The organism is Conservatibacter flavescens, assembly GCF_002795425.1.
Lineage (GTDB): Bacteria > Pseudomonadota > Gammaproteobacteria > Enterobacterales > Pasteurellaceae > Conservatibacter > Conservatibacter flavescens.
This window is the reverse complement of record NZ_PHHA01000004.1, coordinates 1-41,161: the sequence shown is the minus strand read 5'-3', so window position 1 is coordinate 41,161 and position 41,161 is coordinate 1. Positions and strand designations below refer to the sequence as shown.

The following is a 41,161-nucleotide window of genomic DNA, read 5'->3' as shown; positions in this document are numbered from 1 at the left end:
TAAGATAAAATTGAGTATTGCAGCTCAACAATTAAGCGGACAAGAATTTAATATGACAGAATTTGCAGGAGCGGTCACGTCAGGAGCAGTAAGCCCAATATTTAAAACATCGGCAGAAGTTGTGCGTTTTAATATGGGAGTTGGAATGGCTACAGGCTTAGCAAATGGTAGTGATGGTTTATCTGAAGCTGCGTTGTCTGGAGTTGCTGCTTATGGTTCGAGTAAAGCTCCAAATAAGGTTCTATCTACAATAACAGGTGAGGCCATTCAAAAATTACCAAATATACGAGATTCAATTATTCGTAGCAATAATAGCGATGATAGTAATTACATGAAAAGAATATTTCTTATATTTTTTACTACGTTTATATCATTTAATATTGGGGCATTAATACTTAATCTTAAAGATTTTGGTATTCATTGGAATATAGATTTGATATTAAAGATTCATTATGCTGCCTCAATTTACGCATTAAAATGCGGTGCTATAGGAGTCGTTGTAGATTGGTTTTCAAAAGATTGGTTTGATAAAAAAGATAAATGATAGAAGCGGCGGCAACGCTCTGGTCGGTGCCGTAGCCGGCGGCAGCGCAGAAGCCCTCGCGCCAATCTTAGCAGAAAAACTCTACGGCAAATCCGCCACCCAGCTGACTGAGGAGGAAAAACAACATATCGTCGGATTAAGCAGTATCGCAGGGGGAATACTCTCTGCGGCCACCGCCCATACCGGCGACACCAGCAGCACCGTCACTACCCTAGCTAATGCAGCATTGGGAGCGGATACAGCGAAAAGTGCGGTGGAGAATAATTTATTTTCTCCAACGCATACACATCAATTTTGGCAGGACTTAAACCACGCCACAGAAGAAAATCATTCAGTCGAAGAGGTTTTCGATAAATAGCAAGCCATCAGTGAGGAAGAACGCACTAAGTTAATCAATGATTGTGATGTAAATTGTCGCCTAACTGTAGAGCGAGTATTAAACCGTTCTGATGAATTAGCAGATGACTATACCAATTTTGTCTCAGCATTAGTTTCAAAGCTATCGCCTGCACAACAACAGCGATTCTATGAGCTTGTTACGGAAGAAAATAACTTAACAAGGGAAGAATTAGCAAAACAAAAAACAGGAAAAGAAAAAGCGTTAGACTTAGCATTTGAAGCTGCTTTGATGTTGAAAAAAGAAAATGGGCTTTCAGATGCTAAGGTTGGGTTTGCGAAGAAAACAAAAAGTTATACTTTAAATGAAAAAGGAGAATTATTGGGTAAAAATGGAATTCAAGTTCATAGTAAAACAGTATGGAAAGGAAATGGCAAAGAGCGTATTGATATTGAAAACCCAAATCCAGGTAAAAGAGCAGGTCAAATACACTACCAAGATAATAACGGAAATAAATTTTATTATGATCCTATTTCTAAAACATTTCCTGATGCTCCTAAGTCAGTTAATAAAAAATTAGAAAATAAAGAATTTTTTGAAGCGATAGAAAAAGGCATGAATAAATACTTGGGAGAAAAAAATGTTAATGAATGAAGCTATGTGTACTTTTTTATCTAAGATATCATTAAAAGATATAAGTAGTAAAAAACTAAATCATGAACTGAAAAGTATTATCGATAATGGTTTTTTTATTAAAGATGATTGTGCTTTGTTAAAAAAATTTGAGAGATTAAATAGAGGGGAATTATGTAGCTTTGATGATGAAGTAGAATTTGAGTGCTCTTTTAACTCCATTCATATAGATGACTTTGCTAAGGGTGATTTTTTTATTTATGCTATTATTTATGCTTATGAACTAACATTAAAATGGAAAATTAATTTTCCTGATAGAAAGATTAAATTAATATTATCTCTAGATGATGAGAACTATTCTCCAACCGTAACATTTTATACGGATAGAGGTAAGGATTACTTAAATGAAAATAAATTAAATTCTTATATTAACCCTATATTAATAATCTCAGGCACTTTTAGCTATTTAGACTTGGTATGCCAAAACAAGAACAAGGAATAGCATAATTTTTCCCACTATAAATTACCCAAAGGTACTTTGAACAAAGAAAAGGGAAATAATTGGAGATTATGGATAAAATAACAGAACTTAGTTTTTATATGGACGAAAAACAACATATCGTCGGCTTAAGCAGTATCGCAGGGGGGAATACTCTCTGCAGCAACCGCTAATACCGGCGACACCAGCAGCACAGTCACTACCCTAGCTAATGCAGCATTGGGAGCAGATACAGCGAAAAGTGCGGTGGAGAATAATTTATTTTCTCCAACACATACACATCAATTTTGGCAGGACTTAAACCACGCCACAGAAGAAAATCATTCAGTTGAAGAGGTTTTCGATAAATGGCAAGCCATCAGTGAGGAAGAGCGTGCTAAGTTAATCAATGATTGTGATGTAAATTGTCGCCTAACCGTAGAGCGAGTATTAAACCGTTCTGATGAATTAGCAGATGACTATACCAATTTTGTTTCAGCATTGGTTTCAAAGCTATCGCCGGCACAACAACAGCGATTCTATGAGCTTGTTACGGAAGAAAATAATTTAACAAGGGAAGAATTAGCAAAACAAAAAACAGGAAAAGAAAAAGCGTTAGACTTAGCATTTGAAGCTGCTTTGATGTTGAAAAAAGAAAATGGGCTTTCAGATGCTAAGGTTGGGTTTGCGAAGAAAAAGTCGGATAGTAGTTCATCAACAAATAGAAATATAGCGAAACCCGTATTTCAGACTGATAGCCAAGCAGCAAAAGTTGCAAAGGAATTGGGATATACAAGAACTAATTACCGGACTAAATCTGATGCCGTTATATTTAAAAAAGGAAACAGTTATATAACGAGAGATGTTGACGGGCATAATGGGGGGGCATGGAAAGAAGCATCTAGCCCAGAGAAACTAAATAAAAAAGAGACAAGAAATGGAACTTTTGATATTAATTTAAATAGAATTGGAGATTAAAATTTGTGTGATTTAAATGATTTTTATAGAAATATTACTTTTTTTGAAGAGTATGATGAGAACTCTTTTATTGGACGATGGTTAGATTATTCAGAGTGGAATGATCATGAATATTTTAAATTAGAAAAATCCTTGCTCAAAATAGCAAGGATATATCAGGAAAATGATGAGTTGAAACAAGATATTTTAATGGGAATTATGAGAATTGTGGAATTAATGATGATTTCTAATTGGGGGTATTTTGAAGTAAAAAGCTTAGATATTTATGATAGGTATGATAGATTTAAATATTTACTATCAAAATTATTTTCTAAAGAAGAAATATTCTTAGATAATTTCGCTTATTCTCCGATATAAGCCTATTATAAGAGATAAAATTTTGTATAAACAAATAAAGAACAGAGGCGATATATACGTCCCCTTCTGATGAGTGTTTATAAGTGTCTAATTTGAGTTCTGATACAGCGAAAAGTGCGGTGGAGAATAATTATCTTTTTGCGAATGAGGCGAAAGAAAAATTTGACTTATTACATAAGGAAAATCGAACTGAAGCTGAAGAGAACAGACTACAAGAATTAAATGAATTAGATAAACAACGAGATCAAGCATTACTTAGCGCTTGCTCAGGTAATCTACTAAGTAGTGGATGTTTATCTTCTATTTCAGATGCCAACCGAGCGATGGCAAGCTATAACCAAAATATCGGAAATAGTTATATTCATACTTTCAAAGGATTATTAGGAAATGACTATAAAAATGTTGAGGCTGTACTTACTGGCAAAACTCAAGACCATATAGAATTTGAGAAAACTGCCAGAATTATTGCTCAAAACTGGGATATTGATGTAGAAACAGCGAGAGATATTGCAACTTATATTAATCGTGGGCATTCTGTCGCTGCCGCTGTTGGAGGTATTTATAGCGGAAAAACACTGGGGAATTTTGCAACAAAAGTTCCTGATGAGATTGATGCTAATAAAAAATTACCGGTTGTTGGGGAAACTAACGGATATGAAAATCAAGTATCAACTCTTTCATTGGATGCTAGAAATATTGCTCTCTATTCAAAGTTAAAAGAACAACTAACCCACGAAAACTTAAGCAACATAGTAAAAAATAATTCTATTTTAGAACATGCGGCTTTTGGAAAGGGGAATTTAACCCAAAGTGGTGCTCTTTCTACAGATAAAATTGAACGATTAGCTAAAGAATGGGTTGGCGATAATGCCATTAAAAATAGTGATGGTGGTTTTATTAGTGCTGATGGAACTAGGAGGTATAGACCGCCTCATATAAAACACAATTCTCCTTATGCTACAACAGGAATTCAAGCTAATTTTGAACGCGGTTATAAAAATAGTAATGGCATTTTTATACCAGAAAGCAATTTACATATTAATGTTAAGGATGATAAATGATAACTGCTGAATTAAAAAATATATATTTTAATGGAGATATAAAAGATAAAAATCACGCTCAATTGATTATGTCGGCAAGTCATAGCTTTTGCTTGAATTTATGTCTAGATATAGGTGAAAAAGGACTGGATGGAGGAAACTATTTTTATACTACTGTTGTAAACTTAAATTGGTTAATAAATGAAATAAAAAAAGAAAGGGGTGTATTAGAAGAAAGCTTAATTGTTGTTGATAATTTTGAGGATTTTAATGATCTAGAGATTTTCATCAGAAATAAAATTAATGAAATATCTGGTTATACTTGGAATGATGTATTAAAAAAATTAAGACACGTATTTTTTTGGGAATATGAAGAACATAAAATTGTATAGGGTAAAGAAATTATGAAAGTTGATTTAAAATTCATTAGTTTTTTTGGAAGTATTTCTGATGAGGAGATGGCAGCTAACTTGATGAAGCAAGAGCATTACTACATACCTCTCTGTCTTGCCATTGGCACCAAAGGTGATAAAGGTTCTGATTATTTTTATGTGGATTTATTTCATGAAACAAAAATGAAAAATCATAAATGCGCATAAATAATACATGAATATATGAAAACAATAACTTTTTGTACTATATTCAGCCAATCCCAGCAACAATTTATTGTTGCCTCGGAATTGGCTAAGTCCAAAAGCGCTTTGGAAAGAAGTGCGGTGGTTTTTTGTTTAGATTCGGAATAAACAAGGATAAGGGGCGTATGCGATACGCCCCTACAGCAAATATTCATAACCCATTGAAATTTAAAAGATATTGATTTTTTCAGGTAGGGGCGTATTGCATACGCCCCAAAGCAATAATATCTTGTCTCGGAATTGGCTAAATCCAAAAGCACTTTGGAAAGAAGTGCGGTGGGTTTTTGTTTAGATTCGGAATAAACAAGGATAAGGGGCGTATGCAATACGCCCCTACGGCAAATATTTATAACCCATTGAAATTTAATAGATATTTATTTTTCAGGTAGGGGCGTATTGCATACGCCCCAAAAAATAATATCTTGTCTCGGAATTGGCTAAATCCAAAAGTACTTTGGAAAGAAAAAGCGCGGTGGGTTTTGGTTGAGATTTTGTCAATGCGCTTTGTTATTTATTCAAACTTAGCTGCCAACCTTGTTCTTTATTAATTTCTAAACGTAACGCGTGGTATGCATGTAATGTTGAGCGATGCCCTACGCTAATAATTGTCGTCATTGGCAAACTTTGTTTGAGTAAGCGATACATCGCATCTTCTAACCCTTCATCCATACTTGCACTTGCTTCATCAAGAAAAGCAACTGTTGGTTTATGCAATAATAAGCGAGCAAAGGCTAAACGTTGTTGTTCTCCTAGCGATAGCACTCTAGTCCAATCATTTTCTTGCTCCAATCTATCTGATAAATGGCCTAATTGTACTTGTTGCAATAAATCCGAAGCTGCTGTGATGTCTACATGCTGTGGTACGAGTTCGGGGTAATAAAGCGCATCTAATAGGCGGCCTTGCGGTATATAAGGTTTTTGAGATAAAAACAGCGCATTATTCGGTCGCAGTATGCGTCCTTCTGAATAAGACCATAGCCCTGCGACTGTACGCAATAACGTTGTTTTCCCCACTCCTGATGGCCCTTGAATTAGCATGGTTGAGCCCTGTGGTAATTGTAAGTTGAGATCTTTAATTAAGACATCACCCATTGGGGATTTTACCGTTAGGTCTTCAAAAATGACTTCACTCTCATGAGGTTCAATACTGGTTTTTGAAACTTCATTTGCAATATTAATTGCTTTTTCAAACCCTGTGAGACGATCCAATGTGGCTTGATACTCGGCAAAATTATCATAAACATTACGGAAATAAGACAGATTTCCATGTAAACGGCCAAATACTTGCATAGTTTGCATAAGATCGCCTAATTTGATTTGCTTTTCAAAATAACGTCCGACTTGAATTAATAGTGGGAATACCACTGAAATTTGTGATACGACTAAGTTAAAGCCTGAGAATTTTAATGTTCTAAATACGATCCCCCACATGTTTTGGATCACGTGGCTAAATTGACGATACAGTAAGCTTTTTTCAGCTTTTTCTCCGGCATAAAAGGCTATGCTTTCTGCATATTCTTTTACTCGAATTAAGGAATAACGATAATTCGCATTTAAACGTTCATTAGCAAAACTCAAGTTAATCAAAGGTTTACCTAACCAGAATGCAAATACGGTGGTAATGAGTACATAACCAAATACTAAGAAAACCATCATATGCGGAATTTCAACCCCTAAGATTGTCATAGCACCTGATAATCCCCATAGTAAGATGGTGAAAGAAATGATGGAAGTGACTGCACTTATCACTCCTGTTGAAAGCGAAAGTGTGGTTTTTACATAAGCTTGCACATCTTGTTGAATACGTTGATCGGGGTTATCTAACTGGTTAAATACATGCTGTGATTTGTAATAGGCTTGATTCGCCATCCATTTTTCTAATAAGTGTTGGTTTAACCATTCTATCCAGTTGATACAAAAACGCTGTTCGCAGTAATAGCTAAACAGTGAGTTTGTCACTGCTGCTGCTGCGATAAAACAAAAGACGATCATTTGTTGCCAAAATACAGGCTGATCAAACTCTTGTAACGAGCTATACATAGTATTATACCAATTCGAATGGATTAAGCTTATACGCACTTCAAGCAAGGTTAATCCTACGATAAAAAAGAAAAATAATAAGGGTTTAATACTACGTTTTAGCGATAAATAACCGCCGGCCATTGACCAAAACTGTCTTCCCCAGCGAGTTGTCTTGACTAAAAGCCACACTGCTAAAGAAAAAACGACAGCGGTAATCATTAAATTACGTAGAATCCAAAAAAATGAGGTAAGTAGTTCTTCTGACCAATTCATAAACATTTATCCGTAAATAAAAAGATGGCATATTGTTCTGAAAATTACAGGATTATGCAAGCATAAATTTTCTTAAAATTTGAACTAGCTCAGATTTTTACTACCTAAAGCTTGGTATAATTTCATCAGTGATTAATTTTTATAATGTTATTAGGAGTCGCTATGAGTGATGTTGCTATCACTATTAGTCTTCTTGCCCTGGTCGCTGTTATTGGCTTGTGGATCGGACATTGGAAGATTCGTGGTGTAGGTTTAGGTATCGGAGGGGTATTATTTGGGGGGATTATTGTCGCCCATTTCACCAATCAGTATGGCTTAAAATTAGACGCCCATACTCTACATTTTATTCAGGAATTTGGGTTAATTTTATTTGTGTATACGATTGGTATTCAAGTTGGTCCCGGTTTTTTTTCTTCTTTACGCCAAGCTGGATTGAAGTTAAATGCATTAGCTGCGTTAATTGTGCTGATTGGTGCTCTAGTCGTGGTGTTGTTCTATCATTTGGCCGATGTGCCTTTAGATATTATTTTAGGTATCTACTCTGGCGCCGTTACCAACACCCCTTCTTTGGGAGCCGGTCAGCAAATTTTATCTGAATTAGGTATGCATGATATTACCGAAACAATGGGTATGGCCTATGCGATGGCTTATCCTTTTGGGATTTGTGGGATTTTACTGACCATGTGGTTGGTGCGTTTATTTTTCAAAATTAAAATTGAAGAAGAGGCCATGCGTTTTGAAAAAGAAAATAACCACGATCATGAACATCTTATTAGTATGAATTTTAAGGTAACAAATCCCAATCTTGACGGTCTTCGCCTCAAGGAAATTCCGGGCTTTGAGCAAAAAGATGTTGTTTGTTCACGATTAAAACGTAATGAAGTGGTGAGTGTGCCACAAGCCGATACGATTATTCATGTGGGTGATTTATTACGTATGGTGGGCGAAAATGCTGTTTTGAAAAAAATGCAATTAATTATCGGAGAAGTCGTTGATGCTTCTATTTCAATGACAACCGATTATTTACGCTCTGAACGTGTTGTTGTCACGAATGAAAATGTATTAGGCAAAAAAATTCGTGCCATTGGTATCCATCAGAAATACGGTGTGATGATTTCACGCTTAAATCGTGCTGGCGTGGAACTTGTACCAACCGCCAATACGCACTTACAATTTGGTGATGTGCTACATTTAGTGGGTAAAGTCGAATCTGTTGATGCCGCGATTAATGTGATTGGTAACGCACAACAAAAATTGCAACAAGTACAAATGCTACCTGTTTTTATTGGTATTGGCTTAGGGGTTTTATTAGGCTCTGTTCCATTCCATATTCCAGGCTTTCCTGTTGATCTTAAATTAGGTTTAGCCGGTGGCCCTTTGGTGGTTGCCCTTATTTTGGCTAGAATTGGTAGTGTAGGTAAACTCTATTGGTTTATGCCTCCTAGCGCTAACTTAGCCTTAAGAGAAATTGGTATTGTGTTATTCTTAGCGGTGGTCGGTTTAAAATCCGGTGGGAATTTTGTGGAAACGCTTATCAACGGTAGTGGATTAGAATGGATGGGATACGGATTTGCTATTACACTGATTCCCCTTATTGTCGTCAGTTTGGTGGCGCGTTTTTATGCCAAACTTAACTATCTGAGCTTATGTGGCTTATTAGCAGGTTCAATGACCGATCCGCCAGCTCTCGCTTTTGCAAATGCCATTAAAGAAGATAGTGGTGCCGCTGCATTAGCTTATGCAACCGTCTACCCTCTTGTGATGTTTTTAAGGATTATTTCACCACAACTACTGGCTATTTTGTTATGGTCAATCATGTAGGGATTAATGTTGTTGATTTTCTCCCCGTTTCCGATAACGGGGAGATTTTAATGAATCAATTATGTATTTATGCAGTTAAGCAGCAACATAAGTACGATTACCTAATGTTCCATCATCTTCCATGACTTTTGCTTCCCCAAGTATTTCTCGGATTTTCTCCCCTTCCTTGAAAAAAACAAAACCACCATGTTCCATTTTTATCCATTTTTCATTCTTAGTCAGTGGAAAAGTCGAAATGATCGTCACTTTGTCGCCATCTTTAGCATAATCACTAAAATCAATTACGCCATCATCGTCAATGCGTTGTGCTTTGCCAAATGGCGCTTGGCGCGTGAGATAATGCAAGTTCGTTGAGCAATGAGCAAGGAGCCATTCGCCATTAGATAACATAAAGTTGAAAGTACCATACTGAGATAGTTCTGCTGTAATCTCGCGAATCGTATCAAAAATTTGCTCTTCCGTTGGTTTTTTACGGTAGCGATTTTTTAACTGTTCCGCAATATAACAAAATGCCGCTTCTGAATCTGTTGTGCCAATAGGCTGGCATAAGCTATCACTCATATCTGGTAATGTTTTTAAATTGCCATTATGTGCAAATACCCAGTTTTCGCCCCAAATTTCACGGATAAAGGGGTGAGTATTTTCTAGATTCACTTCGCCCTGAGTGGCTTTGCGAATATGTGCAATGACATTCAAAGATTTAATATGATATTGTTTTACACAATCAGCAATAGGCGAATTATGTCCCGGTTTATCATCACGAAAAACTCGCACGCCTTTTCCCTCAAAAAAAGCTATCCCGAAGCCATCAGAATGGCTATCTGTTAAGCCTGCCCGCCGGCGAAAGCCTTCAAAAGAAAACACAATATCTGTAGGGGTATTACAATTCATTCCTAATAACTGACACATATAAAACCTAAGTCAAATAACCATAATATTAGTAATAGATTTAACACGATAATTTCAAGAATATCAATACACCTACACAATAATTTTTAGACGAAAATGGTACATAAAATAACGAAGTTCTATAATATCATGACAATTTATTGATGTGATGTGGCTTAGCCTTTTGCCATTGGGCTTGATACCGCGTAGTTATGCTTGCTTTCAGCCCAATGGGTTAACTATAAATGGCTAAGGAGCGCTGAATTAATGTTTGCCAAACTCCCTAATTTGACATCTGCAAGCTCCCAGTATCCTCGTTGAAAATCGTTTTGATGAGGGATCACAATACACGTCATATTTGCAGCTTTTACTGCGGTCATTCCGACTTTGGAATCTTCAATTCCCACACATTCCATAGGCGATAAATTCAACTGATGACATGCATGTAAATACACTTCTGGATGGGGTTTGTTAAATGAAAGTTCATGGGCTGAGGCAATATAGGAAAAATAATGTTCAATGCCACAACTTTTCACAATGCTTTCTAGCATAACTCTTGGTGAGGCTGAGGCAATCGCCATTTTAATATTTTGTTCTGCCAAAAATGCCAGTGTCTCTTTTACATGGGGCATTAACGGTTTTTCGGCTATTATTCGCGCCATTGCTTGCGCTAAATAATGTTCAGCTACCGATTTATCGTCAAGCTGTATGCCAAATTGCATACATGCTTTTTGTGTCATAATATGTACAGGAGACCCTGTCCACTGCGCCATATCGTTTAATGTTACCGGCAAACCATATTGATTAAATACCTCAACGCCCACTTGTTGCCATAATGGTTCTGAATCAATCAGTAATCCGTCCATATCAAATATAAAGGCTTTTTTCATCATATTCCTTCAAAAATATTTGCCAAAATTCACCGCACTTATTGTACCACAATAAGCCCCATACAACCTTTATCCGATAACATCAGATCAGAGGTGCCAAAAATAAATGGAAAGTTGTGTGAGGAAAGATTATCAAAACGCACTAAAATCTGCGTTTTCCCTTGAATAAATACGGTATCTTTCCAACTTAATTCATTATCTGGTATTGGTTGTTCAGCTCGGCTTTCCACCACAAACTTCGCGCCTTGAATGCGAAATCCAATAGGCGAACTGGATGTCAATATCCAGCGCTCTGTACTACCTTGCTTCGCCATAACATCAATACGACGGGGATCAAATCGTCGTTGATTTATCATCGCATTACGTGTATCAAGATGGAATTCACGAGTGGTCGTGACGGGTACTTGTTGCGTTGCATCGGTTGTAAATTGAGTATGGCTTAATTCAGAAAACACTGATACTAACCCCTCAGGGCGTAATTCTAATACCGTGTTATCAACTAACTCATCATCAGAGGCAAACCAAGATGTCAATTTATCTAAGATACCGCGTTTTTTACCTGCAATTAACGAAACATTCTCCCCTTCATTCAGATCAATCAATAATTCAACACGCTCTCCTGGCGCAACAAAAACAGAAGTCAATGCTTTCATTTGTGGCAGATAACCTAAATCTGTGGCGATCAGTTGCATTTCTCGTTCGTCATCACAGCGTAATTCGTAGCCTCGAGATAAAGAGGCATTTAAAATTCGTAAACGCACCCAACCACGTCCCACATTCAAATAAGGCGCTTCTTGTCCATTCACAAACAAACGGTCCCCAAAAAAATGAGACTGGTTAGGTTGAAATAGTTGAGTACCATGACTATTTAGGCGCATATCTTGCAAAATTAATGGGATATCATTCACACCATATTGTTGTGGTAGCTTTGTTTGAGAAAGGCTACTATCTTCTATTAGCCACATACCCACTAGCCCACGATAAGTTTCGTAAGCAGCATTCGTTAAGCTATTACCATGATACCAACAGGTCGAGGCTGGCTGAGTAATTTGTACGATTGGCGACCAATTTTGAGTCGGTTTTAATGAACGTCCAATTCCACCTAATAGCTCCGATGGAATTTGCAAACCTTGAATATTCAAGGATACGGCTTGAGCCAAGTTATTACGGTAGTTAAGTTTGACAAAATCGCCTTGTTTGACTTTAACTGTTGGCCCTAAATACAGCCCATTAAATCCCCACAGTTCAACTCGCTTATCTCCTAATAACGATTTGGTCACACTTTCCATACTCAAAAAAATCGGCTTCCCTCGGCGATTCTCAAGTAAGGGAGGAATAAATAAAGGTTGCCGTGTTGCGGCGATCGCTTCTTCAGGCAAAAGGGAAAGTGCGGTAGAAAACGCAGCGGTTTTCAGCAATTGGCGACGCGTAACTTGCTGCATATTATGCTTCCTGTTTCTGTGCAATTTCCGCATTTAATTCGGCAATGCGTTTAGACATAACCTGATGACAATAATCCGCTAATTCACGCACATTCTCGCGAGTATAGCCCGATACATCTATCGGTTGCATAATTTCGCAAATCACCTTTCCATTATCTTTACGATTCAAATCTACTTTATTGTGTGTATCAGAACAGATCACCGGCACAATAGGAACATTAGCTGCAATAGCCGCATGAAATGCCCCTGTTTTAAAAGGTAATAATCCTCGACCACGACTACGCGTTCCTTCCGGAAACATCCAAATAGACAATTTTTCATTATTAATACGACGGGCAAGCTCTGTCATGGTACTGTGAGCTTTGCTACGGTTATCACGATCAAGAAAAATGTTGCCCGTAGCCCAATATAAGATCCCAAAAAACGGGATCCAAATCAGGCTTTTTTTCCCCACACTCACAGTACGCGGGCGCACCATATAAGAAATCGTCACCATGTCATAATTATTTTGGTGATTACCAATATAGATACAAGGCCCTACCTCATCTACATTTGCTGGAAAACGGTGTTCGACTTCAAGTCCCACCAATCCATGTAAACGACCAAACCAACGCGCCATTACACTCACATTATTCGGATGACGAAAACGAATGAGAGAATAAAGGGTTCCTAAGATACAAATTAGTGTCGCGCAAATCACAACAGCGATGATTCTAAATAATTTCAACATACATTTTTTACCTACGATAAAATTTATGCAAGTATAGCGAAATTCCGTTTAAATGGGTATAAATTGTGATAAGGTACTCGGAAATTTATTCAATAAAATGAACGATAACAAGATGAAAAAAACTTATTTTATTGCAGATTTGCACCTTAGTGACAATCAACCTCACCTTACCCAACTCTTTATTGATTTTATGCAACAACAAGCACCTAATGGACAGGCCTTGTATATTCTAGGAGATTTATTTGATTTTTGGATTGGCGATGATGAATCATCACCACTCATTGAACAAGTAAAAACGCAAATTCGCCAACTGACCCAACAAGGGATTCCTTGTTATTTTATTCATGGCAACCGGGATTTTCTGCTTGGCAATGCCTTTGCCAAAGCCTGTGGTTTACAATTACTCCCCGACTATCATATTATTGATTTATATGGCACGCCTACTCTACTTTGTCATGGCGATACCCTCTGTACTGACGATATTGCTTATCAACGTTATCGCCAAAAAGTACACCAAAAATGGCGTCAATGGTTCTTTTTGCACTTACCTCTAAAAGTGCGGTTAAAAATTGCCGAAAAAATCCGACATAAAAGCAAAACCGATAAACAATATAAATCCCCCAAAATTATGGACGTGAACGCCCATGCGGTACAAGAAGCTTTTACACACTTTCACGTCCAACAAATGATTCATGGGCATACGCATCGACAAAATATTCACCAAATTCCACCGCACTTTCAGCGTATTGTATTAGGTGATTGGGGAGAGACTGCTTCAATATTAGCGGTCACTGAAGACAGTATTCAATTTTTATGAATACATAATGAGATACCCTTCTGTGCTGATCACAGAAGGGCTAGCTTATGGCAAAAAACTTATTGACGATAATTGCTAAAGAATCTGGACAATTTGTTCATGGCAAATTCTAATTGATTCACATAAGGTAAAAACACGATACGAAAATGATCCGGCTGGTGCCAGTTAAATCCACGCCCATGCACAAGCAGTACTTTTTCTTGTCTTAACAAATCCAGTACCATTTTTTCATCATCGTATAAATTGAATTTTTTGACATCCATTTTCGGGAACATATACAACGCCCCTTTCGGCTTCACACAAGTTAGTCCATCAATTTGTGTCAATAGTTCATAAGCACGATTGCGTTGTTCTAACAAACGGCCGTTCGGCATAATTAACTCATTGATACTCTGATATCCTCCCAAAGCCGTTTGAATAGCATGCTGCATTGGCACATTGGCACATAAACGCATAGACGCTATCATATCCAGCCCTTCAATATAGCCTTTTGCCTTATCTTTCGGCCCATTCAAAATCATCCAGCCTTGTCGAAAACCACAACTGCGATAAGATTTTGATAAACTATTAATTGTGATTGTTAATAAATCCGGTGCTAAAGCAGCGATATGATGATGTACTGCGCCATCATATAAAATCTTGTCATACACCTCATCGGCGAAAATCAACAAGTTATGCTGACGAGCAACCTCAGCAATATCTAATAACACGTCTTTACTATATACTGCGCCAGTTGGATTATTTGGGTTGATTAATACGATAGCTTTTGTCCGCGAGCTAATCTTGCTTTTAATATCATCAATATCCGGAAACCATTCTGCTTGTTCATCACACACATAATGTACTGCTTTGCCACCAGAAAGCGTTACGGCGGCCGTCCATAACGGGTAATCCGGCATAGGGACAAGCACTTCATCACCGTCATTTAACAATGCCTGCATAGACATGGTGATTAACTCTGATCCACCATTGCCGATATACACATCGTTAACCGTTGATTCATTAATGCCTTTAGACTGATAATATTGCACAACAGCTTTGCGCGCAGAGTATAAACCTTTAGATTCACAATAACCCTGTGCCGTAGGAAGATTACGAATAATATCGACTAATACTTCATCTGGGGCATCAAAACCAAAAGGCGCCGTATTACCGATATTCAGTTTTAAGATCTTATGCCCTTCTTCTTCAAGACGGACAGCTTCTTTGTGAACCTTGCCACGGATATCGTAACAAACATGTTCTAATTTATTTGATTTTGGAAAAATATCCATAGCGCACCTTATTTATTCTAGGGAAGTCTATTGTTTGATTTTTTCATACTTTACCCCGATTTCCATCGAATTTAAAGATTTAGTAAAAATTTATTTTAAAGTGCGGTAGAATAAAGAAAACTTTTCACTATTAATCAAAATACCTATGGGCAAAATAGCCCCGTTGACGACACATGGATAATTTGCAATCGTTAAAACGGCAAGTTGAGCAATGCTTGCTTACTCATCAACCTAATCCGCAGGAAACTATCAGCATGTATCAATTTCATGTGGATTTCTATGGACATTTGTTGAGTTGGCTCAAAGCGCAATCTACTTATCCACAATTTTATTTCAACCTTCGAGACAGTGCTGAAAAGCTTTGTGCTATTGGTAAAGTGCGGTCATTTTCTGAGGTATTTTCAGCGAATCAATTTGTTCAACAATCCGGGTTCACTTTAATCGGTGGCTTGACCTTTGATGGTGCTTCTTGCTTTTACTTACCCCGATTATTATTTCAGCAACAGCAAAACCGTCTCACGCTAAGCGTATTTATTGATAATCAAGTTGCGTTTTCTGAAGAAAAAGCCGCTATTGCACCATTACTGGACAATCTCGCACGCTATATGGCTTTTGACGATATCCATTCCAATCGTTTGCAATTAATTGATCAAGCACACAATCAAGCCGCATGGTGTAACATGGTGCAATCAGCCTTACAAGCTCTACAACATACGGAATTAAATAAAGTGGTCTTGGCTAATGCGAGCGATTTTCAATGTATACCCGCGCTTAATGCAAAAGATTTTTTGCGTGAAAGCGAACTAGTTAATACCCATTGCTATCATTTTTTATTTGCACAGGATGCCGAACGTTGTTTTGTGGGCTCAAGTCCAGAGTGTTTATATCAACGCCAAGACAATCACCTGATTACAGAAGCCTTAGCAGGCACTGCTTTTGTTCACCATGACACACAGCAAAATCAACAACAAGCAGATTGGCTACTTCATGATAGTAAAAACCAATATGAAAATTGGTTAGTCGTAGAGGGAATTTGTCAAAATTTAAAGCATTATGCACAAAATATTGATGTCAGCCCATTGAGCATAAAACAATTACGTCAAGTACAACATTTATATCGGCAAATTTTTGTGGAGCTAGCTCCGCATATCGGTGACGACCGCTGTCTGCAAGCTATTCACCCAACTGCTGCAATATCCGGTTTACCACAACAAATCGCGATAGATTTTATCCAAAAAACGGAAAAATTTGACCGCACTTGGTATGCCGGTACGCTCGGGTTTATCAGTCCACAACGCGCTGAATTTTGCGTGACTATCCGTTCTGCAATTATTGAACACAACAAAATCCGGGTTTTTGCAGGGGCAGGTATTGTTGAAGGCTCTGATCCCTTGTTAGAATGGCAAGAAATCGAACGCAAAGCGATGGGATTAATTTCCCTACTCCAATCGACAACAACACAATAATAAACAAAAACAATAGGAAGCGGAAAAGGTATGTCACAAGTTAGCATTTTTAATCGCTGTTGGGCGAGAGTTATTTTACAAACCCTTATTAGTCATGGTGTACAACATGTTTGCATCGCGCCGGGTTCTCGTTCAACGCCTTTAACCCTTGAAGCGGTACGCTTACAAAATAACAAACACCTCCGTTGTCATACTCATTTTGATGAACGTGGGTTAGGCTTTTTTGCACTCGGTTTAGCCAAATCGAGCAAAACCCCTGTGGCGATTATTGTCACATCTGGTACCGCTGCGGCTAACCTTTATCCTGCAGTTATTGAGGCTCGTCAAAGTGGCACGAATTTAATTCTGTTAACCGCAGATCGCCCGCCTGAACTACTCGAATGTGGCGCAAATCAAGCTATTTTGCAACAAAATATGTTTGCTGATTATCCTATCGCTCAAGTTAATCTTCCTCGACCAAGTGCGGATTATCCTGCTAGTTGGCTCATTTCAACACTTGATCAAGCCTGTCATCAACAACAAAGACAAGCTGGAGTGATTCATCTTAATGTGCCTTTTGCCGAACCTTTATATCAAGCTAATGAATTAGAAATTGAGCAACATGCTTGGCTACAACCTATTCAACGTTGGTTATCTCAACAAAAAAAATGGAGCGATTATCAACCTCATCAGCAAGAAGTACTTATCCATGAAAATTGGGATTTTTGGCGCACTAAACGAGGTGTGCTTGTCGTTGGAAAAATGCCACTTGAACAAAGTATGGGGATAAAAACTTGGGCGGATACAATGGGCTGGATAGTATTAACAGATATTCAATCCGGCGTTGAACCTAGTCTGCCTTATGCGGATATTTGGCTTGCAAATCAAACCGTACGCCAAAAGTTACTGCAAGCTGACTTAGTTATTCAAATGGGATCACATTTCGTTAGCAAACGTATTCAACAATATCTACAAGATTTTCAAGGTGAATATTGGTTGGTTGATGAAAAATCCATACGACTTGATCCTTATCATCATGCTCAAACCCGTTTTGTTGCCAAAATTCATCATTGGTTACGGGCCCACCCGCCATTACGCCAAAAACCTTGGTTATTGGAGCCTTTGGCTTTATCCAATTTCTGTGCATCATTTATCGAAAAACAAGTTGGCGGTACGTTAAATGAAGCTTCCCTCGCTCACCATTTAGAGCGAGTATTACCGAGTAACGGTGTACTCTTTTTAGGAAATAGCTTATTTGTTCGCTTAGTCGATGCGCTATGTAAATTACCTGACGGTTATCCAGTTTATACTAATCGTGGTGCGAGTGGTATTGATGGTTTATTTGCGACTACTGCAGGTATCGCCGTGAGCAGCAATCAACCTGTCGTCGCAATACTCGGCGATACTTCTGCTTTGCATGATCTTAATTCCTTAGCATTATTTAAATACGTGACACAACCCACCATTTTATTTGTGATCAATAATAATGGCGGGGCGATTTTTGATATGTTACCGGTAGACGAGCAAGTCAAAACAGCATTCTATCGTATGCCGCATAACTTGGAGTTTTCACAAGCGGCATCGATGTTCGAGATTAAATATGCACGTCCTTACACTTGGGCTGATTTGGGTTCGGTATTAAAACAAGCCTATAGCCGTAAAGAAACAACGCTAATTGAGATCAAAGTCAATTCAAGTGATGGATCGAACTTATACAAAAAACTTATCGAACAAATTAGCCATGCAGTGATAGGGGCATAATACATGCCCATGCCAACGTTAATCTTTCTACACGGTTTACTCGGAAGTCAATCCGATTGGCAAAATGTGATAGAAAAATTACCGCACTTTCGTTGTATTGCCCTTGATCTCCCTTTTCACGGTGAAGCGAAATGCGTTAAGCATGTTGTAGATTTTGAAACAAGCTGTCATTATTTGGCTGAAAAAATTCAAGCAGCCGCGCAACATCGCCCTTATTTTTTAGTGGGTTATTCTTTAGGAGGGCGCCTTGCCCTTTATTATGCGTTACAAGCCAATGTGAATAAAAGCGGCTTACAAGGCCTCATACTTGAAGGGGCAAATTTGGGGCTTCATCTTGAGACTGAAAAACAGGTTCGTTGGCAACAAGACCAATATTGGGCGCAACGCTTTACCCAAGAGCCCGCTTCCAAAGTGCTCGATGATTGGTATCAACAACCTGTTTTTGCTCACCTCAATACTACGCAGCGCCGAGCCTTAGTGCAAAAACGTGCTGACAATTGTGGTGAAAATATCGCAAATATGTTGCTTGCCACCTCGTTAGCCAAACAACCTGATTTTACGCACACCATTCATACAACCTCATTACCCATTTTTTATATTTGCGGCGAATACGATCACAAATTTCGTCAATTAGCCACGCAATATCAATATTCTCCGATAATCATTGAACAAGCTGGACACAACGCTCATCAAGAAAATCCCACGCAGTTTGCAGAAAAACTGATTGAGATTTTTGCCCCTCGTTAAAATGTAATTATTCAGTTATAATGCGGTAATCTTCATGTGGATATAAAAGCCTTTTTGCTCTTTATTACCACCAATAACACAAGGTTTGGGCAATATGCCCTCATGATAATGAAAGAAGGAAACACCATGCAAAATCCAAAAGATGATGTGCTTTATGCCCCAGTTGAGTGGCAAGATCATAGCGCAGGCTACACCGATATTTTATATCATAAATCTACTGATGGTATCGCCAAAATTACGATTAACCGACCAGAAGTGCGCAATGCTTTTCGTCCACAAACAATAAAAGAAATGATCCAAGCATTTTCCGATGCACGTTTTGACGATCAGATCGGTGTGATTGTATTAACGGGACAAGGAGAAAAAGCATTTTGCTCTGGTGGTGATCAAAAAGTACGTGGTGACTACGGTGGTTATAAAGATGATAGCGGTGTACATCATTTAAATGTTCTTGATTTTCAAAGAGATATCCGCACTTGCCCGAAACCAGTCGTGGCGATGGTAGCTGGTTATGCAATTGGAGGTGGGCATGTATTGCACATGATCTGCGATTTAACCATTGCTGCTGAGAATGCTATTTTTGGTCAAACCGGCCCTAAAGTGGGTTCTTTTGATGGTGGTTGGGGCGCCTCTTATATGGCTCGTATCGTTGGACAGAAAAAAGCGCGCGAAATTTGGTTCCTTTGTCGCCAATATGATGCCAAAGAAGCACTTGACATGGGCTTAGTCAATACTGTTGTGCCTTATGCTGATTTAGAAAAAGAAACCGTTCGCTGGTGTCGCGAAATGTTACGTAATAGCCCAATCGCTTTACGTTGCTTAAAAGCGGCGCTTAATGCCGATTGTGATGGACAATCTGGCCTTCAAGAATTAGCCGGTAATGCAACTATGCTCTTTTATATGACAGAAGAAGGACAAGAAGGGCGCAACGCTTTCAATGAAAAACGCGCACCAGATTTTAGTAAATTCAAACGCAATCCATAATGCAGAGGAAATATGAAAAAATCTCTATTTTTAACCGCTCTTTTTAGCTTAGTCAGCCTTAATGCCAGTGCGGCTTCAAATCCTATATTGTCTCAGCCAAATGCCGATCCTGACACGGCTCCGCGTTTATTTTTGGGTGCAATTGATGCCAAAAGACCTGAGCGTGGTTTTTTAGCGAATTCTACGCAATTTTATCATCGTTACCCAAATCGTCATCTGTGCTGGGTGGCGCACAATATCCCTAATTTAGGTGACAGTGCAGATGTTGTACAGGATATTACTTCTCCAGCAAAAGCCTTTTGGGAAAATGCCCAAACTTCAGAAGATGGGAAGCAGCACCGAGTGATCAGCAAAATCTCGGCAGTTACGCATAACAATGGAGAAAAAACCATTGAGCAGTGCTGGTATTTTGATAAAAATGATCCTATTGGTGACTACGCCATCAAGGTATTTATCAATAATATTGAATTTCCAACACAGCACTTTAAGCTGTCAAAATAAATTTTGTGAGGTGCATAATGACTACCCGACACTATGAACTCTATCGTTATTCTATTCCCGTAGACTCTCAATTAGTGCTACGTAATCGTTTTTTAAAGCGACGCGAAGGATTATTAGTCCATATTAAATGCAAAGATAACGAAGGTTGGGGAGAAATTGCACCTTTGCCTGAATTTAGTCATGAAACCCTTGAACAAGCTCAAGCACAAACTATTCAATGGTTACAAGACTGGGATTGCGCCCGCGCGCGTAATGAAAAATTATCTCTTGAGGGCTTATACCCTTCCGTCGCTTTTGGTTTAAGTTGCGCCCTTGCTGAAATGAAAGGCGAACTCGCAACAGAAGGTAATTATCAATTTGCGCCATTATGCTACGGTGATCCGGATGAACTCTATGATCAATTAGCACAAATGCCAGGACAAAAAGTCGCTAAAGTCAAAGTTGGAATGTATGAAGCCAACCGAGATGGGCTTATTGCTGATATGCTATTAGAAGCTATCCCTGATTTACAATTACGTCTTGATGCTAATCGACAATGGACAAGCGCAAAAGCGGCCATGTTTGCTAAATATGTCAAACCAGAACATCGTACACGCATCCAGTTTATCGAAGAACCCTGTAAAACGCGTGATGAAAGCCGTCAGTTCGCCCAAGAACAGGCCATTGCGATTGCTTGGGATGAATCCGTGCGCGAAGCCGGTTTTGTGGTAGAAAATGAACCTTATTTAACTGCGATTGTGATTAAACCAACACTAGTAGGCTCATTAGAACGCTGTATTGAACTTATTCATCAAGCCCATGCTAAAGGTTTAATGGCCGTTATCAGTTCTTCTATTGAATCAAGTTTTGGTTTGAGCCAATTAGCTCGTATAGCACAACAATATACGCCAAATACCGTACCTGGGCTAGATACGTTAGATTTAATGGATTATCAGCTAATCCGTACTCTACCGACTTCCAATTTACCAGTGATTGATCTCAACTCTGAATTTGTACAAAAAGTTGAAATATAATGGTCTCGCTATTGGCGATTGACAGATAAGACCACAATCACATCATAACTGGTTATAATGCGATAATTTTGATAAAAGGAGCACATGATGTCACAATTTTCTCGGATTTTAGTACTAAATGGCCCTAATTTGAATATGCTGGGTGTACGCGAGCCAACACATTATGGCAGCTTATCACTCGAACAGATTGAACAAAACTTACATAAGCTCGCAGCCTCCCACGCGGTTCAATTGGATTTTTTTCAGGCGAATAGTGAAGAAAAACTCATTGATAAGATTCATCAAAGTTTTCAGCACGTGGATTTTATTATTATCAATCCCGCTGCATTTACCCATACATCTGTTGCAATACGTGATGCATTATTAGCGGTATCTATTCCTTTTGTTGAAGTGCATTTATCAAATATTCACAAACGAGAACCTTTCCGACATCATTCCTATTTTAGTGATGTGGCAGAAGGTGTTATTTGTGGGTTTGGCGCTCAAGGATATGAATTCGCGTTACAATTTGCCCTCACTTTTTTAATAAAAAACGGCATAATTAACAAAAAATCAGAGAAAATCGCCTAAAATTTGAAGAATTTATTCGCAAATTCTTTCATTTTCAGGTAATCTTCTTGCGAAAAAATGATTTATACGTACCGCACTTTAATCTGTCTTATACTGACAATATTAAAAAATAGAAATGATTGACTTTTATTTTGGCGGTTAATCTCTTTACACATTAAATGAACAACATACAAACGGAATCAAATTATGGATATTCGTAAAATTAAAAAACTTATCGAACTCGTTGAAGAATCAGGCATCATGGAATTGGAAATTTCTGAAGGTGAAGAGTCTGTACGCATTAGTCGCGGCCAAGCTGCACCGACAGCGGTTCAATACCAATTACCCGCTGCAGCGCCTGCTGTTGCTTCCCCTGCACCAGTCGCACCTACTGCGCCTGCAACTGCGCCAGCGGCTCAAAGTGCACCAGAGGAAGTGTCTGGACACGCTATTCGTTCTCCAATGGTAGGTACATTCTACCGCAGCCCAAGTCCTGAAGCGCCAGCCTTCGTTGAAGTAGGACAAACAGTGAAAGTGGGTGATGCGCTTTGTATTGTTGAAGCGATGAAGATGATGAACCGCATTGAAGCTGACAAAGCAGGTGTGGTAAAAGCAATTTTAATTAATGACGGTACGCCTGTTGAATTTGACGAAGCGTTAATCATTATTGAATAATCTGTTAATACCCTACTGATAGCGAGCGCCTTGCTCGCTATTTGTCAATAAATGCAAAAGTGGAATCATTATGTTAGAAAAAGTCGTTATTGCCAATCGTGGCGAAATTGCGCTTCGTATCTTACGTGCTTGTAAAGAACTAGGGATTAAGACAGTTGCCGTTCATTCAACAGCAGATCGTGAGTTAAAACACGTTTTGCTAGCGGATGAGACTATCTGTATTGGGCCTGCGCCATCAACAAAAAGCTATTTAAATATTCCCGCTCTCATTGCCGCAGCAGAAGTAAGTGGTGCTGATGCTATTCATCCTGGCTATGGTTTCTTATCAGAAAACGCTGACTTTGCGGAACAAGTTGAGCGCTCTGGCTTCATTTTTATCGGTCCAACTGCTGATGTTATTCGTCTTATGGGTGATAAAGTCTCTGCGATTAATGCAATGAAAAAAGCCGGTGTACCTTGTGTACCTGGTTCAGATGGCCCGTTAGGTTCTGATATTAATAAAAATAAAGATATCGCGAAACGAATTGGTTATCCGATTATCATCAAAGCCTCTGGTGGCGGTGGTGGACGTGGTATGCGCGTTGTCCGTAATGAAGAGGCACTAGAAGAATCTATCGCCATGACTAAAGCCGAAGCAAAAGCGGCATTTAACAATGACATGGTGTACATGGAGAAATATTTAGAAAACCCTCGCCACGTTGAAATTCAAGTATTAGCTGATACACATGGCAATGCCATTTATTTAGCTGAGCGTGATTGCTCCATGCAACGTCGCCATCAAAAAGTGGTAGAAGAAGCACCTGCACCAGGTATCAGCGAAGAAGTTCGTCGCGATATTGGTGAGCGTTGTGCCAACGCATGTCGTGAAATTGGTTATCGTGGCGCAGGTACATTTGAATTTTTATACGAGAATGGGGAGTTTTATTTCATTGAGATGAATACCCGTATTCAAGTAGAACACCCTGTTACTGAAATGATTACAGGTGTGGATTTGGTGAAAGAACAACTCCGCATTGCGGCAGGGCTGCCATTATCCTTTAAACAGGAAGACATCAAAGTTAAAGGCCATGCCATTGAATGTCGTATTAATGCAGAAGATCCAAAAACTTTCTTACCTTCTCCAGGTAAAGTTCAGCATTTACACGCACCAGGTGGCTTAGGCGTTCGTTGGGATTCACATATTTATGCCGGTTATACTGTCCCACCACATTATGATTCAATGATTGCAAAATTAATCACTTATGGTGAAACGCGCGAGCTGGCTATCCGTCGTATGCAAAACGCATTAAGTGAAACCATTATTGATGGAATTAAGACAAATATTCCATTACAAGAACTTATCTTAGCAGACGAAAATTTCCAACAAGGTGGAACCAATATCCATTACCTTGAAAAGAAATTAGGTATGCGTGATTAATCTAACAGGGCGGTTTACACCGCCCTCTGTTTAGGAATTCAACTTAAATGAACATACAATCTCGCTATAAACAAGCTTCTAAAGAGGCTCGTTGGTCATTATGGCTAACATTGCTCTATGTATGTGGTTGGTGTCTTTGTGCATACTTGCCAGCTGGAACGCCTGGCCCAATCGGTTTCCCTCTTTGGTTTGAACTCTCTTGTATTTACTTACCGATTTTATTCATTGTCGTCGCCTATTGGGTGATCAAAATCGTTTTTCAAGACATGGATTTAGAATATAAGGATACCAAATGAATCTCGGTATTGTATTCCCTCTCGTCATCTATCTTGTTTTTGTCTTTGGTGCTGCTGTTTATGCTTATGTGAAACGCAGTAAAGGGGATTTCCTAACCGAATATTATGTGGGCAATCGCTCTATGACCGGCTTTGTCCTTGCCATGACTACCGCATCGACCTATGCAAGCGCAAGTTCTTTTATCGGTGGGCCTGGCGCGGCATACAAATATGGTCTAGGCTGGGTATTACTTGCTATGATTCAAGTCCCTGCCGTTTGGTTAGCTTTAGGTGCGCTTGGAAAAAAATTTGCTTTATTATCCCGTGAAAGCCATGCATTAACGATCAATGATCTGTTACTTTATCGTTATAAAAATAAATATTTAGTCGCCATCGCTGGTATCGCCTTATTACTTGCTTTTTTCGCAGCCATGACAGTTCAGTTTATTGGCGGCGCTCGTTTATTAGAAACAACTATCGGTATTAACTATACGCAGGCCTTACTGATCTTCGCTTTAACCGTCGGTTTATATACCTTTATTGGCGGTTTTAGAGCCGTAGTACTCACTGATACTATTCAGGGAACCGTCATGATCTTAGGGACGATTATCCTCTTAGTGGGGGTAATTTATGCCGCTGGAGGTGTGGAAAGTGCGGTGCAAAAACTCACAGAAATCGATCCGCACTTAGTCAGTCCCTACGGACCTAACGATATGTTAGATTTCCAATTTATGACGTCTTTTTGGATCTTAGTGTGTTTCGGTGTCGTCGGTTTACCTCATACCGCCGTACGCTGTATGGCATTTAAAGACAGCAAAGCATTACATAACGGCATGTTAATCGGGACGATTGTTTTAAGCATAGTCATGTTAGGTATGCACCTTTCTGGGGCATTAGGACGAGTCATTATGCCCGATCTGACCATTCCCGATCAGGTGATTCCAAGTTTAATGCTTCAAGTGCTCCCGCCTATTGTTGCAGGTATTTTCCTTGCTGCGCCAATGTCTGCGATTATGTCTACGATTGATGCTCAATTGATCCAATCGTCATCTATCTTTGTCAAAGATATGTATCTCGCAGCTAGACCCGAAATGGCCAAAAACCAAAAGAAAATCAGTTACTTTTCTTCTATCATTACGTTGATATTAACAGGGCTATTAATCCTTGCCGCACTGAATCCACCAGATATGATCATTTGGCTCAATCTTTTTGCCTTTGGAGGATTAGAAGCCGCATTCTTGTGGGTTATTGTGCTAGGACTATACTGGGACAAAGCTAACGCTTACGGCGCAATAAGCTCTATGATAATCGGCTTGGGAAGTTATGTTTTACTCACTGTATTCGGTCTAAAACTCTTAGGCTTCCACCAAATCGTCCCTTCTTTAGTCTTTGGGCTTATTGCTTTCTTAGTTGGCAATAAATGGGGAGAATACCGTCAATAAGCCATCAATAAAACACATGACAGGATAAAGTATGATTTATTGAACGACCTAGAAGCTTCAAAAAACAAAAATACCAATAAAGTGCGGTTTATTTCACAAAAGTTTTGTAAAATAGACCGCACTTTTGATTAGATTAAGGAATTAATATGGCTTGGGTACAAATTCGTTTAAATAGCACCAATGAAAAAGCAGAAGAAATCAGTGAATTTCTAGAAAAATTAGGCGCTTTATCTGTGACCTTTATGGATAGCCGAGATACCCCTATCTTTGAACCTTTACCTGGTGAAACCCGCTTATGGGGGAATACTGATGTTATTGCCTTATTTGATGCCGAAACGGATATGCAAACCATTGTTGACGTATTAAAAAATCAACACTATCTCGTTGATGGCATGGCATATAAAATTGAACAAATTGAAGATAAAGATTGGGAACGAGAATGGATGGATAATTTCCACCCGATGCGCTTTGGTGAACGTCTGTGGATTTGTCCAAGTTGGCGCGAAGTGCCAGACCCGAATGCAGTTAATGTTATGCTTGATCCTGGTTTAGCCTTTGGGACAGGTACCCATCCGACTACAGCCCTATGCTTAGAATGGTTAGATAGTCTGAATTTGCAAGGAAAAACCGTGATTGACTTTGGCTGCGGTTCCGGCATTTTAGCCATTGCCGCATTAAAACTTGGCGCGGCTCATGCGATTGGTATTGATATTGATCCTCAAGCAATTCTTGCAAGCCGTAATAATGCCGAAGCCAATGGTGTTGCCGATCGCTTACAATTATTTTTATCCGATCAGAAACCAGCCTCCCTTAAAGCGGATGTCGTTGTTGCCAATATTCTCGCAGGCCCTCTTAAAGAATTATATCCCGTTATCAGCGAATTAGTCGTCGAAAATGGCGAACTTGGATTGTCTGGTATCCTAGAAACGCAAGGACAATCAGTCTGTGAAACTTATGCCCAAACATTTCATTTAGACCCTATTGCAGTAAAAGATGAGTGGTGTCGAATTACAGGAAAACAAAAGGGTGGTTGATTTTTGTTAAGGAAAATTGCGTTTTTTATGCAAAATCACATTAAATTTTAATCAAAATCAAGAAATCTTTAAAATTTACCAATTTGTATAAAAAATACTCTTTTCAAATGACAAAAAAGTGCGTATCATAGCGCACCTTGTCGGTTGATAACTGTGGCGACAAACTTAGGCATTTAGATATTATTAAGAGATAGGTAGCATAAATAATGCGAATCGGTTCATACTCATTAAAAAATCGCATTATTCTCGCGCCAATGGCAGGGATTACCGATCTTCCATTTCGTCGATTATGCGCACATTATGGCGCAGGATTGACAGTATCGGAAATGATGTCAACTAATCCTCAAGTTTGGCACACAGAAAAATCAAAGCTACGCTTGGCTCACCACCAAGATGTAGGCATTAATGCCGTACAAATAGCAGGTTGCGATCCCAAAGAGATGGCAGAGGCTGCACAGGTCAACGTGAAATACGGTGCGGAAATCATTGATATTAATATGGGCTGTCCTGCTAAAAAAGTGAATCGAAAAATGGCAGGTTCTGCGTTATTGCAATATCCTGATTTAGTGCAGCAAATCCTTAATGCTGTCGTAAGTGCAGTCAATGTTCCAGTCACGCTAAAAATTAGAACCGGCTGGGACAAAGATAATCGAAACTGTTTAGAGATTGCCAAAATAGCTGAACAGGCTGGTATTCAAGCGCTGACTATTCATGGACGTACTAAAGCGTGCAAGTTTGAAGGCAATGCTGAATACGAATCTATTAAGGCGGTCAAACAAGCAATTTCAATTCCTGTTATTGCAAACGGTGATATTGACTCCGCACAAAAAGCGAAGTTTGTTCTTGATTACACGGGTGCTGACGCTATCATGATAGGACGAGGCACATTAGGAAATCCTTGGATTTTTCGTGAAATTGAGAACGCATTAGAATCAAATTCGATTGAAACCGAACCAAGTTTAGACAATAAGTTTGCCGTTATTTTACAACATGTCCAAGCTCTACATCAGTTTTATGGCGTAGAAAAAGGATGTCGTATTGCGCGCAAACATGTTGCTTGGTATTTAAATGGTATTCAGCCCGATTCCGTTTTTAGACAGACTTTTAACGTAATAACTGATCCCAAAGAACAATTATTTGCGTTAGAAGAATTTTTTAATTTAGTTCAAGCATAAAATCTTGTTATTTTATTGCTTCGAGTAATATGGATAAAAAAACAATGTTAGAACAACAACGTAGTAATTCTGATGCACTCACTGTATCAACATTAAACGCTCAATCTCAAGTCACTAATAAACCGCTTCGTGACTCAGTAAAACAGGCGTTAAGAAATTATTTATCTCAATTAAATGGTCAAGATGTCAATGATCTTTATGAGTTAGTATTAGCGGAAGTTGAACACCCAATGTTAGATATGGTTATGCAATATACTCGCGGTAATCAAACTCGCGCAGCAACCATGTTAGGTATCAATCGTGGTACATTACGTAAAAAATTGAAAAAATACGGTATGGGTTAATCGTATCCGATTTTTCATCAAATGGGCGAGGTTTTCCTCGCCCAAATTATTTTACTTCGAGGTTAAATAATCTAGCACAACTTGATGATGCTCTCCGGTTTTAAACTTATCAAACACTTTCTCTATTTTACCTTGTTCATCAATTAAAAAACTTATACGATGAATGCCATCATATGTTTTCCCCATAAATTTTTTCTCGCCCCACACACCAAATTGTTCTGCGACATTATGATCTTCATCAGATAATAGTGTGAAATTCAGTGCTTTTTTCTCTACAAAATTGGCTAATTTTTTCGGAGAATCTGGACTAATTCCTAAAATAACCACACTCAATTTTTCCAATTCACTTTTACTATCACGTAAAGCACAAGCTTGAGTGGTACAACCCGGTGTTAATGCTTTAGGATAAAAATACACAAGTACTTTTTTGCCTAAAAAGTCACTCAATGACACGACTTGATTCTCTTGATTTGGTAAAGAAAATAATGGTGCGATTTGTCCTTTTTCTAATGGTTTTGTCATAAATTCCTCCCGTGTTCGACAATAATAGTATAAAAATAAAAAAACTACTTGCAAATTCTCTTTATTTTGGCGATCTTAAGAGATATTGCAAATAAAAATAATGACAGCCACATACTCAGGAGGATTAAATGTCAAACACCAGATTATTTCAAGGTAGCATTACCGCATTGATAACCCCGATGGATCAATACGGTGAAATCAATTTTGAAGAACTACGCCACTTAGTTGAATATCATATTAAATCAGGCACTGACGCTATTGTTTCCGTTGGTACAACCGGTGAATCAGCTACATTGAGTATTGATGAAAATGTGAAAACTATCCTCAAAACCGTTGAGTTTGCTGATGGTCGTATCCCTGTAATTGCGGGAACGGGCGCTAACGCGACGAGTGAAGCGATTACCATGACCAAATTGCTTGCGGGCAGCGGTGTCGCTGGTTGCCTATCTGTTGTACCATACTATAATAAACCTACTCAAGAAGGAATGTATCAACACTTCAAAGCCATTGCAGAAAGCACTGATTTACCACAAATTTTATATAATGTACCCGGCCGTACCGGTTGTGATATGTTGCCAGAAACAGTGGCGCGCTTAGCTAAAATCAGCAACATTGTCGGTATCAAAGAAGCAACTGGAGATGTTAGCCGTGTGGCGAAAATTCGTGAACTTGCAGGAGAAGATTTTATTTTCTTAAGCGGAGACGACCCAACAGGCCTAGAAAGCATGAAATTAGGCGGTCACGGTGTCATTTCTGTGACCAACAATATTGCCGCTGCTGATATGGCCAAAATGTGTCAATTCGCTCTTGCTGGAAAATTTGATGAAGCAGAAGAAATTAACCAACGTCTTATGGCGCTGCACACCGATTTATTTGTAGAATCAAATCCAATTCCGGTGAAATGGGCCGCTTACAAATTAGGTTTAATTAGCAACCCTTCGCTACGCTTACCACTAACAACGCTAAGCGAACAAGCACAACCAAAAGTCATTGCTGCGTTAAAACACGCAAATCTATTATAATGTTTTAACTGCGTTTTTAAGGGCTAGCACGACACATGCTCAGCCCTATCCCCAATTACAAAATCTGAACTTTTTTCTTAAAAATTAGTCTAAGCACCGTAAAATCAAAAAATTTATGTCACTTAAGGATAAAAAAACATGATGAAGAAATGGCTACTCACTTTAGCGGCAATCACTACGCTTTCAGCTTGCTCCACTGATAATACAGACAAACAACAAGCGAATGATTCCTTTGTGAAGGGCAAAGAAATTCCAAACTTTTCAACCTTATCAAGTGGTGGTGTAAATTTACCTCAACAAGATCCTCGTTTTGTCATTCCTTCAAAAGTCAGCGCTAAAACGGGACAAGCTATTGATATTCGACCGCCTTCAAAACCCCTTGCGATTATTAATAACTCTGTAGCACAATTTGATGGCGAGCGCGCTTCTATCGTCTATTCAGCCGATAAACAAGCAATTTATAATACAGAACAAATTTCTCGATTACTCACGGAAAAAGGGATTCAACACACAGTTAATCAAGGTAAAATCCAAACGGACTGGGCTTCAACAGGGCGTGCTGATGATGTCGGGGATGTGCAATTGCGTTATCAATTTGAACAACTTGGCAATCGAGAAGCCAGCGCATTAACCGTCAGTATCTTACAAGCAAAACGTGATAATGTGGTTTTTACGCCAAGTGTTGCTGACAAACAACGTTATACCTCAGATCGATTAAATCAATTAATTGGTGAGCTCAATCAAGCTTACCAAAAACAACAACGCGATCTCGCAAATCATAGCCTCAGCAGTATGACATCGGCGATTGCTTCCGATCGTAACGGCCGTACAGCCTTGCTTATTGATGCTCCATTTACACAAACTTGGCATAAGCTTGCTCAAGTGTTGCCTACTCTAGGGTTTAAAACAGATGAAGAGAATATCGGTCGTGGCTATCGTTTATTAGAGTACAAAGCACTGGATGCAAAAGAATGGCAACGATTAGGTGTGACTCAACCTGAGTTGAAAAATGATGATTATCAAATGCAACTTGCGGTAAGCGGTAAACAAACTGCGCTCGTTATTTCCGATGAAGATGGGCAACCATTAAATACTGAGCAAGCACAAGCTATTTACCAAGCCTTACAAGCTCTATTAGCGAATTAACCAAAATAGATATCGTAGTGCTTTGCACAGTTAGGATTAAAATCATGCCCACAATGTGGGCATTTTTTTGCTTGTAAATATTCCTCAATACTTAAGGTTGTTTGACAATGTCCACATAATACCGCATGAAAAGTGCGGTCAGTTTGTGGAAAGAAATGATGATCTTCACACTCATCATGGCATTGATAGCAAGGATAAAAACGCAAACATTGCGCACATTGCAGCGCAATAATATCTTTTTCGCCATGATAATGCACACACCGAGTTTCATCATCAATTGTCAAACCATATACTTTCGTCATATTTAAACCTAAAGAAAAAAGCCAAGAGAAAAACTCTTGGCCTTGATGTTATCATTATTCGTCTAGGAAACTACGTAACGTTTCTGAGCGACTTGGGTGGCGCAACTTGCGTAATGCTTTTGCCTCAATCTGACGTATACGCTCACGAGTAACATCAAACTGTTTTCCTACTTCTTCTAACGTATGATCGGTATTCATATCAATCCCAAAACGCATACGTAGAACTTTCGCTTCACGCGGTGTTAATCCCTCTAACACTTCATGGGTTGCAGCTCGTAAACTTTGTGCAGTCGCAGAATCCAATGGCAATTCTAAAGTCGAATCTTCAATGAAATCCCCCAAATGTGAATCATCGTCATCGCCAATAGGTGTTTCCATTGAAATAGGCTCTTTAGCAATTTTCAACACTTTACGGATTTTATCTTCCGGCATTCCCATACGTTCTGCGAGCTCTTCTGGTGAAGCCTCTCGTCCCATTTCTTGTAGCATTTGACGCGAAATACGATTCAGTTTATTAATGGTCTCGATCATATGTACAGGAATACGAATAGTGCGAGCTTGATCCGCAATAGAACGCGTAATAGCTTGACGAATCCACCATGTTGCATAAGTTGAGAACTTATATCCACGACGATATTCGAACTTATCTACTGCTTTCATTAAACCAATATTACCTTCTTGAATTAAATCCAAGAATTGTAATCCACGATTGGTATATTTTTTCGCAATAGAAATCACCAAACGTAAATTTGCCTCAACCATTTCTTTTTTCGCACGACGAGCTTTTAATTCCCCTTGCGAAATACGCTCACAAATATCACGAATCTGTTGGATCGTCAGATTGGTTTCCGTTTCAATGATTCTCAATTGTGTCACTGATTGGCGAATTTCAGTATCATAATCTGCCAATTTTGCTGACCATGGTTTACCCGCATTTGCTAATTTCTCTAGCCATTCTTCTGTTGTTTCCCGTCCAATAAATGCCTTTTGAAATGTCGCTTTTGGTATTTTCGCAAATTCTACTGTATAGCGCTGAATTGTGCGTTCTTGCACGCGCACTCTTTTCATCATATTGCGCATGAAAATAACCAACGTATCAAATTGCTTTGGCACTAAACGAAATTGTTTGAACACATCGGATAATAATTGAATTTGTTCTTTGGTTTTTTTATGAGTACGGCCATGCTGTTGAATGGCAGCCATAGTTTGATCATACTGCGCTTTTAATTCAGTAAATTTCTCTCGCGCAACCTCAGGATCGATACTATTATCACTATCGCCATCATCATTACTGCTAGTATCTTCATCATCTTCTTCATTTTCATCATCGTCTAAGGCAGCCGAGTCAACCTCACCCTCTTCCTCTTCGTCAGACAATGTTTCATCTAATTCATCAAGAGCCGTATCTTCAATCACATTCGGATCAACAAAGCCAGTAATTAAATCCGCTAAACGAACTGTCCCTTCTTCAACACCTTGATATTGTTCTAACAAGTAAGTAATGGCTTCAGGATATTCAGCCACAGCGCACTGTACTTCATTGATACCCTCTTCTATACGCTTAGCAATATCAATTTCACCTTCACGGGTTAAAAGCTCAACACTCCCCATTTCACGCATATACATACGAACAGGATCGGTTGTCCGCCCCAATTCAGCTTCAACGCTAGACAGGACCTGAGTGGCCTCTTCAACGACATCTTCGTCAGCAATTGCTTCATTTAACATGAGATCATCTGCATCAGGCGCAACTTCTAACACCTGGATCCCCATGTCATTGATCATTTGGATAATATCATCAATTTGATCCGTATCTACCAAATCTTCAGGCAGCGCATCATTAACTTCTGCATAGGTTAAATACCCTTGTTCTTTACCTTGGGCGATTAACAATTTTAATTGAGATTGTGGATTTTGCTCCATATTTGATATCCGCATTTGTTGATTAACAAAAAGATAAGCTATCTTATCACTGTTGTGCCATATTAACTAGCACTTAAATCTTCAGGTTTATTTTTAATGGTTTGCAACAAAGTTGCTAATGCTTGTTTTTCATCATCTGTCAGACTCGAGGTTCTGTCTTTTGCAATTAAGAAATCCACGCGTTTTTGCACAAGTTGCTCATATAAAAACACGAGGGTATCAGTAAAGGTTTTTTCAATATGACTTTCCTCTATTAAATGGTTCCAACTTGATAAAATTTCAAGGGGTTTAAAATGTTCAGTATCACGCCAATGTTCCAACAAATGCCCGACTTTACTATCCGGACGCGCTCTGCACTGTTCCACTAATGCAGAAAAAAGTTCAAAACCAGGTTCTTCCAATGCTTGTAACACTAAAAAATCATCGGGAACAAATTGTGATAGCGATGGATTTTGTAATAACAACGCAATGAGTACACGCATAGGTGTTCGCTTAATTTTTCCCGTATTTTTAACCGCACTTTCCGCATGGTTTTGTTGAGCGGGAATCCAGCGTTCCAACTGAGACTCATCAAGAATGCCTAATTTTTGTGCCAATATATTGCGCAAATAAAGCCTTAGCATTTCGCCCGGAATTTGTGTTATCAGCGGTACAGCCAATGCAGCCAATTTGCTTTTCCCTTCTTTATTAGACAAATCAACTTGTGCCGTCAGATGGGAAAATAAAAAATCACTCAATGACAATGCTTGCTGTAAATGCTCTTCAAATGCCTGTTTTCCATGCTGGCGAACAAAAGAATCTGGATCTTCTCCCTCTGGCAAAAATACAAATTTAAGTTGCCGACCATCATGTAAATGAGGCAATGCATTATTTAATGCTCGCCAAGCAGCATCTCGCCCAGCTCTATCCCCATCATAACAACAAATGACTTGTTCAGTGGCGCGGAAAATCAGTTGGATTTGTTCAGGCGTGGTCGCCGTTCCCAACGCGGCCACCGCATAATGAATATCAAACTGCGCAAGCGCCACCACATCCATATATCCTTCAACCACTAATAAAAACTCAGGTTGATCATTCGTTTGCAGGGCCTCATATAGCCCATATAATTCATTACCTTTATGGTAAATAGCGGTCTCCGGAGAGTTCAGATATTTAGGCTTTTCATCTCCTAATACACGACCACCAAACGCCACTGTTCGTCCACGTCGATCACGGATAGGAAACATAATACGATGTCGAAAACGATCATAAACATTCCCGCGATCATTGCGTGACAACATGCCGACGTCAAATAAACGTTTCTGTTCTTGAGATTGTGCGCCAAACTTGCGTAAAACCGCATTCATTGAATTTGGCACAAAACCAATTTGAAAACGTTCAATGACTGCTGGGGAAACGCCCCGCTTCTGTAAATATGCTTGTGCGGTAATATCTTGACTGAGTTGCTGTTGATAATATTGTGCGATATCTTGCATCAACTCATATAAGTTACGTTTAGTCTGAAAATTAACTCGTGGCGTATTATCTTGCCCCATTCGCTTTTCATAGGGCACTTCTAATCCTAAAAAGCCAGCCAACTCTTCAATGGCTTCCACAAAATCAAGTTTGTCATATTCCATTAAAAAAGTAATGGCATTACCATGGGCACCACAGCCAAAGCAATGGTAGAATTGTTTCTTTTCACTAACAGTAAAAGATGGTGTTTTTTCGTGATGAAAAGGACAACAAGCTTGGTAATCACGCCCTGCTTTTTTAAGTTTTACGCGAGTATTAACAACATCTACAATATCCGTTTTTGATAACAACTCGTCAATAAATGTACGAGGGATTTGGCCTTTCATGAAACGAACCTCACCAACAGAAAGAGTATCTATTATCGATAAAAATAAGAATTTAGGCTCGCTATTATAGCTTTGATTTGAATTTAATGAAAACGCATTAAAACAACAAAACCGTGATTCCAATTGGTTTCACGGTTTTTAAACTCGAATAAATTAAAATTAATTAGTATAAACGAGTGTTACGCGCGTTTTCGCGAGCAACGCGTTTTGCATGACGTTTAGCACGTGATGCGTTTTCACGCTTGCGAATGGTTGTTGGTTTTTCATAGAATTCACGACTACGAACTTCTGCTAAAATACCAGCTTTTTCACAAGAGCGTTTAAAACGACGTAACGCAACGTCAAATGATTCGTTTTCACGGACTTTAATTACAGGCATGAGCCACTCACCTCAATAGAAATTTAACTATTTGATAATTTTAAGTTGCCACCCAAATCGAAAGGGATGGGTGACTTTATTCAATAAAGGTCGCAATTTTAATCTATTTCATCATCAAAAGTAAAGGGAAAGATCAGATTTATTCGTGATCAGTCTATTATCCTTCAATCATTTCCCCTGTTTCTTGATCTTCAAAACACATAGACACCGAGTTTACACAATAACGAAGCCCCGTTGGCGTCGGTCCATCATTAAATACATGCCCAAGATGTGAATCGCAATGCCCACACCGAATCTCAACTCGATGCATACCATGACTATGATCTTCTAAATAACGCACCGCACTTTTAGATATAGCCTCAAAAAAACTCGGCCAGCCACATCCAGATTCAAATTTGGTCTCTGACTGAAATAATGCTTCATGGCAAACGACACAACGATAAATGCCTTGATGAGTTTGACCAAGTAATTTCCCTGTAAACGGACGTTCTGTCCCACGATTTAAACAAATCTCAACTTGCAAAGGTGTTAATTCTGATTTTGATTTCATATAGCGCCTCCCTCGTCGCAACGTTCACAATCTCTATTTTATGTGGCAATTCTTTCATATTCAAATAAATCTCACTATCTTGATACAGATCATCACTTAGCATTTCAGAACGAATATAAACCTGCTATACTTGTCACCATATATAGAAAATACGGTTGTTGATCTTACTTTTAAACCATATGTCCTATGGTCATACAAAACAAAAATCAACAAAACCTAGATTAATTTTGCTTTATAAATTAATATAAGCGATAGAAATCATTTTGTTTAACTTTACTAACTAAAAAAGGTGAAAATCTTATGGCAATTAAAATTGGTATCAATGGTTTTGGTCGTATCGGCCGTATCGTATTCCGTGCAGCACAAGCACGTGATGACATTGAAGTAGTTGGTATCAACGACTTAATCGACGTTGAATACATGGCTTATATGTTAAAATACGATTCAACTCACGGTCGTTTCGATGGAACTGTTGAAGTTAAAGACGGCAAATTAGTTGTAAACGGTAAAGCTATCCGTGTTACCGCTGAACGCGATCCAGCTAACTTAAACTGGGCTGAATTAGGTGTTGATGTTGCTGTTGAAGCAACAGGTTTGTTCTTAGATGACGCAACTGCACGTAAACACATTACTGCAGGCGCGAAGAAAGTTGTATTAACTGGTCCATCTAAAGATAATACACCTATGTTCGTAAACGGCGTAAACTTCAAAGATTACGCAGGCCAAGATATCGTTTCTAACGCGTCTTGTACCACCAACTGTTTAGCGCCATTAGCTCGTGTTGTACACGAAACTTTCGGTATTAAAGATGGTTTAATGACAACTGTTCACGCAACCACTGCAACACAAAAAACCGTAGATGGTCCTTCAGCGAAAGACTGGCGCGGTGGTCGTGGTGCGGCACAAAACATCATTCCATCTTCTACAGGTGCAGCTAAAGCTGTAGGTAAAGTATTACCTGCACTAAACGGCAAATTAACAGGTATGGCTTTCCGTGTACCAACTGCTAACGTATCTGTTGTTGATTTAACTGTAAATTTAGAAAAACCAGCTTCTTACGATGCAATCAAACAAGCTATTAAAGATGCTGCTGAAGGTAAAACTTTCAACGGCGAATTAAAAGGCGTATTAGGTTATACAGAAGATGCTGTTGTTTCTACTGACTTCAACGGTTGTGCTTTAACTTCTGTATTTGATGCAGACGCAGGTATCGCATTAACTGATACTTTCGTGAAATTAGTTTCTTGGTATGACAACGAAACTGGTTATTCAAACAAAGTATTAGACTTAGTTTCTCTTGTTCATAACTACAAAGGCTAAGCCAAATTTAATTTTATACCTAACCCCATCTAATTTGATGGGGTTTATTTTTACCCAAAGCGAGATTATTGATGAAAATAGGCATTGTTGGCTCCGGCAAAATCGTATATACCTGTCTTAATGCATTATCCCAAATTCCTAATATCAGCATAAATGGTATTTGTGTTCGACCTACAAGTTTATCTAAAGGCGAAGAATTAAGTCGTGATTATAATATCGAGCGCGTTTATACTGACTATAACCAATTTCTACAAGATCCCAATATAGAACAAATTTATATTGCGCTTCCCAATCATCTACACGCGACATATACAGAACAAGCTTTACTTGCTGGCAAAGATGTTATTTGTGAAAAACCCTTTACTGTCAATTATGCGCAATTACAAAAACTGGTTAATCTAGCAAAACAACAAAACCGTTTTTTATTTGAAGCGATCACATCAATTCATACCCCTATGTTTGCGCAATTACGCACTGAATTAGCGCATATTGGTGATATTAAAATTCTACAAGCCAACTATTCACAGTTTTCCAGCCGCTATAATGATTATCTACAAGGCAATATTCACTACGCCTTTGATCCACATGCTGCTGGCGGTGCGCTGTATGATATTAATTTATATAATGTTTATAATGTCTGTGCTTTATTTGGTCGCCCAGAACAAGTCTATTACCATTATAGTAAAGGGCATAACGGCATTGATACATCAGGCGTATTGTGCCTACATTACCCCACTTTTATCGCCGTTTGCATCGGAGCAAAAGACACGAATAGTGAAAGCCATTTCACCATTCAAGGCACGTTTGGCACCCTCAAAATTGCAGATGCGCCAAATGAATGCCGCACTTTAGTGCTTACACGTGATGGACAATGTCAAACATGGTCAAATCATGGACAAAATAATCGCATGGTCTATGAGTTCGAAGTATTTCAAGAAATCATTGAACAACAAGATTATACTCGCTGCCATCAACTCTTAGACCTTGCTTTAACAGTAGCCGATACCTTAGAGCGAGCAAGAATTCAAGCAGGGATTTCCTTTCCCCATGATTAACGAAAAAGAAGCATAAATTCATTTCGACACTCAGGAAACAAAACTGATACAAGTCCGAGTTTGACGATATCGGCATGAATTTAACAAACAATATAGAACAGGGCTATCCTGTTCTATATTTCTATTTGTGCCTGAAAAAAGATCTCGCAATTTTCACTAGAAAAGATTATATTAGCGTACACTTGTAAGCTAATTGTTTTTTGTGAGAGGAACCTAATGAGTCAGTTAGATTTTCATTTTATCAATCGCATTCGTCAACAAACAAAAAAACTGGCAAATCGCACCGCACTTCGCTACCATGAAAATGGCAGTTGGCAAGATATTACATGGTCTGACTTTCAATCCCAACTTGATCAACTCTCTGCAGCCCTACTGGCTCACCCAATTCAAGTGCAAGAAAAAATCGGGATTTTTGCCAACAATATGCCACGTTGGACTATTGCTGATATTGCCGCCTTACAAATCCGTGCTGTCTCTGTACCAATTTATGCCACCAATACAGCCAAACAAGTTGCTTATATTCTAAACGATGCTGATATTAAAATCTTATTTGTGGGTGATCAAGAACAATACGATCAAGTTATCACTATCGTTGAGCAATGTCCGCAGTTAGAAAAGATTGTGGCGATGAAATCCTCTATCCAATTGGGTGAACACCCGTTAGCTTGCCACTGGCAAGATTTCCTTTCCGTTGATTCAACAACGCAACAAGTCGAGTTCGAACAACGTTTACAGCAAAAACAACTTACCGATTTATTTACGCTGATTTATACTTCCGGCACAACCGGGGAACCTAAAGGCGTCATGTTAGATTATGCCAATCTTGCTCATCAATTGAAAGCCCATGATCAAACCTTACAACCTATTGATCACAATGATATTTCTCTCTCTTTTTTACCATTCTCCCATATTTTTGAACGTGCATGGGTCGCTTATGTATTACATCGTGGCGCGATCAATTGTTACTTGGAAAGCACCGATCATGTGCGCGAGGCTTTAAGTGAAATTCGTCCAACCTTAATGTGTGCCGTACCGCGTTTTTATGAAAAGATCTACAATGCAATTTGGGATAAAGTAAATCAAGCTTCCCCAATCCGCCGCCAGCTATTTAAATGGGCATTAAAAGTCGGTGAACAACATTTCAATACCCCTCGCCCCTCTTGGTTATTACGTAAGCAATACGCCCTTGCCAATAAGCTCGTATTGGCCAAATTACGTCATCTGCTCGGAGGACGTATTCGCATGATGCCTTGTGGTGGTGCTAAATTAGAACCGAGTATAGGATTATTCTTTCATAGTATTGGCATCAATATTAAACTTGGCTACGGCATGACTGAAACCACAGCAACCGTTTCTTGCTGGGAAGATAAAGGATTTAACCTAAATTCTATCGGCACTATCATGCCAAATGTAGAAGTGAAAATTGGTGAAAATAATGAAATTTTAGTACGTGGAAATCTGGTTATGCGTGGCTATTACAAAAAACCAGAAGAAACGGCACAAGCTTTCACTCAAGATGGCTTCCTAAAAACAGGTGATGCCGGCGAATTAGATGCCCAAGGTCATCTCCATATTACCGATCGTATCAAAGAGCTAATGAAAACGTCTAACGGGAAATATATTGCTCCGCAATATATTGAAGGCAAAATCGGTAGAGATAAATTTATTGAACAAATCGCTATCGTAGCCGATGCCAAAAAATATGTTTCGGCGTTAATTGTGCCTTGTTTTGCTTCACTCGAAGAATACGCCAAACAGCTCAATATTAAATATCACGATCGTCTCGAGCTAATAAAACATTCAGAGATTATTAAACTTTTTGAAAAACGTATTAATCACTTGCAGCAAGAATTGGCGAGTTTTGAACAAATCAAAAAATTTACGCTACTTCCTCATGCTTTTACTGTCAAAATGGAAGAAATTACGCCAACTTTAAAGCTACGTCGTAAAGTGATCATGCAGCGTTACCGTCGCCAAATTGATGCGATGTATTCTTAAATATAACAACATGGGGCGTATCTACGCCCCAACGTCTAAAGTGCGGTCTATTATGGCAACATTTTTACCAATGATAACGGTGGCGATGATAACCATAACCAACCGTAGGGGCAATAATCACACGCGGGCGCGCATAAGGTTGAACAACTACACCTTTCGGCGCATTATCACTGGCATTCAACGGTGTATCCACCTCTACGGGTGATTTCTTTTGTTGCGCCGGCACAGTATCACCACTGTAGACTTTTTGATTATAAGCCTCAACACTACGCATATCTAATGGCGCTGTGGGTTGTTGCACAGTATTAGAACAAGCGGCTAGGGCTAATGGCATTAGCACACTGACAAAAATTCTCTTTTTCATATTTCACTCCTATACATTATGTTGTCTATTCTATCCCAAAAAGTGTTGCCTAGCGTAAACGCTCTGTAAAAAGCCTCCAACCTACAGATCGGATAAGTCATTTTCCTATACGAATGACTTGCAGGCTGCCGTATTTATAGGCAAAATACGCTCATATTTTACATTACTTTTATTTTACAAATATGAAACATGCGCCATGTCAGTCAGTCAGTCAGTCA

At 38.9% G+C, this 41,161-nt stretch carries 42 protein-coding genes and 1 pseudogene; 30 read left to right on the top strand and 13 right to left on the bottom strand.

Features of this window, described 5'->3' with window-relative positions; translation table 11 throughout:
• The 9 genes and pseudogenes from CVP05_RS03605 to CVP05_RS03565 form a co-directional block, all read left to right on the top strand.
• A pseudogene (locus CVP05_RS03605) lies at nt 1–544 on the top strand (hypothetical protein); the annotation flags it as partial.
• The gene (locus tag CVP05_RS03600) at nt 525–902 is read left to right on the top strand and encodes a VENN motif pre-toxin domain-containing protein (protein WP_165773115.1); all 378 of its coding nucleotides are present in this window, start codon (nt 525–527) and stop codon (nt 900–902) included. The pseudogene CVP05_RS03605 and the gene CVP05_RS03600, both read left to right, overlap by 20 nt.
• A gap of 270 nt (nt 903–1,172) precedes the next feature.
• Entirely contained in the window at nt 1,173–1,535 is a 363-nt protein-coding gene (locus CVP05_RS03595) for a hypothetical protein (protein WP_100288215.1), read from the top strand.
• Nucleotides 1,522–2,016 (top strand): hypothetical protein, encoded by a 495-nt coding sequence (locus CVP05_RS03590; RefSeq protein WP_100288214.1) that lies wholly within the window; start codon nt 1,522–1,524, stop codon nt 2,014–2,016. The genes CVP05_RS03595 and CVP05_RS03590 overlap by 14 nt, the downstream gene beginning before the upstream one ends.
• A 243-nt stretch (nt 2,017–2,259) precedes the next feature.
• On the top strand, nt 2,260–2,970 hold the full coding sequence (locus CVP05_RS12745) for a toxin C-terminal domain-containing protein (RefSeq protein ID WP_133118698.1): 711 nt from the start codon (nt 2,260–2,262) through the stop codon (nt 2,968–2,970).
• Between the two features lie 3 nt (nt 2,971–2,973).
• A complete protein-coding gene (locus tag CVP05_RS03580; RefSeq protein ID WP_100288212.1) occupies nt 2,974–3,327 on the top strand; it encodes an Imm41 family immunity protein in 354 nt (117 codons plus the stop codon).
• Between the two features lie 92 nt (nt 3,328–3,419).
• Nucleotides 3,420–4,388, top strand: a complete 969-nt coding sequence (locus CVP05_RS03575) for a DUF6862 domain-containing protein (protein ID WP_133118697.1) — start codon at nt 3,420–3,422, stop codon at nt 4,386–4,388.
• Nucleotides 4,385–4,759: an Imm8 family immunity protein gene (locus CVP05_RS03570; RefSeq protein ID WP_100288210.1), complete on the top strand. Its 375-nt coding sequence runs from the start codon at nt 4,385–4,387 to the stop codon at nt 4,757–4,759. Before CVP05_RS03575 ends, CVP05_RS03570 begins: the two co-directional genes overlap by 4 nt.
• Before the next feature lie 12 nt (nt 4,760–4,771).
• A complete protein-coding gene (locus tag CVP05_RS03565; RefSeq protein ID WP_100288209.1) occupies nt 4,772–4,966 on the top strand; it encodes a hypothetical protein in 195 nt (64 codons plus the stop codon).
• Between the two features lie 543 nt (nt 4,967–5,509).
• Here the strand turns inward: CVP05_RS03565 and CVP05_RS03555 are convergent.
• Entirely contained in the window at nt 5,510–7,297 is a 1,788-nt protein-coding gene (locus tag CVP05_RS03555) for an ABC transporter ATP-binding protein/permease (RefSeq protein ID WP_100288207.1), read from the bottom strand.
• 162 nt (nt 7,298–7,459) lie between these two features.
• On the opposite strand from CVP05_RS03555, the gene CVP05_RS03550 reads away from it, so the two are divergent.
• Nucleotides 7,460–9,118, top strand: a complete 1,659-nt coding sequence (locus tag CVP05_RS03550) for a putative transporter (protein WP_100288206.1) — start codon at nt 7,460–7,462, stop codon at nt 9,116–9,118.
• A 75-nt stretch (nt 9,119–9,193) separates the two neighbouring features.
• Here CVP05_RS03550 and CVP05_RS03545 read toward each other — a convergent pair whose 3' ends face one another.
• From CVP05_RS03545 to CVP05_RS03530, 4 genes are all read right to left on the bottom strand, one after another.
• On the bottom strand, nt 9,194–10,027 hold the full coding sequence (locus tag CVP05_RS03545) for a class II glutamine amidotransferase (protein ID WP_100288205.1): 834 nt from the start codon (nt 10,025–10,027) through the stop codon (nt 9,194–9,196).
• Between the two features lie 218 nt (nt 10,028–10,245).
• Nucleotides 10,246–10,896 carry a hexitol phosphatase HxpB gene (hxpB, locus tag CVP05_RS03540; protein ID WP_100288204.1) on the bottom strand — a complete coding sequence of 217 codons (651 nt, stop codon included), beginning with the start codon at nt 10,894–10,896 and terminating at the stop codon, nt 10,246–10,248.
• Between the two features lie 38 nt (nt 10,897–10,934).
• Nucleotides 10,935–12,338 (bottom strand): multicopper oxidase domain-containing protein, encoded by a 1,404-nt coding sequence (locus CVP05_RS03535; protein WP_100288203.1) that lies wholly within the window; start codon nt 12,336–12,338, stop codon nt 10,935–10,937.
• 1 nt (nt 12,339) lies between these two features.
• Nucleotides 12,340–13,068 (bottom strand): 1-acylglycerol-3-phosphate O-acyltransferase, encoded by a 729-nt coding sequence (locus tag CVP05_RS03530; protein WP_100288202.1) that lies wholly within the window; start codon nt 13,066–13,068, stop codon nt 12,340–12,342.
• 112 nt (nt 13,069–13,180) lie between these two features.
• Between CVP05_RS03530 and lpxH the strand changes: the two genes are divergently transcribed.
• Entirely contained in the window at nt 13,181–13,885 is a 705-nt protein-coding gene (gene lpxH, locus CVP05_RS03525) for a UDP-2,3-diacylglucosamine diphosphatase (RefSeq protein WP_100288201.1), read from the top strand.
• Between the two features lie 59 nt (nt 13,886–13,944).
• On the opposite strand, the gene CVP05_RS03520 is transcribed toward lpxH, so the two are convergent.
• On the bottom strand, nt 13,945–15,159 hold the full coding sequence (locus tag CVP05_RS03520; protein WP_100288200.1) for a pyridoxal phosphate-dependent aminotransferase: 1,215 nt from the start codon (nt 15,157–15,159) through the stop codon (nt 13,945–13,947).
• Between the two features lie 173 nt (nt 15,160–15,332).
• Here CVP05_RS03520 and CVP05_RS03515 point away from each other — a divergent pair, with 173 nt between their 5' ends.
• From CVP05_RS03515 to fis, 14 genes are all read left to right on the top strand, one after another.
• Nucleotides 15,333–16,625 carry an isochorismate synthase gene (locus tag CVP05_RS03515; RefSeq protein ID WP_100288199.1) on the top strand — a complete coding sequence of 431 codons (1,293 nt, stop codon included), beginning with the start codon at nt 15,333–15,335 and terminating at the stop codon, nt 16,623–16,625.
• A 30-nt stretch (nt 16,626–16,655) separates the two neighbouring features.
• A complete protein-coding gene (gene menD, locus CVP05_RS03510) occupies nt 16,656–18,365 on the top strand; it encodes a 2-succinyl-5-enolpyruvyl-6-hydroxy-3-cyclohexene-1-carboxylic-acid synthase (protein ID WP_100288198.1) in 1,710 nt (569 codons plus the stop codon).
• A 9-nt stretch (nt 18,366–18,374) separates the two neighbouring features.
• Nucleotides 18,375–19,112: a 2-succinyl-6-hydroxy-2,4-cyclohexadiene-1-carboxylate synthase gene (menH, locus tag CVP05_RS03505; RefSeq protein WP_100288218.1), complete on the top strand. Its 738-nt coding sequence runs from the start codon at nt 18,375–18,377 to the stop codon at nt 19,110–19,112.
• A 126-nt stretch (nt 19,113–19,238) separates the two neighbouring features.
• The gene (menB, locus tag CVP05_RS03500; protein ID WP_100288197.1) at nt 19,239–20,096 is read left to right on the top strand and encodes a 1,4-dihydroxy-2-naphthoyl-CoA synthase; all 858 of its coding nucleotides are present in this window, start codon (nt 19,239–19,241) and stop codon (nt 20,094–20,096) included.
• A 12-nt stretch (nt 20,097–20,108) separates the two neighbouring features.
• Nucleotides 20,109–20,597: a hypothetical protein gene (locus CVP05_RS03495; protein ID WP_100288196.1), complete on the top strand. Its 489-nt coding sequence runs from the start codon at nt 20,109–20,111 to the stop codon at nt 20,595–20,597.
• A gap of 17 nt (nt 20,598–20,614) precedes the next feature.
• Complete coding sequence (menC, locus tag CVP05_RS03490; protein WP_100288195.1) at nt 20,615–21,610, top strand: o-succinylbenzoate synthase; 996 nt, start codon at nt 20,615–20,617, stop codon at nt 21,608–21,610.
• Between the two features lie 87 nt (nt 21,611–21,697).
• Entirely contained in the window at nt 21,698–22,180 is a 483-nt protein-coding gene (gene aroQ, locus CVP05_RS03485) for a type II 3-dehydroquinate dehydratase (RefSeq protein ID WP_100288194.1), read from the top strand.
• Between the two features lie 186 nt (nt 22,181–22,366).
• Nucleotides 22,367–22,834 (top strand): acetyl-CoA carboxylase biotin carboxyl carrier protein, encoded by a 468-nt coding sequence (accB, locus tag CVP05_RS03480; RefSeq protein WP_100288193.1) that lies wholly within the window; start codon nt 22,367–22,369, stop codon nt 22,832–22,834.
• Between the two features lie 70 nt (nt 22,835–22,904).
• Entirely contained in the window at nt 22,905–24,251 is a 1,347-nt protein-coding gene (accC, locus tag CVP05_RS03475) for an acetyl-CoA carboxylase biotin carboxylase subunit (RefSeq protein WP_100288192.1), read from the top strand.
• A 47-nt stretch (nt 24,252–24,298) separates the two neighbouring features.
• Nucleotides 24,299–24,547, top strand: coding sequence for a YhdT family protein (locus tag CVP05_RS03470; RefSeq protein WP_100288191.1), 249 nt, complete (start codon nt 24,299–24,301; stop codon nt 24,545–24,547).
• Nucleotides 24,544–25,968: a sodium/pantothenate symporter gene (gene panF, locus CVP05_RS03465; protein ID WP_100288190.1), complete on the top strand. Its 1,425-nt coding sequence runs from the start codon at nt 24,544–24,546 to the stop codon at nt 25,966–25,968. Before CVP05_RS03470 ends, panF begins: the two co-directional genes overlap by 4 nt.
• Nucleotides 25,969–26,114: 146 nt before the next feature.
• Complete coding sequence (gene prmA / locus CVP05_RS03460) at nt 26,115–27,002, top strand: 50S ribosomal protein L11 methyltransferase (protein ID WP_100288189.1); 888 nt, start codon at nt 26,115–26,117, stop codon at nt 27,000–27,002.
• A 206-nt stretch (nt 27,003–27,208) separates the two neighbouring features.
• A complete protein-coding gene (gene dusB, locus CVP05_RS03455; RefSeq protein ID WP_100288188.1) occupies nt 27,209–28,177 on the top strand; it encodes a tRNA dihydrouridine synthase DusB in 969 nt (322 codons plus the stop codon).
• A gap of 44 nt (nt 28,178–28,221) precedes the next feature.
• Nucleotides 28,222–28,521 carry a DNA-binding transcriptional regulator Fis gene (gene fis, locus CVP05_RS03450; protein ID WP_100288187.1) on the top strand — a complete coding sequence of 100 codons (300 nt, stop codon included), beginning with the start codon at nt 28,222–28,224 and terminating at the stop codon, nt 28,519–28,521.
• A gap of 51 nt (nt 28,522–28,572) precedes the next feature.
• Here fis and bcp read toward each other — a convergent pair whose 3' ends face one another.
• Nucleotides 28,573–29,043: a thioredoxin-dependent thiol peroxidase gene (gene bcp, locus CVP05_RS03445; protein WP_165773114.1), complete on the bottom strand. Its 471-nt coding sequence runs from the start codon at nt 29,041–29,043 to the stop codon at nt 28,573–28,575.
• A gap of 128 nt (nt 29,044–29,171) precedes the next feature.
• Here bcp and dapA point away from each other — a divergent pair, with 128 nt between their 5' ends.
• Both dapA and bamC read left to right on the top strand, forming a co-directional pair.
• Nucleotides 29,172–30,065 (top strand): 4-hydroxy-tetrahydrodipicolinate synthase, encoded by an 894-nt coding sequence (gene dapA, locus CVP05_RS03440; RefSeq protein ID WP_100288185.1) that lies wholly within the window; start codon nt 29,172–29,174, stop codon nt 30,063–30,065.
• A 141-nt stretch (nt 30,066–30,206) separates the two neighbouring features.
• Complete coding sequence (bamC, locus tag CVP05_RS03435; RefSeq protein ID WP_100288217.1) at nt 30,207–31,211, top strand: outer membrane protein assembly factor BamC; 1,005 nt, start codon at nt 30,207–30,209, stop codon at nt 31,209–31,211.
• On the opposite strand, the gene CVP05_RS03430 is transcribed toward bamC, so the two are convergent.
• The 5 genes from CVP05_RS03430 to msrB all read right to left on the bottom strand — a co-directional run bounded on the left by CVP05_RS03430 (nt 31,208) and on the right by msrB (nt 36,206).
• Entirely contained in the window at nt 31,208–31,513 is a 306-nt protein-coding gene (locus CVP05_RS03430; RefSeq protein WP_100288184.1) for a CHY zinc finger protein, read from the bottom strand. The genes bamC and CVP05_RS03430 overlap by 4 nt on opposite strands.
• Nucleotides 31,514–31,567: 54 nt before the next feature.
• Nucleotides 31,568–33,436 (bottom strand): RNA polymerase sigma factor RpoD, encoded by a 1,869-nt coding sequence (gene rpoD, locus CVP05_RS03425; protein ID WP_243389196.1) that lies wholly within the window; start codon nt 33,434–33,436, stop codon nt 31,568–31,570.
• A 62-nt stretch (nt 33,437–33,498) separates the two neighbouring features.
• On the bottom strand, nt 33,499–35,277 hold the full coding sequence (gene dnaG / locus CVP05_RS03420) for a DNA primase (protein WP_100288182.1): 1,779 nt from the start codon (nt 35,275–35,277) through the stop codon (nt 33,499–33,501).
• A gap of 163 nt (nt 35,278–35,440) precedes the next feature.
• Nucleotides 35,441–35,656 carry a 30S ribosomal protein S21 gene (gene rpsU, locus CVP05_RS03415; RefSeq protein ID WP_100288181.1) on the bottom strand — a complete coding sequence of 72 codons (216 nt, stop codon included), beginning with the start codon at nt 35,654–35,656 and terminating at the stop codon, nt 35,441–35,443.
• A 157-nt stretch (nt 35,657–35,813) separates the two neighbouring features.
• Nucleotides 35,814–36,206 (bottom strand): peptide-methionine (R)-S-oxide reductase MsrB, encoded by a 393-nt coding sequence (gene msrB / locus CVP05_RS03410; protein WP_100288180.1) that lies wholly within the window; start codon nt 36,204–36,206, stop codon nt 35,814–35,816.
• 300 nt (nt 36,207–36,506) lie between these two features.
• On the opposite strand from msrB, the gene gap reads away from it, so the two are divergent.
• From gap to CVP05_RS03395, 3 genes are all read left to right on the top strand, one after another.
• Nucleotides 36,507–37,526 (top strand): type I glyceraldehyde-3-phosphate dehydrogenase, encoded by a 1,020-nt coding sequence (gap, locus tag CVP05_RS03405; RefSeq protein WP_100288179.1) that lies wholly within the window; start codon nt 36,507–36,509, stop codon nt 37,524–37,526.
• A 71-nt stretch (nt 37,527–37,597) separates the two neighbouring features.
• Nucleotides 37,598–38,581 (top strand): Gfo/Idh/MocA family protein, encoded by a 984-nt coding sequence (locus tag CVP05_RS03400; RefSeq protein ID WP_100288178.1) that lies wholly within the window; start codon nt 37,598–37,600, stop codon nt 38,579–38,581.
• Nucleotides 38,582–38,797: 216 nt separating this feature from the next.
• A complete protein-coding gene (locus CVP05_RS03395; RefSeq protein ID WP_100288177.1) occupies nt 38,798–40,579 on the top strand; it encodes an AMP-dependent synthetase/ligase in 1,782 nt (593 codons plus the stop codon).
• Nucleotides 40,580–40,643: 64 nt separating this feature from the next.
• Here the strand turns inward: CVP05_RS03395 and CVP05_RS03390 are convergent, their stop codons facing one another.
• Nucleotides 40,644–40,943 (bottom strand): hypothetical protein, encoded by a 300-nt coding sequence (locus CVP05_RS03390; protein ID WP_100288176.1) that lies wholly within the window; start codon nt 40,941–40,943, stop codon nt 40,644–40,646.
• Nucleotides 40,944–41,161 lie beyond the last annotated feature (218 nt).

Bases quoted from the DNA above. Each gene is read 5' to 3' on its own strand.
- CVP05_RS03595 (WP_100288215.1), top strand. From the start codon at position 1,173: ATGTTGAAAAAAGAAAATGGGCTTTCAGATGCTAAGGTTGGGTTTGCG.
- CVP05_RS03590 (WP_100288214.1), top strand. From the start codon at position 1,522: ATGTTAATGAATGAAGCTATGTGTACTTTTTTATCTAAGATATCATTA.
- CVP05_RS03570 (WP_100288210.1), top strand. From the start codon at position 4,385: ATGATAACTGCTGAATTAAAAAATATATATTTTAATGGAGATATAAAA.
- CVP05_RS03565 (WP_100288209.1), top strand. From the start codon at position 4,772: ATGAAAGTTGATTTAAAATTCATTAGTTTTTTTGGAAGTATTTCTGAT.
- CVP05_RS03555 (WP_100288207.1), bottom strand. From the start codon at position 7,297: ATGAATTGGTCAGAAGAACTACTTACCTCATTTTTTTGGATTCTACGT.
- CVP05_RS03550 (WP_100288206.1), top strand. From the start codon at position 7,460: ATGAGTGATGTTGCTATCACTATTAGTCTTCTTGCCCTGGTCGCTGTT.
- CVP05_RS03545 (WP_100288205.1), bottom strand. From the start codon at position 10,027: ATGTGTCAGTTATTAGGAATGAATTGTAATACCCCTACAGATATTGTG.
- hxpB (WP_100288204.1), bottom strand. From the start codon at position 10,896: ATGAAAAAAGCCTTTATATTTGATATGGACGGATTACTGATTGATTCA.
- CVP05_RS03535 (WP_100288203.1), bottom strand. From the start codon at position 12,338: ATGCAGCAAGTTACGCGTCGCCAATTGCTGAAAACCGCTGCGTTTTCT.
- CVP05_RS03530 (WP_100288202.1), bottom strand. From the start codon at position 13,068: ATGTTGAAATTATTTAGAATCATCGCTGTTGTGATTTGCGCGACACTA.
- lpxH (WP_100288201.1), top strand. From the start codon at position 13,181: ATGAAAAAAACTTATTTTATTGCAGATTTGCACCTTAGTGACAATCAA.
- CVP05_RS03520 (WP_100288200.1), bottom strand. From the start codon at position 15,159: ATGGATATTTTTCCAAAATCAAATAAATTAGAACATGTTTGTTACGAT.
- CVP05_RS03515 (WP_100288199.1), top strand. From the start codon at position 15,333: ATGGATAATTTGCAATCGTTAAAACGGCAAGTTGAGCAATGCTTGCTT.
- menD (WP_100288198.1), top strand. From the start codon at position 16,656: ATGTCACAAGTTAGCATTTTTAATCGCTGTTGGGCGAGAGTTATTTTA.
- menH (WP_100288218.1), top strand. From the start codon at position 18,375: ATGCCAACGTTAATCTTTCTACACGGTTTACTCGGAAGTCAATCCGAT.
- menB (WP_100288197.1), top strand. From the start codon at position 19,239: ATGCAAAATCCAAAAGATGATGTGCTTTATGCCCCAGTTGAGTGGCAA.
- CVP05_RS03495 (WP_100288196.1), top strand. From the start codon at position 20,109: ATGAAAAAATCTCTATTTTTAACCGCTCTTTTTAGCTTAGTCAGCCTT.
- menC (WP_100288195.1), top strand. From the start codon at position 20,615: ATGACTACCCGACACTATGAACTCTATCGTTATTCTATTCCCGTAGAC.
- aroQ (WP_100288194.1), top strand. From the start codon at position 21,698: ATGTCACAATTTTCTCGGATTTTAGTACTAAATGGCCCTAATTTGAAT.
- accB (WP_100288193.1), top strand. From the start codon at position 22,367: ATGGATATTCGTAAAATTAAAAAACTTATCGAACTCGTTGAAGAATCA.
- accC (WP_100288192.1), top strand. From the start codon at position 22,905: ATGTTAGAAAAAGTCGTTATTGCCAATCGTGGCGAAATTGCGCTTCGT.
- CVP05_RS03470 (WP_100288191.1), top strand. From the start codon at position 24,299: ATGAACATACAATCTCGCTATAAACAAGCTTCTAAAGAGGCTCGTTGG.
- panF (WP_100288190.1), top strand. From the start codon at position 24,544: ATGAATCTCGGTATTGTATTCCCTCTCGTCATCTATCTTGTTTTTGTC.
- prmA (WP_100288189.1), top strand. From the start codon at position 26,115: ATGGCTTGGGTACAAATTCGTTTAAATAGCACCAATGAAAAAGCAGAA.
- dusB (WP_100288188.1), top strand. From the start codon at position 27,209: ATGCGAATCGGTTCATACTCATTAAAAAATCGCATTATTCTCGCGCCA.
- fis (WP_100288187.1), top strand. From the start codon at position 28,222: ATGTTAGAACAACAACGTAGTAATTCTGATGCACTCACTGTATCAACA.
- bcp (WP_165773114.1), bottom strand. From the start codon at position 29,043: ATGACAAAACCATTAGAAAAAGGACAAATCGCACCATTATTTTCTTTA.
- dapA (WP_100288185.1), top strand. From the start codon at position 29,172: ATGTCAAACACCAGATTATTTCAAGGTAGCATTACCGCATTGATAACC.
- bamC (WP_100288217.1), top strand. From the start codon at position 30,207: ATGAAGAAATGGCTACTCACTTTAGCGGCAATCACTACGCTTTCAGCT.
- CVP05_RS03430 (WP_100288184.1), bottom strand. From the start codon at position 31,513: ATGACGAAAGTATATGGTTTGACAATTGATGATGAAACTCGGTGTGTG.
- rpoD (WP_243389196.1), bottom strand. From the start codon at position 33,436: ATGGAGCAAAATCCACAATCTCAATTAAAATTGTTAATCGCCCAAGGT.
- dnaG (WP_100288182.1), bottom strand. From the start codon at position 35,277: ATGAAAGGCCAAATCCCTCGTACATTTATTGACGAGTTGTTATCAAAA.
- rpsU (WP_100288181.1), bottom strand. From the start codon at position 35,656: ATGCCTGTAATTAAAGTCCGTGAAAACGAATCATTTGACGTTGCGTTA.
- msrB (WP_100288180.1), bottom strand. From the start codon at position 36,206: ATGAAATCAAAATCAGAATTAACACCTTTGCAAGTTGAGATTTGTTTA.
- gap (WP_100288179.1), top strand. From the start codon at position 36,507: ATGGCAATTAAAATTGGTATCAATGGTTTTGGTCGTATCGGCCGTATC.
- CVP05_RS03400 (WP_100288178.1), top strand. From the start codon at position 37,598: ATGAAAATAGGCATTGTTGGCTCCGGCAAAATCGTATATACCTGTCTT.
- CVP05_RS03395 (WP_100288177.1), top strand. From the start codon at position 38,798: ATGAGTCAGTTAGATTTTCATTTTATCAATCGCATTCGTCAACAAACA.
- CVP05_RS03390 (WP_100288176.1), bottom strand. From the start codon at position 40,943: ATGAAAAAGAGAATTTTTGTCAGTGTGCTAATGCCATTAGCCCTAGCC.